The organism is Phormidesmis sp. 146-12 (assembly GCF_052939495.1).
Map to the genome: position 1 here is coordinate 1 of NZ_JBJPHS010000053.1, position 47,475 is coordinate 47,475.

Annotated in this window: 48 protein-coding genes; 25 read left to right on the forward strand and 23 right to left on the reverse strand. The window is 49.3% G+C overall.

Annotation, left to right across the window (positions count from 1 at the left end; translation table 11 throughout):
• Positions 1–349 precede the first annotated feature (349 nt).
• Positions 350–958: a hypothetical protein gene (locus tag ACKFKF_RS20660; RefSeq protein WP_446869458.1), complete on the reverse strand. Its 609-nt coding sequence runs from the start codon at positions 956–958 to the stop codon at positions 350–352.
• A gap of 247 nt (positions 959–1,205) precedes the next feature.
• On the opposite strand from ACKFKF_RS20660, the gene ACKFKF_RS20665 reads away from it, so the two are divergent.
• The 6 genes from ACKFKF_RS20665 (at position 1,206) to ACKFKF_RS20690 (ending at position 6,465) form a co-directional block, all read left to right on the forward strand.
• The gene (locus ACKFKF_RS20665; RefSeq protein WP_446869459.1) at positions 1,206–2,735 is read left to right on the forward strand and encodes an efflux RND transporter periplasmic adaptor subunit; all 1,530 of its coding nucleotides are present in this window, start codon (positions 1,206–1,208) and stop codon (positions 2,733–2,735) included.
• The gene (locus ACKFKF_RS20670; RefSeq protein WP_446869460.1) at positions 2,735–4,009 is read left to right on the forward strand and encodes an ABC transporter permease; all 1,275 of its coding nucleotides are present in this window, start codon (positions 2,735–2,737) and stop codon (positions 4,007–4,009) included. The genes ACKFKF_RS20665 and ACKFKF_RS20670 overlap by 1 nt, the downstream gene beginning before the upstream one ends.
• Before the next feature lie 43 nt (positions 4,010–4,052).
• Positions 4,053–4,721 carry an ABC transporter ATP-binding protein gene (locus tag ACKFKF_RS20675; protein ID WP_446859215.1) on the forward strand — a complete coding sequence of 223 codons (669 nt, stop codon included), beginning with the start codon at positions 4,053–4,055 and terminating at the stop codon, positions 4,719–4,721.
• Between the two features lie 64 nt (positions 4,722–4,785).
• Positions 4,786–5,676 (forward strand): hypothetical protein, encoded by an 891-nt coding sequence (locus ACKFKF_RS20680; RefSeq protein WP_446869461.1) that lies wholly within the window; start codon positions 4,786–4,788, stop codon positions 5,674–5,676.
• 199 nt (positions 5,677–5,875) lie between these two features.
• Positions 5,876–6,109 carry a hypothetical protein gene (locus ACKFKF_RS20685; protein ID WP_446869462.1) on the forward strand — a complete coding sequence of 78 codons (234 nt, stop codon included), beginning with the start codon at positions 5,876–5,878 and terminating at the stop codon, positions 6,107–6,109.
• Positions 6,110–6,111: 2 nt separating this feature from the next.
• Positions 6,112–6,465 (forward strand): type II toxin-antitoxin system PemK/MazF family toxin, encoded by a 354-nt coding sequence (locus ACKFKF_RS20690; RefSeq protein ID WP_446859220.1) that lies wholly within the window; start codon positions 6,112–6,114, stop codon positions 6,463–6,465.
• A 5-nt stretch (positions 6,466–6,470) separates the two neighbouring features.
• Here ACKFKF_RS20690 and ACKFKF_RS20695 read toward each other — a convergent pair whose 3' ends face one another.
• The 6 genes from ACKFKF_RS20695 to ACKFKF_RS20720 form a co-directional block, all read right to left on the reverse strand.
• Positions 6,471–6,638 carry a hypothetical protein gene (locus ACKFKF_RS20695; RefSeq protein WP_446869463.1) on the reverse strand — a complete coding sequence of 56 codons (168 nt, stop codon included), beginning with the start codon at positions 6,636–6,638 and terminating at the stop codon, positions 6,471–6,473.
• Entirely contained in the window at positions 6,625–6,960 is a 336-nt protein-coding gene (locus ACKFKF_RS20700) for an element excision factor XisI family protein (RefSeq protein WP_446869464.1), read from the reverse strand. Before ACKFKF_RS20700 ends, ACKFKF_RS20695 begins: the two co-directional genes overlap by 14 nt.
• A 58-nt stretch (positions 6,961–7,018) precedes the next feature.
• Complete coding sequence (locus ACKFKF_RS20705) at positions 7,019–7,363, reverse strand: XisH family protein (RefSeq protein ID WP_446869465.1); 345 nt, start codon at positions 7,361–7,363, stop codon at positions 7,019–7,021.
• Between the two features lie 127 nt (positions 7,364–7,490).
• Positions 7,491–8,174 carry a tetratricopeptide repeat protein gene (locus ACKFKF_RS20710; protein ID WP_446869466.1) on the reverse strand — a complete coding sequence of 228 codons (684 nt, stop codon included), beginning with the start codon at positions 8,172–8,174 and terminating at the stop codon, positions 7,491–7,493.
• 234 nt (positions 8,175–8,408) lie between these two features.
• A complete protein-coding gene (locus ACKFKF_RS20715) occupies positions 8,409–8,765 on the reverse strand; it encodes a darcynin family protein (RefSeq protein ID WP_446869467.1) in 357 nt (118 codons plus the stop codon).
• Positions 8,766–8,778: 13 nt separating this feature from the next.
• Positions 8,779–9,168 (reverse strand): (2Fe-2S) ferredoxin domain-containing protein, encoded by a 390-nt coding sequence (locus tag ACKFKF_RS20720; protein WP_446869468.1) that lies wholly within the window; start codon positions 9,166–9,168, stop codon positions 8,779–8,781.
• Between the two features lie 86 nt (positions 9,169–9,254).
• Here ACKFKF_RS20720 and ACKFKF_RS20725 point away from each other — a divergent pair, with 86 nt between their 5' ends.
• Positions 9,255–9,914, forward strand: coding sequence for a TetR/AcrR family transcriptional regulator (locus ACKFKF_RS20725; protein WP_446869469.1), 660 nt, complete (start codon positions 9,255–9,257; stop codon positions 9,912–9,914).
• A 248-nt stretch (positions 9,915–10,162) separates the two neighbouring features.
• Here the strand turns inward: ACKFKF_RS20725 and ACKFKF_RS20730 are convergent, their stop codons facing one another.
• Genes ACKFKF_RS20730 through ACKFKF_RS20740 form a run of 3 tightly spaced genes read right to left on the reverse strand, consistent with a single transcriptional unit; the run spans position 10,163 to position 13,301 of the window.
• The gene (locus ACKFKF_RS20730; RefSeq protein WP_446869470.1) at positions 10,163–10,885 is read right to left on the reverse strand and encodes a DevA family ABC transporter ATP-binding protein; all 723 of its coding nucleotides are present in this window, start codon (positions 10,883–10,885) and stop codon (positions 10,163–10,165) included.
• Positions 10,886–10,893: 8 nt separating this feature from the next.
• Positions 10,894–12,117 carry an ABC transporter permease DevC gene (gene devC / locus ACKFKF_RS20735; protein WP_446869472.1) on the reverse strand — a complete coding sequence of 408 codons (1,224 nt, stop codon included), beginning with the start codon at positions 12,115–12,117 and terminating at the stop codon, positions 10,894–10,896.
• Positions 12,114–13,301, reverse strand: a complete 1,188-nt coding sequence (locus ACKFKF_RS20740; protein WP_446869473.1) for an HlyD family efflux transporter periplasmic adaptor subunit — start codon at positions 13,299–13,301, stop codon at positions 12,114–12,116. The genes devC and ACKFKF_RS20740 overlap by 4 nt, the downstream gene beginning before the upstream one ends.
• A 111-nt stretch (positions 13,302–13,412) precedes the next feature.
• On the opposite strand from ACKFKF_RS20740, the gene ACKFKF_RS20745 reads away from it, so the two are divergent.
• Positions 13,413–14,024, forward strand: a complete 612-nt coding sequence (locus ACKFKF_RS20745; protein WP_446869474.1) for a TetR/AcrR family transcriptional regulator — start codon at positions 13,413–13,415, stop codon at positions 14,022–14,024.
• Positions 14,025–14,217: 193 nt separating this feature from the next.
• Here ACKFKF_RS20745 and ACKFKF_RS20750 read toward each other — a convergent pair whose 3' ends face one another.
• The gene (locus tag ACKFKF_RS20750; RefSeq protein ID WP_446859229.1) at positions 14,218–15,039 is read right to left on the reverse strand and encodes a Cof-type HAD-IIB family hydrolase; all 822 of its coding nucleotides are present in this window, start codon (positions 15,037–15,039) and stop codon (positions 14,218–14,220) included.
• A gap of 415 nt (positions 15,040–15,454) precedes the next feature.
• Between ACKFKF_RS20750 and ACKFKF_RS20755 the strand changes: the two genes are divergently transcribed.
• From ACKFKF_RS20755 to opcA, 5 genes are all read left to right on the forward strand, one after another.
• A complete protein-coding gene (locus ACKFKF_RS20755) occupies positions 15,455–16,396 on the forward strand; it encodes a cation diffusion facilitator family transporter (RefSeq protein WP_446869475.1) in 942 nt (313 codons plus the stop codon).
• Positions 16,397–16,595: 199 nt separating this feature from the next.
• Entirely contained in the window at positions 16,596–17,681 is a 1,086-nt protein-coding gene (gene fbp / locus ACKFKF_RS20760) for a class 1 fructose-bisphosphatase (RefSeq protein WP_446869477.1), read from the forward strand.
• 74 nt (positions 17,682–17,755) lie between these two features.
• Positions 17,756–18,904 (forward strand): transaldolase, encoded by a 1,149-nt coding sequence (gene tal, locus ACKFKF_RS20765; RefSeq protein ID WP_446869478.1) that lies wholly within the window; start codon positions 17,756–17,758, stop codon positions 18,902–18,904.
• 197 nt (positions 18,905–19,101) lie between these two features.
• Positions 19,102–20,631: a glucose-6-phosphate dehydrogenase gene (gene zwf / locus ACKFKF_RS20770; protein ID WP_446869479.1), complete on the forward strand. Its 1,530-nt coding sequence runs from the start codon at positions 19,102–19,104 to the stop codon at positions 20,629–20,631.
• Between the two features lie 131 nt (positions 20,632–20,762).
• A complete protein-coding gene (gene opcA / locus ACKFKF_RS20775; protein ID WP_446869481.1) occupies positions 20,763–22,145 on the forward strand; it encodes a glucose-6-phosphate dehydrogenase assembly protein OpcA in 1,383 nt (460 codons plus the stop codon).
• Positions 22,146–22,521: 376 nt separating this feature from the next.
• Here the strand turns inward: opcA and ACKFKF_RS20780 are convergent, their stop codons facing one another.
• From ACKFKF_RS20780 to ACKFKF_RS20790, 3 genes are all read right to left on the reverse strand, one after another.
• Positions 22,522–24,072, reverse strand: a complete 1,551-nt coding sequence (locus tag ACKFKF_RS20780; protein WP_446869482.1) for an FkbM family methyltransferase — start codon at positions 24,070–24,072, stop codon at positions 22,522–22,524.
• Between the two features lie 44 nt (positions 24,073–24,116).
• Positions 24,117–26,609 (reverse strand): O-antigen ligase family protein, encoded by a 2,493-nt coding sequence (locus ACKFKF_RS20785; protein ID WP_446869483.1) that lies wholly within the window; start codon positions 26,607–26,609, stop codon positions 24,117–24,119.
• A gap of 96 nt (positions 26,610–26,705) precedes the next feature.
• Positions 26,706–27,008, reverse strand: a complete 303-nt coding sequence (locus ACKFKF_RS20790) for a zinc ribbon domain-containing protein (protein WP_446869485.1) — start codon at positions 27,006–27,008, stop codon at positions 26,706–26,708.
• Here ACKFKF_RS20790 and ACKFKF_RS20795 point away from each other — a divergent pair.
• The gene (locus ACKFKF_RS20795; RefSeq protein ID WP_446869511.1) at positions 26,975–27,235 is read left to right on the forward strand and encodes a hypothetical protein; all 261 of its coding nucleotides are present in this window, start codon (positions 26,975–26,977) and stop codon (positions 27,233–27,235) included. The genes ACKFKF_RS20790 and ACKFKF_RS20795 overlap by 34 nt on opposite strands.
• Before the next feature lie 174 nt (positions 27,236–27,409).
• Here the strand turns inward: ACKFKF_RS20795 and glnT are convergent, their stop codons facing one another.
• The 4 genes from glnT to ACKFKF_RS20815 all read right to left on the reverse strand — a co-directional run bounded on the left by glnT (position 27,410) and on the right by ACKFKF_RS20815 (position 31,836).
• On the reverse strand, positions 27,410–28,768 hold the full coding sequence (gene glnT, locus ACKFKF_RS20800; protein ID WP_446869487.1) for a type III glutamate--ammonia ligase: 1,359 nt from the start codon (positions 28,766–28,768) through the stop codon (positions 27,410–27,412).
• A 182-nt stretch (positions 28,769–28,950) separates the two neighbouring features.
• Positions 28,951–29,667: an SDR family oxidoreductase gene (locus tag ACKFKF_RS20805; RefSeq protein WP_446869488.1), complete on the reverse strand. Its 717-nt coding sequence runs from the start codon at positions 29,665–29,667 to the stop codon at positions 28,951–28,953.
• 992 nt (positions 29,668–30,659) lie between these two features.
• Positions 30,660–31,466 (reverse strand): HEAT repeat domain-containing protein, encoded by an 807-nt coding sequence (locus tag ACKFKF_RS20810; protein WP_446869490.1) that lies wholly within the window; start codon positions 31,464–31,466, stop codon positions 30,660–30,662.
• A 151-nt stretch (positions 31,467–31,617) separates the two neighbouring features.
• Positions 31,618–31,836 carry a hypothetical protein gene (locus ACKFKF_RS20815; RefSeq protein WP_446869491.1) on the reverse strand — a complete coding sequence of 73 codons (219 nt, stop codon included), beginning with the start codon at positions 31,834–31,836 and terminating at the stop codon, positions 31,618–31,620.
• 242 nt (positions 31,837–32,078) lie between these two features.
• Here ACKFKF_RS20815 and ACKFKF_RS20820 point away from each other — a divergent pair, with 242 nt between their 5' ends.
• Positions 32,079–32,315, forward strand: a complete 237-nt coding sequence (locus ACKFKF_RS20820; RefSeq protein ID WP_446869492.1) for a hypothetical protein — start codon at positions 32,079–32,081, stop codon at positions 32,313–32,315.
• A complete protein-coding gene (locus tag ACKFKF_RS20825; protein WP_446869493.1) occupies positions 32,284–33,009 on the forward strand; it encodes a Uma2 family endonuclease in 726 nt (241 codons plus the stop codon). Before ACKFKF_RS20820 ends, ACKFKF_RS20825 begins: the two co-directional genes overlap by 32 nt.
• Before the next feature lie 178 nt (positions 33,010–33,187).
• Here ACKFKF_RS20825 and ACKFKF_RS20830 read toward each other — a convergent pair whose 3' ends face one another.
• Together ACKFKF_RS20830 and ACKFKF_RS20835 are read right to left on the reverse strand one after the other, a co-directional pair.
• A complete protein-coding gene (locus ACKFKF_RS20830) occupies positions 33,188–34,057 on the reverse strand; it encodes an SDR family oxidoreductase (protein ID WP_446869494.1) in 870 nt (289 codons plus the stop codon).
• A 28-nt stretch (positions 34,058–34,085) separates the two neighbouring features.
• Entirely contained in the window at positions 34,086–34,739 is a 654-nt protein-coding gene (locus tag ACKFKF_RS20835) for a cysteine hydrolase (protein ID WP_446869495.1), read from the reverse strand.
• A 125-nt stretch (positions 34,740–34,864) separates the two neighbouring features.
• Here ACKFKF_RS20835 and ACKFKF_RS20840 point away from each other — a divergent pair, with 125 nt between their 5' ends.
• The 4 genes from ACKFKF_RS20840 (at position 34,865) to ACKFKF_RS20855 (ending at position 39,570) form a co-directional block, all read left to right on the forward strand.
• Entirely contained in the window at positions 34,865–35,764 is a 900-nt protein-coding gene (locus ACKFKF_RS20840) for a LysR substrate-binding domain-containing protein (RefSeq protein WP_446869496.1), read from the forward strand.
• Between the two features lie 286 nt (positions 35,765–36,050).
• Entirely contained in the window at positions 36,051–36,719 is a 669-nt protein-coding gene (locus ACKFKF_RS20845; protein WP_446869497.1) for a response regulator, read from the forward strand.
• Between the two features lie 24 nt (positions 36,720–36,743).
• On the forward strand, positions 36,744–38,702 hold the full coding sequence (locus ACKFKF_RS20850) for a CHASE2 domain-containing protein (protein WP_446869498.1): 1,959 nt from the start codon (positions 36,744–36,746) through the stop codon (positions 38,700–38,702).
• A gap of 106 nt (positions 38,703–38,808) precedes the next feature.
• Positions 38,809–39,570 carry a DUF928 domain-containing protein gene (locus ACKFKF_RS20855; RefSeq protein WP_446869499.1) on the forward strand — a complete coding sequence of 254 codons (762 nt, stop codon included), beginning with the start codon at positions 38,809–38,811 and terminating at the stop codon, positions 39,568–39,570.
• A 22-nt stretch (positions 39,571–39,592) separates the two neighbouring features.
• Here the strand turns inward: ACKFKF_RS20855 and tsaD are convergent, their stop codons facing one another.
• The gene (gene tsaD, locus ACKFKF_RS20860) at positions 39,593–40,642 is read right to left on the reverse strand and encodes a tRNA (adenosine(37)-N6)-threonylcarbamoyltransferase complex transferase subunit TsaD (RefSeq protein ID WP_446869501.1); all 1,050 of its coding nucleotides are present in this window, start codon (positions 40,640–40,642) and stop codon (positions 39,593–39,595) included.
• A gap of 169 nt (positions 40,643–40,811) precedes the next feature.
• Here tsaD and ACKFKF_RS20865 point away from each other — a divergent pair, with 169 nt between their 5' ends.
• The 3 genes from ACKFKF_RS20865 (at position 40,812) to ACKFKF_RS20875 (ending at position 42,167) form a co-directional block, all read left to right on the forward strand.
• On the forward strand, positions 40,812–41,312 hold the full coding sequence (locus ACKFKF_RS20865; protein WP_446869502.1) for a Photosystem I reaction center subunit III: 501 nt from the start codon (positions 40,812–40,814) through the stop codon (positions 41,310–41,312).
• A 25-nt stretch (positions 41,313–41,337) separates the two neighbouring features.
• A complete protein-coding gene (locus ACKFKF_RS20870; protein WP_446859254.1) occupies positions 41,338–41,463 on the forward strand; it encodes a photosystem I reaction center subunit IX in 126 nt (41 codons plus the stop codon).
• A 95-nt stretch (positions 41,464–41,558) separates the two neighbouring features.
• Complete coding sequence (locus ACKFKF_RS20875; RefSeq protein WP_446869504.1) at positions 41,559–42,167, forward strand: DUF3318 domain-containing protein; 609 nt, start codon at positions 41,559–41,561, stop codon at positions 42,165–42,167.
• Positions 42,168–42,173: 6 nt separating this feature from the next.
• On the opposite strand, the gene ACKFKF_RS20880 is transcribed toward ACKFKF_RS20875, so the two are convergent.
• Together ACKFKF_RS20880 and mrdA are read right to left on the reverse strand one after the other, a co-directional pair.
• Positions 42,174–42,755: a Uma2 family endonuclease gene (locus tag ACKFKF_RS20880; RefSeq protein ID WP_446869506.1), complete on the reverse strand. Its 582-nt coding sequence runs from the start codon at positions 42,753–42,755 to the stop codon at positions 42,174–42,176.
• Between the two features lie 37 nt (positions 42,756–42,792).
• Positions 42,793–44,616 (reverse strand): penicillin-binding protein 2, encoded by a 1,824-nt coding sequence (mrdA, locus tag ACKFKF_RS20885; RefSeq protein WP_446869508.1) that lies wholly within the window; start codon positions 44,614–44,616, stop codon positions 42,793–42,795.
• A gap of 372 nt (positions 44,617–44,988) precedes the next feature.
• On the opposite strand from mrdA, the gene ACKFKF_RS20890 reads away from it, so the two are divergent.
• Both ACKFKF_RS20890 and ACKFKF_RS20895 read left to right on the forward strand, forming a co-directional pair.
• On the forward strand, positions 44,989–46,116 hold the full coding sequence (locus tag ACKFKF_RS20890) for an ABC transporter ATP-binding protein (RefSeq protein ID WP_446859258.1): 1,128 nt from the start codon (positions 44,989–44,991) through the stop codon (positions 46,114–46,116).
• A gap of 42 nt (positions 46,117–46,158) precedes the next feature.
• Positions 46,159–47,280 carry an ABC transporter substrate-binding protein gene (locus ACKFKF_RS20895; RefSeq protein ID WP_446869510.1) on the forward strand — a complete coding sequence of 374 codons (1,122 nt, stop codon included), beginning with the start codon at positions 46,159–46,161 and terminating at the stop codon, positions 47,278–47,280.
• Positions 47,281–47,475 lie beyond the last annotated feature (195 nt).

Sequence of the window (47,475 nt, forward strand, 5' to 3'; positions counted from 1 at the left end):
GGGGGCGAAAAGATGGACACTTCCCACAGATTCATCCCTCCAATCAGCAACGCCTTCTCAAATCTTTTGTAGATAGAGAACTGTAAACAACATCCCTCTCGAATCACTTTAGGCAAATTAGATTGAACTCTAAACGCTGAAAAGTCACTCTAGCAATCTGTTCAGCATTCGCGCTTCTACTCTCTTGAGGGAACAGAAGCAGATTGTGAATGCTAAGACGCTCACTGAGAAAAGGTTACGCTGCTTTTCAGTAATTTTGCTTCGTCTAGAGTGAGACTGACACTAGAGGAATAGGAATATCCTCTCAAACGGTCTTCAAAGCAGCGATCGTATTCAACGTCTCAGCCCATCAAGATTTCTTATTCTTCTTGCCCTTCTTCTTGGCTTTTTTGTCCTTCTTGCTTTTCTTATCCTTCTTATCCTTCTTGTCTTTTTTGTCAGACTTGAGAGGATTGATGGTATCTACTGCCTCCTTAACAGTATCAACCACTCCCGTAAGGTTCACATCTTCAAGTTTCATGATCGGATTTTCCTCAGTCGTTGCAGATTGTTGAGTTGAGTTTTGAACTACTTCTTTGAGCGCATCTACCACAACGGGGATTGCAGACGGGATTGCGGGCACAACGTCTTGTACCAAAGACTGAATGCTATCTTTAGCAATCGTTGCTGTATTCTCAAGGCTGTCGGTTGCTATCATTGATGCATTCTCAACAGCGTGATTGTGAGCGTGTGAATGGCTCTGATCAACGGGGACAGTGGAATTTACATTGGTGTGACTTTTGTCATGCTTTGAAGCGCTTTTGTGTGCAATTCGCTCGATCGCCGCTTCGACTACCGTCCCAATCACCGCACCTGCGATCGCAGTCCCCACCTGCCGCATATTTGGGCCAAGAACGCCCCTCTCTGAAGTCGCTTTTGATAACTTCTGATCCTTGTTTTTTGATTTTTTCTTAGCCATCTACTTTATATTCAAAGAGTGTTTCAATTTTTGAGAAACTTGAGTCTAGCGAATCATTTTCACTTTGATATCTGCACCAAGGAGAATGTGTGATGCATTCAGGTGTCTCCCTCTTGATTGCTGACAGATTGAACCTGCGATCGCTCCTCCCCGTCTAACTAAGATCTACGTAAACGGATCAAGCAGACAGATCCTCAGACGAGTTCAAAATCCAATACCCTATAGGGAGTTAAATCGGGTGAATGGCATGAAGTTCAAGTTTAAGGTGCCAAAGTGGGTGCTGGGGCTTCTAGCGGTGGGGCTACTGTCAGGAGTCAGCTACGTCGCCTATGGGCAAATCACTCAGGCAAACAAGCAGCAAGCCAGACGCAACGTGCAAACCGCCACAGCAGAACGGCTTACGGTGCCTGTGACCATTTCTGCAAATGGAACGGTACAGCCAGAACGATCGGTGAATATGAGTCCCAAAAACTCCGGCGTACTCAAACAACTGCTCGTTAAGGAGGGCGATCGCGTCACTGCGGGTCAGGTGCTTGCTTACATGGATTCCTCCAATCTTCAAGGACAGCAGACTCAGGCTCAGGCTCAATTAGCATCGGCGCAAGCAAATTTGGACAAACTTCTAGCAGGCAATCGTCCTCAAGAAGTCGCGCAAGCTCAGGCTCAATTAGCATCGGCTCAGGCAAACTTGGACAAACTTCTGGCGGGCAATCGTCCTCAAGAAGTCGCTCAGGCGCAAGCAGAATTGACCTCGGCGCAAGCCAGTTTGCAGCAGGCCAGCCTCACCTTTAACCAAAATCAGCAGCTTTATGCAGCAGGTGCCCTTTCCCAACGCGAATTTGACACCTCTCGCACTGCCTACAACACTGCCAGAGCACAGGTCGAACAAGCCAAACAAGGATTAAACTTGCAGCAGGTGGGGTCTCGTCCCGAAGATATTGCCACCGCCCGCGCCCAAGTCGAACAGGCTAAACAGGCGCTCAGTTTACAAAAATCTGGCTCCCGCGAGGAAGATATCGCCACGGCCCGCGCTCAAGTGATGAATGCGAAAGGCGCGTTGCAAACGGTGCAGTCACAGCTAAACGATACCGTTATTCGCGCTCCCTTTAATGGGGTAATCACGCGCAAATTTGCCGATCCGGGTGCGTTTGTGACTCCGACGACTTCGGGCAGTTCGGTTTCGTCGGCGACTTCTTCTTCGATTTTGTCTCTGGCTTCGACCAATCAGATTGTGGCTAAAGTGCCCGAAAGCAGCATTTCTAAAATCAAAGTGGGAATGGATGTCACGATCGCCGCCGATGCCTTCCCCGGTCAGTCGTTTTCAGGAAAAGTCAGGCAGGTCGCGACGCAATCGACGGTCGAACAAAATGTCACCTTTTTTGAAGTCAAAATGTCGCTGGATGATCCCAAAAATCAACTGCAAGCGGGGATGAATGTCAGCGTAAATTTCAAGGTCGGCACTTTGGACAATGCGCTGGTAATTCCCACGGTGGCGATCGTGCGACAAGAACAGGGAACGGGGGTTTTGCTGGCGGGTGGGGACAATTCTACTTCGGGAGAATCGGGCGGCAATCGGCGATCGAAGTTTCAACCCATCACGACAGGTGCCTCATTTGAAGATAAAACCGTCGTCGTTTCGGGGCTAAAAGCAGGTGACAAAGTGCTACTGAGCTTTCCTCAAGGCGAGCGGCCAGCCTCGCGAACGCCTTCCGTGATTCCTGGAATGGGCGGCGGTTCTCCGGGTGGGTCGGGCGGCAGCAGACGAGGAGGCAGCTAATGGGCATGATTGAAAAAATTGCACCGATTCGACCGACCAAGATTTCCTTAATGGAAGTTTTGACAATGGCAGTGGAAGCGCTGTGGAGTAACCGACTACGAACCGGTTTGACCATGCTGGGTGTCGTGATTGGTATCGCTTCGGTGATTACAGTAACGTCCGTTGGGCAGGGCGTGCAGAAAGCAACCGAACAGCAGATTCAAGCTTTGGGAACGAATGTGATGCTGGTGTTGGCAGGCGTTGCGAGAACGGGCGGCATTAGTCAAGGGTCGGGCACTGCAAGTACGTTGACCTGGGAAGACTCACAAGCGATCGCCCGACAAGTTCCCGCGGCAGAGTCGGTGACGGCTTATTTGCAGCGAGGCGGCCAGGTCGTATACGGCGATCAAAACGAATCGACTTCAATTTTGGGCGTGGAGTTAAATTATCCCAACGTCAAAGAAATCTATCCTCAAGAAGGGCAGTTTTTCACACAACAAGATTTGGACAATGCAAGTTCGGTCGTCGTTTTGGGCAGCAAAGTGCGGAGTGATTTGTTTCCACCGGGTGCCCCTGCGATCGGAGAAACGGTGCGGGTGCAAAATGGTCGCTATACCGTGATCGGCGTGATGGAGGCAAAGGGATCGGTGGGCGGACAAGATCAAGACGATCGGGTGTATGTTCCCTTAACCAATATGTCGTCTCAACTGGTGGGCAATACGTCGGTAAATGGTCAAGCGATCAGTGGGTTTTGGCTCAAAGCCAAGGATCAGGCACAGCTAGAAGCGGCGCAGTTTCAAGTGACGAACTTACTGAGAATTCGCCACAACATCTATCCCCCCAAACCGGACGACTTTCGCATCAGCAACCAAGTGGACATCATCAACACTTTTAGCAACATTGTGGGCTTGTTTACCGTGATGGTCAGTGCGATCGCCGGAATTTCTCTCGTCGTCGGCGGCATCGGAATTGCTAACATCATGCTCGTTTCAGTCGTCGAACGAACTCGTGAAATTGGCATTCGCAAAGCGATCGGAGCCACCAACAGCGCTGTTCTCAATCAGTTTCTTACCGAAGCCATTCTCGTTTCTTTACTGGGTGGAGCGGCAGGCGTGGCGATCGGAATTGGTTTAGCATTCGCCGCCTCATCGCTATTTAGCTTTCCGTTTGTGATTTCGGTGGGGTCGATCGTCGCAGGTATTGTTCTCGCACTCACCGTTGGACTGATTGCAGGCGTAATTCCGGCTCGAAATGCGGCTCGACTTGACCCGATCGCCGCCCTGAGAAGTGATTAGGATCGGGAAATAACATTATCTTGTTCTCAAAGTAATTAAACTGATGGCAACAATGATTTGGATGGAGAACATCACCAAAACTTACCGACTGGGTGAAGTCGATGTTCCTGTGTTAAAGGGCATTGATCTTGACATTCAAGAAGGTGAATATGTGGCGATTATGGGTATGTCAGGATCAGGTAAATCGACATTGATGAATATTATTGGTTGTCTCGATCGCGCCACAGACGGCCACTATATTCTTGAAGGCCGAAACTTGACGACGCTAGAAAATGATGAGTTGGCTTACATTCGCAATCAGCGCATTGGCTTTGTGTTTCAACAGTTCAATTTGCTGCCGCGTGCGACGGCTTTAGAGAATGTCATGTTGCCAATGGTGTATGCAGGCATTCCCAAATCTGAGCGGCGGCGTAAAGCACAAGAAGCGCTGTCTCGTGTCGGTTTGGCAGAACGGCTCTCCAATCGTCCCAGTCAACTATCTGGAGGACAACAGCAACGAGTCGCGATCGCCCGTGCCTTGGTCAACCGTCCCGCTCTCGTACTAGCTGATGAACCGACTGGCGCGCTCGACACCCAAACGTCTGAAGAAGTCATGTCCCTGCTCACCGATTTGAACAATCAAGGGATTACGATCGTCATTGTCACCCACGAACCCGATGTCGCCGCCCAGACTAGTCGCACCATTCACGTTAAAGATGGGCTGGTGGTATAGGGGTAAGTGCAAGGCGATCGGTTACTCAGAAAGTTGTTAGCTGTCTCAATCTACTGGAGTAAATATGGCTGAAATGGATAGTATCTTTAAAGCCAATGGCACGGATGAAGTTTATTGCGCTATTAAAGACGAGATAAATTCTCATTGCCAAGAAGCCAAGATCTTTGTTGAACAGCTTTGGGGAAAGACACATGAATATCTTGATTCAGATATTTTGAAAGAGCTACCAGTTCAGTTTCATCAGCGTTTCTGGGAAATTTATCTGGCAGCATCGTTGCTTGAAGCAGGTTTGAACCTTCAACGTAGTAGTAGTCGAGACGGCCCAGACATTTGTATCAATGCTGATGATGGCTCAAAAATATGGATAGAAGCTGTCACAGCCTCTCCAGGACAAGGAAATGATGCCGTTCAAGAAGCAGAACTTGGCACTGTAAGATCTGTCCCCGACGACCAAATCAAGCTTCGGTTATTGAATGCATTTGCTGAAAAAAGTAGGAAGCACAAACGCTATAGAGAGAAGAATTGGGTTAGCTCAGAAGAACCGTACATCATTGCTATCAATGCGGCTCAAGTGCCTTCAGCAAGTCGTGAACTTGAAATCCCCAGAATCGTCAGATCTCTTTTGCCTTTTGGATTTCAAGTTTTGCATTTGAGTAGAGAGACTCTAGAAGTAACCGAAACCAGCTACGAGTATCAAGGGGAAGTCATTAAAATATCTGGTGTGGAAATAGAGACTACTTCCTTTCTGAATCCTGAACATTCTGGAATAAGCGCCGTTATTTATTCATGTGTAGATGCTTTCAATTATCCAACAGAGGTTAGCAGGGCACTCTTACTGTTTCATAACCCTCTAGCTACGGCTCCATTGCCGTTAGGCTTCATAAAGAAAGGCTACGAATATTGGGTCAATGAACATCTCAAAAACAAAAACTGGAATCAAGAATCGTCAGTGTGAGTCCCGACAGCTAACAACTGCGCTGGATTAGAACGTACAAATTGGTCGGTTGAGTTGCCAAGGTTTATCTGCGTCCGGTGATCTCGAACGTTCTGTTGCCTGCATTATTGAGTAGGAGTGCAGGCAAAAGTTTATGATTGAGTTGAAATCGCGACTGAGTTCACACAATAGAGAAAACTTTTATCTGTTATTTTCCCCTATGTCTATTACTACTGAAGCCCTCAAACAAGATTTAGATCAACTGACTCCTGAGCAACTTCAACAAGTGGCTGATTTCATTGCTTTTCTGAAGTTTCGCGATCAGCGTCACCGTCAGGCCATCCTCGACCCAAAACAACTGGCTGCCCTATTTACAGAGTTTTCTGACGAAGACCGCGCTCTTGCCGAAGCAGGCATGAATGACTATGCAGCAATGCTCAGTCAGGAAGACTAAATATGAGCAACCTGCTTAAACGAGGTGAAATCTGGCTGGCCGATCTCAATCCGACTCAAGGTTCTGAGCAAGCAGGCATTCGCCCCGTCATCATCTTTCAAAATGACCTTGTTTCTCAATTCTCAAGCACGACTATTGCCATTCCCCTCACGACCAACCAACGTCGCGCCGCCCTGCCCATATGCTTACTGATCAAACAAGGTGATGGCGGACTCAGCCAAGATTCTGTTGCCCTGTGTTTTCAAATGCGGGTGCTGGACAAAACTCGTATGATTCGCAGGCTTGGGCAACTGAGTTTAGAAGTCATTGTTTCCTTGGAAGAAGTGGTTTTGCTAACTTTAGGATATGACTCGTAAGATAACTACAACGCTGCTAAGACTTCTCTTGATGCTGCAATTTGACTGGCGCTAAACCCCGCTTCGTCTAGATATTTGAGAAAGTCACGATCGCCATATCGTCCGTCTTGAGCGATCGCACTTGTGACAACTACGGAGGGATGATTCTCCAAAAAGTGGCTACACCACGGCATATCCAGTATGTGATCGAATCTCAGGGGAGTGAAAAGCCAGCACAATCTGGTCTTGGGGAATGCCTGCGGCAACAAGATCTTCAGTGATGCCGCGATCGATACCATCGTGATGCATCCAGAGTTTGCCATTGCGAATTTCAGCATGGAAAATCAAGCTATGAATCCGTTTTTTACCTTCCCAGCCTTCATTGACCACCATAAAATGGTTCTGGTCTTCGCTGACGATGACGGTACTGGTGACGTGATCGGGCTTGCTCATAATCAGTGCGTGTTCTGACAATAATTTGTGCAGGATGTTGCGATAGCTGTTTAGCTTATCCATTGGGTAATAACCTCCTGAATTTCATCAAAAATCAAAACTTTAATATGACGTTTTCTCATCAGAATTTGCACAATTGGTTCAGAAAAAAAGTAAGATACACTTCCTCTCGAACCGCGAGGTAGAGAATACGCTCTGGATAGTCTTCAGCAATGATGTCTTCGTAAAGAACGTATTGCCCAAGGGCATTTTCTAAATCCCTGACGGGCGATGCACTAATAAAGCTTTTCACTTCTACAGCAATCTTTTGACTACCACGATCGGCAATCAGCAATTTCTCTGCACCCAGGTCAATATAGAGATCCCGCTCACCAATTGCTAGAGTCAAAGGGTCGTCGGTAATCGTCCAGCCATCTTTGATCAAGGCAGTTTTCACCGTGTTGTGATAAAGGTCTTTGGCAGGCATAGAGCAGAACTGAGTTGCTCTTCTTATTGTAAATCGATTTTAAGAATAGCCGAGCGCGCAGCCATTTCTAGAAAAACCTTGCAGTGTATACAACTCTGCATTCCATCAAGTGAGAATATGGAATGCGCTACAAAGCTGCTAAGACTTCTCTGGATACGGCAATTTGACTTGCGCTAAACCCCGCTTCGTCTAGATATTTGAGAAAGTCGCGATCACCATATCGTCCGTCTTGAGCGATCGCTTGCTGATAGGCTTGTTGTGCAAGTTTGCGTTCTCCATTGCTCCAGTGAGCGATCGCTAGAGCCACCCAGGGATGAGGATTGTTGGGTTCCAATTCAGCGGCTCGTTTTGCAGACGCGATCGCCCAATCATAAGCCTTTAGTCGCCAAAACGCCAAGCTCAGATTGTAGGGAGCAATTTCATTTTGAGGTGCCAGGAACGATGCCCAGGTGTGAGTTATGACCGCATCAGGCAATCGATCGCTCACCAGATAGACAATTCCCAACGCATTGAAGGTCTGAACATCAAAGGGATTGAAGGCGATCGTTTGTTCCAACATCGCGGCGGCTTCTGAATCTCGCTTTGCTAAATGCAGCGTCCATCCCAGACTAACGCGACCTGAAACATTGGCTGGCTCCAGTTCAACCGCTTTTTGGAGAGATGCGATCGCCGTCGCAAGTTGCCCTTGTTCTCGAAGCTGAAGCCCGCGATCGCGATACTGCACCGCCGTCATAGACAACAGAGGTCTAGGGTTGAAAACACCACTCAACAGCACCGAGATCAGAAGCCCACAAATCTGAGAAGCGCGCATCATTTTGCCTGAATCACATCTGAATTTTAAGCACTTCTCACGTCTCTTGGCATCTGGTTGACCTCGTTAAATCTTCCAATCTGCCAATAGCCAGCGCTTTCCCAATTCAAGGTTGATCGCTTCTGACAATCAACAAATCGCCTCAATCATAACTTTGAAACGATTGGCTGCCGCCCCTTGCTCCTTCCAACCTTTGGCGTTTAGACATATCGTTGCAATTAACTATACCTTCAGCTACCTCCCAGGTATAGGCTCTACGTTGTAATAGAGAGCATATGCATTTTCAATAGCGGGAACAATTTCGACAACTTCAAAATACGTTCCCCAGAATAACGTTTCGCGAAGCTCCTCAACGAGAAATTGGTAATCCTTAACTTCGGATGCTTCCCACATCAAAACGTCGGTAAAGTGTCCAGAAAATGCTTCGGAATCAAAGAATCGCAGTTTCACAAACGGGTATTTTTTGAGAAGCGGTGAAATGACCGTTTCAAGAAACTTAAATCGCTCCTTTGCAGAAAGTTGTAGCCAGGCTGTCGTCGTCTTGACCAGCATGAAATAGGTATAATTCAGCGCTTTTGATGGGGTTGTCATACAGTCTCCTGATTCATGAATTAGTAGAAATTTGGCATCGTTGTAGTGCCTGACCCTGGATGAAATGGCTGTCAACGATCTCAGGAACATCTGTGCAAGTCAAATGACCATACAGAAACCGCTTGGGAATGAACAGCCGTCGTAATTTCAGCCGAAGTTTTGTGGGTAGCCAGGAAAACTCGTTCCGGCTGGGCTGGTAAACTAACGCGATCGCTCCAGATTCACACTGATCTAAACATCCCGATCTCCGAACTTCGACGCGATCGCCTAATTGCCGCTTTTGAATTTCATCTTGGAAGGCTTGGTAGATTTCTAGTGCATCTGCGTTGCAGCAACAACCTTTTGGATCATTTGCCGAGCGCTGCTTTGTACAAACGAAAATGCGGTGCTGGGGTGACTTCATAACGTCTCGCTCAAATATGAGGGATTGCTCGTATGATATGAGTTATTACTCGTGTTCGCCAACTCGCATTTGATTGAGGTGCTTTGATGCCGCGAAAACATTCTACAATTCCTCGCAAACTGCCGCAGCAAGACCGTTCTCGAATGACAGTTGAAGCGATATTAGAGGCAACCGCTCACATTTTGACCGAGGAAGGCTACGACAAAGCCAACACAAACCGCATTGCAGAACGTGCAGGAATCAGTATCGGCTCCTTGTATCAATACTTTCCAAATCGGGAATCGTTGATGGCTGCCCTAGTGGAACAACACTCCGATGAAATCGCCAGATTAGTCGAATCAAAACCAAACCATTTGTCTGACGCACCCTTGGAGATTGCTATCCCTAAACTTGTGAAAGCAGTTATTGCGGCTCATGCGATCAATCCACGTCTCCATCAGGTTTTAAATGAGGAAATTCCCCGTTCAGAACGATTGCAGCAAATGCAAAAGGCGGATGAACACATCACAGAATTGTTGAAAACCTATCTTGCCCGGTGGAGCGATCTTGAAGAGATACCTACAATGGGCCATTTTTATCCCCAAAATATTGAGATGACAGTTTTCATCATGAGTCGCACAGTTGAAGCTTTGTGCCATTCAGCCGTCATTGAGCATCCAGGCTTTATAAACGATGGACGGTTTGAACAAGAAGTTTCTAATCTTTTACTACTCTACTTAACGCGATCGCCGCCTCTAAGTTCTTAACAAAACGTCAGTTCGATGAACTTCTTCGCTTCTCGCTCTTCGAGATACTCGCAAGGGGTTGCAGATCCGAGAAGGCTCCTACATCCTATAAAAGTGAGTGATGGTTGTCTAATTCCTAATTCTAAGCAGTGCTTAGAGCAATCATTGTCACTGACTTAACGATTGTGGACAGAATCCCTGGCAATTAATGTTAGCTTCGCAAGAGCCTTCGGAGGGCATCTATGATTCGTGCAGGAAGTCTATTGAAGTTATGCTGGCTGTGCTGACATTTCGGGCGTTGCGATTAGTTTGCCGTCTTCCATGTAGACAATACGATCGGCAATGTCCAAAATCCGATTGTCGTGCGTCACCATTAGAATTGTGCAACCTTGTTCCTTGGCCAGCTTTTGCATGATGTTGACGACATCGCGACCCGATTGTTTGTCCAAGGCGGCAGTTGGTTCGTCAGCTAATACAATCTGTGGATGACTGACCAGGGCACGCGCGATCGCGACTCGTTGTTTTTGCCCACCCGAAAGATTGTCAGGATAATATTGAGTTCGCGCTTCTAAACCAACTAGCTCTAACATTCTGACTGCTCGATCGCGCCTCTCATGACGCGGGAAAGCCCCATGCATTTCTAGCCCCATCATCACATTCTCTTGGGCTGTAAGGCTCCCATGTAGATTGTGCGCTTGAAAGATATAGCCACACGATCGCCGCGCCTTGACTGCAATGTTTTTGGCGGCACCCACTAGCTCGGTATTGAGAATTCGCAGGCTACCAGACTGGGGCGATCGTAAGCCACCCATCAATGAGAGCAGCGTCGTTTTACCGGAGCCTGATGGCCCTGTGAGGATTACAATTTCACCCGCAGCAATCGCTAAATTAACCTCAAATAGGGCTTGCTTACGAAGGTCACCTTTGCCGAAGAAGTGATCTAGATTTTCAACGGCGATCGCAGGCTGCACTCCATTCAGAATTAGGTTCATAGCTCCTCCTAGAAAATATCGGCTGGGTCAGCGGACTGAATTTTGCGGGTTGCAATCATCCCAGACACACTACACATCACCATCGTCAGAAAGAAAACAAAGGCAAGCCGTGAAAATGTCATCGAAATCGGTAGCGCCGCCGCGCTTTGAATTAACGCATACTGTCCCAACGCCAAGCCTAATCCTGGAATAAATCCCAACATTGCAAGTAAGATCGCTTCCTCAAATACAATGAGAAGTAGATAGCGATCGCGGTAGCCCATCGCCTTAAAGGTGGCATATTCTCCCATGTGTTCATTGACATCGGTCGAAAGGATCTGAAACACAATCACAGTTCCCACGACAAATGCCATAACGGTTCCAAACGTAAAGACAATGCCGATCGGGGTGTTCTTTTCCCAGTAGGCTTGCTCAAACGTGACAAATTCTTGTTTGGTAGATGCGATCGTATCAGCAGGCAAAATCGCTTTGATCTGAGATAGCACCTGGTTGGGATCGTGACCCGGCTGCACTTTGATCAACCCTAAAGTGATCTGTCCTGCGCCCTGTTGAGGAAAGAAGCGCAAGAAGTTTTCTTGACTGGTGATCAGCGTGCCATCTGTCGCAAAGGAGGCTCCCAAAGAGAACAAACCAGCAATTTGAATGGTGCGACGATCGATTTCTGTTTTGACTGTCTGCCCTTTTTTGACTTGAGCAACGACTTCGGCGTAGTCTCCACGAGTGTTGCGATCGAACAAAAACGTATCGGGTTGCTTGAGCTTATCTAGATTTCGATTGACTTCATCAAAGGTAAAGGCGGGACGTTCTAGATTTTGACCGACTAACGTAAGCTGAGTTTTGCGACGAGTTTGCGGATTTTTCCACACCCCATTCGCGACGTAAAGTGCCTCTGCGGACTCCACCCCCGGCAAATCCTTAATCTGAAATAAACGACGACGCGGCAATGTATTGGCTAAGTTCAAATTGCGATATTGGGCACTGCGAATCACAATGTCAGCATCGATTCCACGGTTGAGCAATGTGTTGCTGTCAAACAAGGCCGCCTGAATTCCTAACTGAGCAAACATCAACAGATCAGCGAATCCAATCCCGGCGATCGCGACCATCAGCCGTCCTTTATTCTTCTTTAGTTGCAGCCAGCCCAGGGGTGTGCGGTCTTGCCAAAATCTAAGTTTAGACAGGCGAGGTTGAGGGGTCTCCGGTTGATGCGGTTTTGGTTGGGTCAACGTCATTGTTGAATCTCTCCTGTCACCTGCAAGTTCGTTAATCCGACGACTTTCTGGGCAGAGTCTCTATCTAGTTGCACCCGGACTTCGACCACACGCGCATCAATGTTGGCAGAAGTATCTGAGTTCACCACATTCTGACGCTTCACTTTCGCACCAATTTCGATGACGCTGCCCAAAAGTGGCGCTGTGAGACTATCGGCAAACAGTTTGGTTAGTTGCCCCAGTCTGATCTTGCGAATGTCTGTCTCATAAACTTCAAGAAGGGCGGTCATTTGACGGGTGCGCCCCAGTTCCACGATGCCATCACTCGAAACTAGCTCACCGGGACGAGTGTGAATATCCAGAACAACACCATTTTGAGGAGCGCGAACGGTTGCCAAATCGAGTTGGGCCTTGGCTTGTTGGACGGCAGCGATCGCCCGATCGACCTGTGACTGTGCTGCTTCGACATCAACGGGGCGCACTTCGGCAATGCGATCGAGGGTGGCTTTGGCGGCGGTGAGTTCGGGTGATCGTGTGGTTTGAATTCGATTTAACACGGCCTGGGCTTCTTGTAGGTTGCGCTGTGCGGTCTTTAGCGTCAAAGCTTTGCTATCTCGCAGAGAAGCGGATGTAGCACCCTGCTGATAGAGAACCTCATAGCGCTGGGTTTCTGTTTGGGCGTTTTGCAATTCTGCTTGAAGTCGATCGACCGTCGCACTCTGGGCTTCAAGATCTCCCTGTCGCTGGGCTTCTAACCGAACAATCTCGGCTTGTTGAGCAGTCACTTCACCTTGTTTAGCGCCAGCTTTGACTACGGCTAGATTTGACTGGACAACGTTTACCTGTTGCTGGGCTTCTTGAAGGGCGGCTTGGAGGCGATCGCGATTATCCAACACGGCGATCGCTTGTCCCGCTTTAACGCTATCTCCCTGTTTGACTAGAAGTTGTTCAACGCGACTAGAGCCACCAGAAGCGTTGGGTGCAGAAAGTTTGATCACTCTGCCTTGAGGTTCGAGGTAGCCCAAAGCGGTGACGGTTGGCTGTTGGGGAGCAGCCTTTTCGACGGGTTGAGCGGTCTGAGCAGAGGAACGGGCGCTTTTACGCCAACGCGTAAAAGCGCCCGTTCCGCCTAATAAAATCACAGCGGCGATTCCCAAAAGCTTCCAGGACGGGAGCCGCTTTCGGTCGATCGTGGGACTCTGCATGGTGCTTGCCTCGTGGTGTAGAGTTTAACTAAACGGTTTAGTTAAGTAAGATTTGCTATTAAACTAAACCATTTAGTAAAATTGTGTCAAGTCCAATTTTTGATCTGATCGATGGAACCGTCCCAGTCTGCTAATTCTGCCCGTCAGCGATCGCCCGAAAAAACGGCTGCCATCTTAGAAGGGGCAATGCGTGTCTTTCTCAAACAAGGCTATGTGGGCACCACAATGGATCGGGTGGCGATCGCCGCAGGGGTGTCTAAGCCAACGCTCTACAGCCACTTTCAAGACAAAGAAGGATTGTTTAATGCTTTGACCGCGCAATGGGTGCAAAAGACGCAATGGGCAAGCTGTCCTCATGATTTACTCAAGTCTCAAGAGTCGCCTCAAGTCGTACTGCGTCAGTTGGCCAACAGTATTTTAGATAGCTGCATCAACAATTCTGAAAAAATTACGTTTATCCGATTGGTGTTGGGCGAGTCGGGTCGATTTCCAGAACTCGGAAGAGCCTTTGTACAACACATGGATAAGCCGATCCTGAATGCCCTGACTCAGTATCTAACAGATTGTCCAGACTTGAATCTAGCTGATCCTGCCGCCGTTGCTCATATGTTTATGGGGACATTGATTTTTCTGCTGATTACTCAGGAGATGTTGCATAGTGGGGATATTGTGCCAATGGATCGCGATCGACTCGTCGATAATTTGATTAACCTGATCACTTGAATGAGTTGAGCAAACTAAGAATCGTCGATCGTGCGCGATGTGCAACTCTGAATTCATATACATCCTGTTCTGAAGTAGGGCCGATTCGTTGTAACTAGAGAAAATCTAAAAGCTCCAAGCCTTCGTTTTATTTCAGATCAGGCTCGAACGAACTGATAAAGGAAGGTTATAAGTTTTCTCTCAAATGGTAGTCTCAGAGCAAAAATTCTTCGATCGCCGCCGCCGCTCCATCTGCTTCTACACTGGGAGCAACCCACTGAGCGATCGCCTGCACAGCCTCTGGCGCATTCCCCATCGCAACGCCGACCCCAGCATATTCGAGCATTTCGACATCGTTAAAATTGTCTCCGATCGTCATCACGTTTTCTGGCTTGAGTCCGAGTAGCTCTTCGGCGAGGTAGCAAACCGCCGATCCTTTGTTAGCAGAGGGATGGGTCGCTTCAAAAAAGGTGGCGACTGATTTTGTCAGATAGAGTTCGGCAGGCGTGTACTGCTTTTGCAATGATCCGAGAAGTTGTGTGATCAGATCCGTGTCATCGCTGAGGGCCAAAACTTTAGTTGGCTCAGTCTCCAAAGTCGTTCGCAGATCTCCGACAGCAATGGGTTGAATGCCCGATCGTTCTGAATAGGCCTTCGTTTCGGGCGTGATTTCTCGAACGTATAGCTGGTCATTAATATAGAAATGCACCGACAGCAGCGCCTTCAATTCTGTCCGTTCAAAGTAGTCCAGCAGGGCTGATACCTGTTCTCTGGGCACTGACCAATGGCGATGTACTTTCTCAGTGGCAGGATCTTGAATCCAGGCTCCTTGATAGGCGATCAGCGGCAACCGAGAACCCACCATTTGATGAAAGCGCAGCGCCGATCGATACATTCGCCCTGTGGCGATCGCCACCTCAACGCCCTTTTGTTGAGCCGCTCGAATGGCGCTGAGAACCGATGGATTAATTTGATTGGAGTGACCTGCGATCGTACCGTCGATATCCAAAACCAATAAGCGAAGATCGGACTGCATCATTTTCATTAAATTTGGTCAGGGATATTGGATATTAGACATCAGACATTGGACATCAAACATTGGACATTAGACGTTATACAAAATTGATCTTTGAGTCCTACAGGTCTTGGAGAGCAACCTAAATCTCCCACTTGTGGAGGACTTCAAGCCAAAGAAGTCTCGGATTCTCAAAGTCCCCCAGAATGGGGGATTTAGGGGGCGAAGGATCTGTAGCACTAACCAATTGATTGGGTATTAATCATCGGTTTCACGTCTCTAGCCCAAAGTCTCTAGTCTAAGGTCTCTCTTTCTTCTTGATTGGGTATTAATCATCGGTTTCGCGTCTCTAGCCCAAAGTCTCTAGTCTAAGGTCTCTCTTTCTTCAAAAAACATAACTATCTCTGAAACTAAATTCCGTGATAGGTTGGGGGTTATGGCTGAAGTAAAAAACCCCCGTGGGGTGAGTCGTCAAGTTTTGTTTGTGACGCTCTGGCTGACACTGCTCGTTTTGGCGGTCAAAGTCTGGGCAGGTTGGGCTACGCGATCGCTCAGTCTGTTAGCCGAGTCGCTTCATACCGTGATTGACAGCTTTAGCACGGTTCTCAGCCTGATCGCAGTTTCTTCGCCTTATCGCATCTCAGGACGAGAAGTGTGGGGACATGGCCGCCTCGAAACCACCCTGACGCTTTTGTTAGTCAGTTTTTTGGGCTTTGCCTGCTTTAGCATTTTGGGATTATCGCTTCAACAATTAGATGCGGCTCCCAATTTGACCGCAGTGCTGCCTGTCCAGATGACCGTCCCGTTGATTGGGCTGCTGGCGATCGCTTTTGCAGCGAGTTTAGGATTAGCCGTCTTTGAGAAATATTTGGCTAAGTCCCTCGAAAGTACAGCCCTGCGAGTCAATGCCAACCAGATTTTGCAAGATGCATGGCTGACCCTAATCCTGCTCGGCGGACTGCTTGGCATTCTCAAAGGATACCGTTGGCTTGATCCCCTGTTGGCGATCGCCCTGATTATTACTGCCGTCCTGAGTTGTTGGCGTGTCCTTAATTGGCAACTGCCTTTGATGATCCGACAGACGGCGATCGCGCCCGAAGCCATTTCTCAACTGGTGCGCGAAATTCAAGGCGTGACCCACTGTTACCAGATTCATTCGCGGGGGATCGTGGGTCGGCAGGTGTTGATCGAGATGCGTCTCGTACTGCATCCTGAGTTTGCTGGACTGAGCCAGTGGATTATCGAACAGATCGAAGCCACCATTCGAGATCACTACGGCCCCGTACAAGTTGTCGTACAGCTAGAAAGCGATCGCGACGAGCCATCTGACTTTGCCGGAACCCAATCGCCCAGCCGCGAACTCGATTGGAACCAATAGGGCGATCGACTCGATCCCCTTTGCTAAACCTTCAGCAGAATGTCTTAGAGAATACCCAAACTTGGATCATTTCTATAGTTGATCTAAAGTTAGACCCCGTTCTTGAAATGCCTTCCTAAGATAGAAGCAAGGGCACTCAGGCGATTCGTGCTCTACAAACAGCCTCAGTGGATTTTCAAACTCAGGGAGGAGAAGAATCATGACCGACGCTGACCCATCCATCAATTTGCAGAGCGAACACCCTCCAGGTCGTGATTACGCGCTTGACCGCGACTGCACCACCCTTTCTCGTCACGTCCTAGAACAACTGCAAAGCTTTTCACCGGACGCTCAAGATCTCAGCGCCTTAATGAATCGCATTGCGCTCGCCGGAAAGTTGATCGCTCGTCGTCTCAGCCGGGCCGGATTGATGGAGGGCGTTTTGGGCTTTACAGGCGATGTCAATGTGCAGGGCGAATCCGTCAAAAAGATGGATGTGTTTGCCAATGAGGTGTTTATCTCCGTCTTTAAGCAAAGTGGTTTAGTGTGCCGCCTCGCTTCTGAGGAAATGGACGATCCTTACTACATTCCGGAAAACTGCCCAGTGGGCCGATATACCTTGTTGTACGACCCGATCGACGGCTCCTCTAATGTAGACATCAATATCAATGTGGGGTCGATTTTCTCGATTCGTCAGCAAGAAGGCGAAGACGCAGATGGCACCGCTCAAGATCTGCTACAAAGCGGACGAAAACAAATCGCCGCAGGGTATATCCTCTATGGGCCGAGTACGATGCTGGTGTATTCGATCGGCAAAGGCGTTCATGCATTCACCCTTGATCCCAGTTTGGGCGAGTTTATTTTGTCAAACGAAAATATTCAGACTCCTGAGCATGGGCCGGTCTACAGCGTCAACGAGGGCAACTTTTGGCAATGGGACGAGTCCATTCGCAACTACATTCGCTATGTGCATCGCCACGAGGGATACACGGCCCGCTATGGAGGCGCGATGGTCGGCGACTTTCACCGCATTTTGTTTCAGGGCGGCGTTTTTCTGTATCCCGGAACCGTGAAAAAACCAGAAGGCAAGCTGCGGCTGCTCTACGAATCTGCACCGATGGCGTTTTTGATCGAGCAAGCGGGCGGTCGGGCGACTACCGGGACTCAAGACATTCTGGATGCGATCCCTGAAAAGCTGCACGCTAGAACCCCGTTGATCATTGGCAGCAAAGAAGACGTGGCGCTGGTCGAATCTTTCATTCAAGAGGGAGCCAGAGATCAAGAAGTGCTAATGGTCAAGCGATAAACCGTTTTGAACTCTATTTGAGAGTCAACTCTCGAACCTCAAAACTCAAACCTGTACCGATTAGGAGCAATCTAATGACAACGAACCACCTTCTAGAAATCAAAGACTATGGGCAAAGTATCTGGATGGATAATTTGACCCGTGACTTGGTTCAGTCAGGTGAACTCAAGCAGATGGTCGAAACTCAAGGGCTGCGCGGGGTCACTTCAAACCCAGCCATTTTTGAAAAAGCCATCAACGGCAACAAAATCTACGACGCTGACATTGAGGCGGGGATCAGAGCCGGAAAATCGCTATTAGAAATCTACGAATCTCTGATTTTTGACGACATTCGCAACGCCTGCGATATTTTCTTACCTGTGTATGAAGAATCGGGTGGATTGGATGGCTACATCAGCATCGAAGTGCCGCCCAACATCGCCGACGACACAGAATCCACCATTTCAGAAGCGCGTCGCTATCACCGAGAAATTGGTCGCCCTAATGTGATGATCAAAATCCCAGGAACGTCCGCAGGGTTGCCCGCTGTCGAACAGATGATCAGCGAAGGCGTGAATGTCAACGTGACGCTGCTATTCTCGGTGCAAAGCTACATTAATACCGCTTGGGCTTACATTCGAGGACTGGAGAAGCGGGCCGCCAGCGGTGAAGATATCAGCAAAATTGCCTCCGTTGCCAGCTTCTTTCTCAGCCGCATCGACATCAAAATTGACGAGCGAGTTGATGAACTCTTGAAAAAAGGGGTCGATGACATCGCCGAAGAAGCCAAACTGAACGCCCTCAAAGGTAAGATTGCGATCGCCAATGCCAAAATCGCTTATCAAGAGTACAAAAAGATCATTGCTGATCCCCGTTGGTTAGCGCTCAAAGAAAAAGGAGCCAACGTTCAGAGACTCCTCTGGGCCAGCACAGGCACCAAAAACCCCAACTACAGCGATGTCATGTATGTCGATGAATTAGTTGGCCCTGATACAGTCAACACGTTGCCACCTGCTACGATCGAGGCCTGCGTCGATCACTGTGATGTAGCTTCCCGCATCGAAACGGGTGTCGAAGAGGCTTACGAATTGATCAACAGCCTCAAAGACTCCGACATCGACATCAATTTGACCGAAGTCATGGAAGAACTCCTCTCAGAAGGCATCGACAAATTTGTCCAACCCTTTGAGTCACTGATGAGTTCGCTGCAAGAAAAGGTCGATCGACTCGCGACAGTCTCGTAGAAGAAGGGATGAGGGAAGAGGGAGGAGGGATGAATAAGACGCTATTGTTTCGTTCAGACTAAATCTCTCTTCCCGTCCTACCTTTCTCTTGAGCTTTGACGCTGATTAAAGAGTTTGAGACCGACCCCGAAATTTTTGCCCCTGACCCACGCACTCGTTTCATTCCTCATCCTTCATCCCTCATTTAGCCCCCGCCTATGGTTACTTTGCTCGAAAATCCGCTTCGTGTTGGTCTACAGCAGCAGCGCATTCCAGAACCCAATATTATTGTCTTTTTTGGCGCATCTGGAGATTTGACCAAACGCAAACTGGTGCCAGCGCTCTATAAGATGAAGCGTGAACGACAACTGCCACCGGAGATCACGATCGTCGGGGTGGCTCGTCGGGAGTGGAGCGATGATTTCTTCCGCGAACAGATGCGAGAAGGCATCGAAGAATTTTCGGATGGCGTTGGGTCAGATGCGATTTGGAACGACTTTGCTCAAGGGTTGTTTTATTGTCCGGGTGACATTGACAATCCCGAAGGCTACCAAAAACTCAAAGCACGGCTCGCAGAAATTGACCAGATTCGCGGCACCAGAGGCAATCGAGTCTTTTATCTAGCGGTGGCTCCCAAGTTCTTTCCAGAAGCGATCAGACAACTGGGGGCGGCTGGAATGTTGGATGATCCCCGTAAAACGCGCCTGGTCATTGAGAAACCCTTTGGTCGCGATCTCAGTTCTGCTCAAGCGTTGAACCGGGTCGTCACCGAAGTTTGTAAAGAAGAACAGGTCTATCGGATCGATCATTATTTGGGCAAAGAAACCGTTCAAAATCTGCTGATCTTTCGGTTTGCCAACGCGATCTTTGAGCCATTATGGAACCGTCAGTTTATCGATCACGTTCAGATTACGGTGGCTGAAACGGTTGGTGTCGAAGATCGAGCGGGCTATTACGAATCTTCGGGCGCGCTGCGAGACATGGTGCAAAACCACCTGATGCAGCTATTTTGTCTGACCGCAATGGAGCCACCCAACTCCCTGGATGCCGACAGCATTCGTACCGAAAAGGTAAAAGTCATCCAGGCAACACACCTCGCCGATGTCAACAACCTAGAATATTCAGCAGTCAGAGGTCAGTACAAAGCAGGCTGGATGAAAGGCAAGCAGGTTCCGGGCTATCGAGACGAACCTGGCGTGAGTCCTCAATCGACGACTCCTACTTATGTGGCGATGAAGCTGGCGATCGACAACTGGCGCTGGCAGGGCGTTCCGTTTTATCTGAGAACGGGGAAGCGTCTACCTAAAAAAGTGTCAGAAATCTCCATCCAGTTTCGCGATGTGCCTTATCTGATCTTTCAATCTGCGGCCAAGCAAGCCAACGCTAACGTTCTCACGCTGAGAATGCAGCCCAATGAAGGCATTGCGATACGGTTTGAAGTGAAGATGCCCGGTGCAGATTTGAGAAGTCGATCGGTCGAAATGGACTTTAGCTACGGTTCCTCATTTGGCGTGACAGGCGGCGAAGCCTACGATCGACTCTTGCTAGACTGCATGATGGGCGATCAAACCCTATTCACCCGTGCCGACGAAGTAGAAGCCGCCTGGCGAGTCGTCACCCCCGCCCTCTCTGCCTGGGAATCGCCCACCGACCCTGCCACCATTCCTCAATACGAAGCGGGCACCTGGGAACCCTCAGCGGCCGAACAGATGATCGATCGAGATGGTCGGCGCTGGCGAAGACTTTAGAAGGGATGAGGGAGGAGAGATGAGGGATGAATGTTTGGGTGAGCCTTCTCGCCTACCAAGGTTTCATCTTTCGCCCCTCAACCCTGATCCTTTCCCTTTTCATCCTTCATCCCTCATCCCTCATCCCTCTTATGTCTCCTAAATCTGCACCCGTCGTCCCCCTTCAGCCGCTCCAGGCTCCCAAAGATGTCTCGATCAGTGAGATTGAGGCAGAGCTTTCGAGTATTTGGCAAAGTTATAGTGTTGCGAGTGATGGCTCGGCGCTGGCCGCTACGAGAGCTTCGACCTTTACGCTGATTGTCTATGAGCCGGAGGAAACTCAGCAAATGTTGGCGACGTTGGGCTTCTATACGGGCCCGATCGACGGCATTGACGGCCCACGGACTCAAGCAGCGATTCGGGCGGCTCAAGCAGAGTTTGGCCTACCCGTAGACGGCAAATCTACGCCAACGCTACTCGAAAAGCTGCGGATGGCACTGGCAAAACAGAAAGGTCAGCTTCCGCTAAAGACTGAAGGCGATAGCGCTCCCCAATACACTCCTGATGCTGAAGGGGCAGGCATTGCCGACGCGATCGCCAGTCAAAATCCCTGTCGGATTATTTCCCTCTTTCCGATCGTGGGTGAGGATGAAGGCGTGACGGCTCAAGTGTCTGCTTACTGTCCAATTAACAAGCAGAGTCGCAGTGCTTTAGTGTGTGGCGAATACATCACGCTCAAGGGTACGGAGTCGGCGCTCGATCGTATCAGCACAATGGTTTCGTCGCTGTTGATTAGCGAGTTGCCCCGCTTTTTGTGGTGGAAGGCGACTCCCAATCTCGATTTGCCTTTGTTCTCGCACCTCTATCGGGTGTGCAATGCGGTCATTGTTGATTCTAGTCGCTTTAAGGCTGACCCAGAGGGCGATCTGCTCAAGCTGGCTAGCCTGATCGAAGATGGCGTTCAGATTGCTGATTTGAACTGGCGACGATTGTCTGCCTGGCAAGAGTTATCGGCTGAAGCCTTTGACCAGCCAGAGCGACGAGCCGCTGTATGGGAAGTCGATCGCGTCGTCATTGATTACGAAAAAGGCAATCCGACTCAGGCGATGATGTTTTTGGGCTGGCTGGCCAGTCGTCTCAGATGGGAACCCGTCTCTCGTCACAAAGAAGGCGACATTTACGATCTGGAGCGCGTTCACCTGGTTGGGGCGAATGGTCGAGCGATCGAAGTGGAGTTGGCAGGCATTCCGACCGCAGATTCGGGTGATGTGGCTGGAGATCTGGTCAGCATCAAACTGACTTCGACGAATCTTCACGCTGATTGCTGCACGGTTCTCTGTTCTGAGACGACGGGCTGTATGCGAATGGAAGCGGGCGGTGGGGCCCAATCTTGCCGCATCAATCAAGTGACATCACTCGACGATCAAAAGGCTGAAACTCTTCTCAGTGAGCAACTACAGCGCTTGGGACGCGATGCTTTATATGAAGAGAGTCTGGCGATCGCTGCAAAAGTGTTGAAGTTGTCTGCCAGTTAGCTTAGCGCGATCGAGTTATTTTAGATTCCCAATTTCGCAAAAGAGTTGGGAATTTTTGATTTGGCAAGACTTAAGAAAGACTAAAAACGGACATGATGAAACTGTACAGTGAGGCGTTTTAGAGGGTGTAGAACGGGATGCTAAGGAACGCGAGCTTATTAACCTGAAATTTCTAAATATGCTTGATCAGTTGATTTTGGCTTCGTTTTAATGGGTTGCAGCCCTCTAAATCCCTCAAATTTGGGGGACTTGGAAGCTCAAACTGCGTTTTGAATTCCAGAATTTTTTTGATCTCAAAGTTCCCCAGAATGGGGGATCTAGGGGGCGTCTCCGGATCTGAGAGCGAAGCGGAGAAGTTCATCAAACTTGCGTTTGGTTAGCACTTGGTTGCAGGTAGCGCGATTATATTGAGTCCGTGTAAGGCTTCGAGAGTGGCGATCGGCACCAAATTTTGCAAAAAAGGCTGATAGCGAAACAACTGATAACCCTTTGAGATCAGCAATTCGGCTACCGGAAGATTACTCCCTTTGCTGCCTGCAATGTTTTCATACAAAATCACAGGTGCAAACTCTGACAACAGGCGATCGCTGCCCAACAACACCTGGACTTCATGACCTTCAGCATCAATTTTGAGAAAGTCAACGCGATCGAGCTGTTCTGATTGAATTAGACTGTCTAGGGTAAAACAATCGACCGATTCAGCATTTTTGCCTTCAGCACTGATGGTCAATTCGTTCATTTCGCTGGCTGACTTGATGAGAAGATTTGCTTTTCCGGTGCGATCGCTGGCGGCTCCTGCACAGATTTTTACCTGAGAAAATTGATTGATTTGACAGGTTTCTTGGAGGCAGCGAACACAACCTGAGAATGGCTCAACAGCTAAGACTTTACCCGTTTTACCGACTCGCCGCGCAGCGCTAAAGGTATACAGTCCGACATTTGCGCCTACATCAATTACCGTCATTCCTGCTTGAATCGAGTTGCGCCAAAACTCCATCTCTTTCTCAAACCAATCTCCTTCTGCAATCAAAACACGAGTGACAATGCTGCGAAACGTTGCCTCAATTGCTATTAGTTCACCTTCAAAAAGCGTGTAAGTGATTGGGTCGTCAATGGCACCTTTACTCCAGTTCCAACTGATAGAATCAGGCTCTTTTTGAGCTACATTTTGAGCCGCACATAACCAGAATTTTGCCGTTTCTAGCTGCTTTAAATCGCGATAAACCAAATACAAAGATTGCAAAATTAACGCATTGGTTGGATCAATTTGTCTGGCTCGATGAAGATACAATAACCCTTCAACCTGCTGATTTGATAAACTCGAAATTCCTAATTGTAAATAGGTGAATGCTGATTGAGGAAAAAGTTGAGCCGTCAATGTGAGAAACCGTAATCCTAAAGTGTTGTAAAAAACAAGTTGCGACCGCCCCATCACTTCACATAACACCATAAGCGCCTGACCATAAGCATTCTCAAGATGCAAAATTTGTTCAAGTTTTGAAGCTCGATCGCGGGTCGATGCCAGAGGAGCGATCGGTAAGTAAATTAAGCCTGAAGGTTCGTCTATCAGATCAGCCGCTTGAAGTAGGTTAATAAATGCTGGAAAAGCCAATTCCATCGCAGCGTCGGCGTTGCCAATTAGACTTTGAATGAGTGCCAAATGTGCAACACAGAGTGGATGATCACTGACTCGATCGTTCAATAAATTTAGGGCAGTTTCTAGATAAAACGTTCGCCTAGATAAGTCCGAGCATTGGTCAGCTTCAATTAAAGCAGTCACCGCGACGTTGCTACAGTCTAAAGCAGATTGAGGATCATCCCAGTTGGTTGTTTCTAAAAGTTGAGTCAATCGAAATTGAACGTCTAGGGTGAGAGAGACTTGATTTGTTTGCAGAAAATGCGCGTAAATTTTAGCAGATTGGGTCATTACTTTAAGAAAAATTAGAAACAATGAATGAGTATTTGTGCAGTTTATAACTGCTTGAGTAAAGCATCTCGATCGCCCTGCAAAGCCGAGTCCAACTCAGGAAAGTAAATTTGAGACGGCAGCAGTTCTTTGAGTAAATTGTTGAGCGCGATGTTTTCAGAAGTCGTGAGAAAGTCTTTGGGAACTGGCCCATCGACATGACGACTCAGAATATTGAACCCCGGACGCGATCGCCGCACCTCTCTAGACGGTGCATTCTGCTTGATCCATTGGTCAAGACTGGTGGAGGTTGCCATGCTGTCTGCCAGTTGTTGAATGATTTCTGGAGGCGGAGCGGTGCGATTTTCGGTAATCCAGGCTTTTTGCAGCAATTCCAATCGTTGAGGCGGGTTGAGCCAGGCGGCGATCGTCAGTCCTCCTGCCGTATTTTGAATCTTTTGCAGATCTACCGATTTTCCTTGTGCCAGGTCGAGAATGGTGCGGCTCACATCATTGCCATAGGGTTGCAAGTCTGATCGGGCGGCGGTCAAATTTCCTGTCCACCAATACAATAGGCCTCGACTGTTGTGCAAATGAGTGTTAAAAATTCCTGGTTGAGAATGCTTTTGTAGCAGCGTGTTGTACTGCGTTTCTAACTGTTTGAGCGCTTGAGTGTAAACGGGTTGCAGTTGGGGCGTTTTCCAGACTGGACTGCTGACTAGAATTGGGTCGCGGAGGAGTTCTAGCACGATCGCTTTAACTGCTAAATCGGGTTTGACTCCCAACAAGCCAAAGCCCAAACTATAGAATGTGCCTCGTTTTGCGGGTATCAACTGCGCCGATCGCCCAAATGCCTGCACTGCACTTTTTGCGTCTCGATTTAACAATAGCCAGCCGAGATTGGTCTGCCCAAATTCTTGATAAGGGGCGGCTTGGTTGCCTTTGATCAGTTGAGGAATGGCTCGATCGACCAGGGCGCGATCTTCTGTTCTCAAGCCCAAGTCTCCGAGCGTCCAGCCCAATTGATAAGCGTAGTACGGCTCCCAGGGAGCTAAGGTTTGTGCTTGAGTTAACTGTTGCTCAAAGGTGTTGAGGCTGTCTTGTCGTGCTTGCGGCGTTTTTGCGTCTTCTAGCTGGCCCAGAGCAGCAAACCCTTGACTAGAGAGCATCCAGGCGCGATGAATGGGAATTAGGGAAACCGCGATCGCGGCCACGATTGAGAGACCTGCGATCGGGAGAAGCCGGGTGAGGGGTGAGGCGGGAGGCGGGAGGCGGGAGGCGGGGCGGAATTGGGAGGCGAGAACTGCTAGAAAAATTACCAGGGTTCCGCTAATGCAAACATTGTCAAGCTGGTAGTCGGTGAGGCTTTGGACGCTGTAGGCTAACAATCCTGCTAAAAGACTGCCGATTAGAATAGGATTCAGCGCGTCGTCTTTTTGGGTTGACTTTTGCCAACGGAGGGCGAGAGACGGGAGGAGAACGATCGCTCCCAACAGCGGCAAGATTCCCCAGATACCGAGGTTTGCCCAAAGCTGAATCGGAGTGCTGTGGAGTTGGAAAATCATCTCAGCTTCTCGACCCGCCCAAAAGGGACGATATTTCTGAAACAGCAGCAGTTCTCCGCCCAGTCCAACTCCCGTCAGGGGATGTGTGATGCCCATTTGCCAGCCTGTGGTTGCTGAAATCAGACGATACGCGAGTTCTCCAGAGACGTTGGTGCCAGAGAGGAGCGATCGCAGTCGGGGATTCGTGAAGGCAGCGATCGCCACAACTGCCAACAGTCCCACACCAGAGAAGACCAGCCAGCGACGCGGAAGTTGACTTTGCCAAATCAGTACTGCGAATCCAGCCACCAGCGCCACCGCCAACCCCAACAAGCCGCCTCTCGAACTCGTCGTATACAGATCAATCAAACCCAACCCAACACCAGCACCCCACAACCAACGCCGCCAGCCCGTTTGAGCGAAACACAACCCAACAAGCAGCGGAATCGCCAGCATCAGATAGCCCGCCACGTAGTTTTGGTGTCCGATCGGGGCCCAATTACGAAGCTGAATGTCAGAAAAATCAAAGGGCAAACTCACCCCAAACTGTTGTCCAATTTCCTGCAATCGCTCCAATTCTGGCATCAGGGTTTGACTGATCCACAACCCCAAACTCAGAGTAATAAAGGCTAGATTCAAATAACCTTGACCGATTAGAAGATTCAACCGTCGCTGAGGTGTTTTTAACCAATCGTTGAGGGCGTAAAGTGCCGCGATGAAACAAAGCGCCGCCCACGCATACCACCGCGCCTGATTGGGAAACTCTGCCAATGTGGAGGAGAGAATGAGGCCAACGATCGTCACTCCTACCAGATAATCCAGCCTATTCCCCAGCCCATGTAGCCCTTTGTGACTCCAGACCAACCCCAACAGCCACAACACCGCACACAGCAGCCCAATCTGCCAAACAAACACCCACGGCCACGACACCATCAAACTATGGCTATCTGGCAACAGCGTAAAAGCACCATAGAAAAGAGCAACGAGTAGAGCTAGGAGAGGAAGGTCGGACATGGGAGGGATGAGGGATGAAAGGGAAAAGCGAAGTTGGAGGCGGTGGGGCTAAGGGAATTGCGGATCAGCACGATAACACTCTTTACTTTGTACCGCTCATAATTTACTAACGTTTGCTAACAAACTGAAATCTTCCTGCTTCAACTCGGAGAAGTCGGCTTCACCCGATCCACAGGCTGACACGGGATGGCTTCCCGCGTTTTTCAAATTGATTGCCGCATTCAAATCTCGGTCAAGACTGAATCTGCAATGCTCACAGGTGAACATGCGCTCAGAGAGGGTGAGTGCTTCTTTTTTGGCTCCACAATTCGAGCAAGCTTTACTCGATGGAAACCAGCGGTCTACGATGATGAGTTTTCTTTCATTTGAGGGGCGATCGGTTTTGGCATCTAGTAGCAAATCCCGTCTGCAAAAATCATCATTGGGCTTTTGATCGAGGTTGGTTTGGCATTAGCGATCGTTACAGAATTGTAGTTCCGCCCGATCGCGTTCATGAAGACGCTTTGGAGAATACGCGATCGCTAAGAGCATTTGATGGAGAAGCTATTCTTTTGCCTAATCAGGAAGGCTACAGACCTAGACTGGATGCTCTGGTGTGGCATCGCTCTTTTTGGAAGATTGCTTGAGTTATCTGGTTTATACCAAATCAACCAACAAATGATACTCATAAAAAATCAGTTAATTAACCGATTTCTATCTCTCAGATTTGAAAAAAACCTATCAGGGAAGCCGTTTCAAAGTCCCCCAAAATGGGGGATTTAGGGGGCGAGGATCTGTATCAGTAACTAGTGAATTTGGTATTAGAAGAACTTTAGATAGCGTTGGGTTTCCCAGTCGGATACGTGATTGTGATACTCAAACCATTCTTGTGTTTTGAAATCGATGTAGGTTTTATGCATTAGTGATCCCATAACGGATTGACTGAGGGGATCGATCGCAAAGGCTTCGATCGCTTCTCCTAGCGTTCGCGGGAGTGTTTTAATTCCCATGTTGGCGAGTTCTGCTGGTGTGTAGGTGTACATGTTTTCGGTGTGGGGTTCACCGGGGTCTAAGTCTTCTTGAATGCCTTCTAATCCGGCTGCGAGAATCATGGCCGCTCCCAGGTATGGATTGCTTGAGATGTCGGCGGCGCGGCATTCTACTCGTCCTCCACCTAGTGGGATGCGTAGCATGCTGGTTCGGTTGTTGTTGCCGTAGCAGATGTAGATGGGTGCCCAGGTAAAGCCTGACATGCTGCCTCGTGCGATTAGGCGTTTGTAGCTGTTGACGGTGGGCGCGATGACGGCACAAATGGCGGGCGCATGACGGAGTACGCCTGCGATGAATTGATAGCCTAATTTTGATAATCCACAGTGGCGGGAATCTTGACGATCGCTAAATAAGTTTTCTCCGGTTTTGAGGTCTGCCAGCGACATATTGTAATGGGCCCCGCTGCCTGTGCGATTGGCGAATGGTTTGGGCATAAAGGTGGCAAAGTAGCCATGCTTGCGGGCGATTTCTTTGACCATCACGCGAAAGAAGGTGAGGCGATCGGACATGGTGAGTGCGTCTGCGTAGGCAAAATCGGTTTCAAATTGACCGTTGCCGTCTTCGTGGTCAAAGGAGTACACATCCCAACCGAGATGATTCATGGCTTGTACAATTTCATCGACCCAGGTGTAGTTGTCGAGTAGTCCTTGCAGGTCGTAACAAGGTTTGTCGAGGATGTCTCGATCGCTGACGGGAATGGCTTTTCCGGGTTCGTCTTTGAGGATAAAGAATTCTGTTTCGATGCCGAGATTAAACTGAAACCCTTTGTCTGCGGCTTGTTGTAAAACGGATTTGAGGATGCTGCGACAACAGGCTTCAAAGGGTTTGCCCTGTAGGTATAAATCGCTGGCGAACCAGGCCATTTCTGAGTTCCAGGGGAGAATGGTGGCGCTTGCGGGGTCGGGCATTGCGGCGACTTCTTCATCGTTTACAGCTTGCGGAACGCCGTCTAATGCGGCTCCTGTAAATAATTCTGAACCCTGCATCATCTGGTCGAAGTGGGTTAGTGGCACCATTTTGGCTTTGCACATGCCATGAATATCGACAAAGCTGGCGATCGCATACTTTACGCCTTGTTTTTCGAGGGTGGTTTTTAGTTGCTGTCGTTCTAAATTAGAGTCGTGGCTCATAGGTTTGGAAGGGTATATGATCAGTGAGGTGATTGGTGAGATGAACGCTGGTTACAATAGGTCTGGCAATGCTGAAGGGATTGTTTTCTCAAACGTCGATCGACTACAAATTGAATAAATCGTAGTCTGTGTTGAGCTGTGAGGAACGCACCAATTTTTATGCAAAATGCGCTTATTTGAACCTACGCATCTCTTGGGGTTTGGCGAAGCGTCCGGGGGGGGATGTGAACTAGGCGACGCTGACGGCGATCGGGGTCTGAAAGCAGTTCGTTGAGTAGGGGTGTTTCGACGGGGCCGGGACAGAGGGCATTGACGCGAATGTTTTGGCGGGCGAACTCGATCGCTATCTCGCGGGTCAGAGAAAGAACGCCGCCTTTGCTGGCTGTGTAGGCGATTTGGGGGGTGGCTGCTCCCATGAGGGCGACAAAAGATGCGGTGTTGATGATTGAACCGCCGCCTGCTCTCTGTAAGGCTGGAATTCCATATTTGCAGCCGAGAAATACGCCTTTGAGATTGACGTTCAGGGTTAGATCCCACACGTCTTCTTCGGTTTCTAAAACAGAGCCGTCTTGAGGGTGAAAAATGCCAGCATTGTTGAAGAGAATGTTTAATCGTCCGTAGTGGGCTTCGGCGGTGGCGATCATTGCCTGGACATCGGCGGCTTTGGAGACATCCGATCGCACTGATTTTGCTTCGCCGCCTGTGGCTTTGATCAGGGTAGCGGTTTCGGCTGCGGAGGTTTCGTTGAGATCGCAAACGACGACGGCTCCTTGTTGGGCAAATAACAGCGCTGATTCGCGACCAATGCCAGGCTGCGACTTCTGTCCAGGGTTCTCCGGTGGCTGGATCGATGAGACGGGTAGTTTTGTGGGAGGTTGCGGGAGTGCGATCGCCGCCAATCAAAAGGAGTTCCATAAGCGATGAGCGTTGAGGAAAGGGGTGTTTTGAATTGGATCGTTAAAGGCTTTGGCAAAACGGGCTATCGGGTCACAGTGTCTTCTATTTCTAAAGCGTTTGCAGATGGATAGAACACAACTCCGATCGTCATTCTCAGCTTGTCCGATCGTCGATTTCGATTTCTAAATTCTTGTGATGAGTCCGTCTCGTTGACACGATGGGAAATAGCATCGCTCACATTTGTCTAATTCAAGACTTGAGTTTGGACTCATAGTGAGTCTCAGACAAGAATGTGAGATAACCAATTCCAGTTGTGCTGAAGGTAGATCGAGGTCAAATCGTCTGTCTCTTATATCTAATCTAAGACTTAGTATTGGACTTATAATAAGTCTCATATGAGATACTAGGGACAAACAAATCTTAGTTACAAAAGGTCAGGTCGAGCTTGTACTCAATTAGTTTGAATGGAATAAACAGAACTGGGTTATTTCCGATCGCTTCACCAACGTTTGGTCTGCCTGAACGAAAATATTTATCTCACTTATCTAGTATGAGACTTAAAATTGGACTTAAGGTGAGTCTCAAATGAGACTTTAGAGACAAAAGATTTTAGAGGGGAAATTGAGAAAAGTGCGGGGTGATTTGCAGCGATCGCCGACCTTCTAATCTCAAAAAAATTAAAGCGATGGATTGGTTAGCCCCTGTTAGAGTGTGTTGAGTGAGGCTGAATGTTGAGGGGAGCGATCGCACTTGACCCATCCTTTTCAAGGAAAAGTTTCCAGTATCAAGCAATCTCACATTGAAAAACAGCCCTAATTTTTAGTCCAATTTTAGTCCAAGCTAAATTCTCAGCAAGATTTGAATTCGTGGAAGCACCTGTAGAAGCCAGTCTTGAGAAGATTAAGTGTGATTGAACTCTTGCGTAACCCGCAGAAGTTCCACCCTCAAAGCCTCCTCTTATTAACCTCTTCAAATACGCTACTTTTGGACAGCTTTAGAGTAGTGAATCCATCAAGGTCATGACGTGAATAGCTCCTTCTGACAAGTTGGGAAGCCCACTTTCACGCACCTGATGTTCGAGTAAACCTTTGAGAGCGATGAGTTTTAGACTATTTTCGGCCAGAGTTTGCGCGATCGCGTCTGCTGCCGGAAGATAGCCAATTGCTCCCAAGTCTGCCAGTGCCGATCGACGAAGCTGTAAATCTGCCCCTTTGAGCGCCGTGACCAACCGATCGCCATACTGATTTTCGTGAGTCAATTGGTAAAGGGCCCGAGCCGCCGAATAGCGAACGCGGTCAACAGAATGTTCTAGAAAGGGATGAATGAGAGGGATTGCTTCGATCGCGCCCAGTGTCCCCAATGCTTCCAAGATTGCGTCATAAGGTTGCGGATAGTCAGGTCTAACCGGGGAAGGCTCCGTCCCCAAAATTTCATTCTTGAGCAACTGAATTAAAGTTGGAATACTGCGCCCATCACCCAACATTTCTAACGATTGTGCAGCGGCTTCTCGAACATAAAAATCAGTAGAAGCCAAACTTTGAATCAAGGCAGAAACGGCGCGTTGGTCACCCAATTTTCCTAAAGCTCTCGCTGCATTGCGTCTCAGGGGATAGCCTCCTGCCTCGGTGCGATCGGCTTCATCTTCTAGCGCCTCGATCAAAGCGTCTACTGCTCCTGGCTCCTCCACCCGAAACTTACCCAACCACCAGGCCGCATAAACGCGCAAACCCAGGTCAGGCGATCGCAAGTTAATAACAGCTTGAGCGGGGGTTAGTTGTTCGCCAGGAGGAATGTCAGACATACAAACAATGAAGGTGGACTGTGAAAGGATTTTAGCGTGAATTTGAGCTTGAACCTTGAACTCTAGACTTTGGACAAGAAAGCTCGCGGTTTCAAAATGAAGGGGAACTGTGAGGGCTAGGTTTCCTTTCGAGTAAGCATAACAACTGGGGCTATGGAAGGTTTGGAAACAGTGGAGACGCACTGCCCCGATCGCGCTTCTTAGCTTTGGTTGCCGTGAGTTCGCTCCGAATCCGTTCTAGCAAAACTGATGCAGGTTCATCATTTGGGTCTTGCGGCACAAGTTCACCCTGAAAGGCTTTCTCTGGCAATGCAGGAGTGAGGCGATCGACCTGGGCATGTGGTCTAATTGCACTACTAATTGATTGCACTCTAACACTCACTGATCTTCGACAAAGCTTCGGCATCCGACTCAATCCCAGTGATCTCTTCTTTTCCCATAGTCGTCGTGAAATTGGTCGTTATTTCTCCGTTGCTCAACCTTGCAGGCTTCTATTAGCCCCCTTTTCTCATCAAAACTGAAGTCAGCACTACACTGGAAATTGAGGACGACTCCAATATTTCACCGATTCAAGGCAAAGTCGCTATCCCACATAACTTCTGACGACAACTTATGCGACCCATCACTCTTCAACTTCCCCCCAAACTCTTAGCCCAAGCAATCGCAGGCAATCCCGAAAACCTGCAATCCTTTCTCATTCAAGCGATCGAACACGAAATCGAACGCCATCAACCTCCTACACCCAAATCAAATTTCTGGGAAAGTGTCGAACGCCTCCGCGCCGAGATGCAGGCAGAAGGCATCAAGCTCAATCCTGATGAAATTTGGAGTAGTTTGCGCGATCGCTGATCTCATCACAGATAGCATTCCCACCTTGAGAAAACGAGTTGACACCATGACACTTGCTATTCCAATCAAAGAGATCGAACTTGCCCCTGGCAGCACAGTCAGCATTCACAACCTCTCTTGGCAAGACTTTGAAACGCTCCTTGCTGAACTAGGTGAGAAGCGCAACACCCGCATCGCCTACTATCAAGGCACTCTAGAAATCATGTCCCCGCTAGCTCTTCACGAACGCCCTCACCGCATCATTGCCGACATCATCAAAGTACTTCTAGATATTCAGGGACGCGACTGGGAAGATTTCGGCTCCACCACCCTTAAGCGTCCTGAAGTCGCAGGCGTTGAACCCGATACCTGTCTCTACATTCAAAACGTCGATCAAGTCAGAGGCTGCACCAATCTAGACTTAGATAGTTACCCACCGCCCGACCTTGCGATCGAATCCGATGTCACCTCAATTACAACCGTCAGAGCTTATCAAGCCATGCGCGTTCCTGAAATTTGGATCTACCGCAATCAAACGCTAAAAATCAACCTGCTCGACGGAGACAGCTACATTGAATCTTCCAACAGCCTCACCTTTCCCGATTTGCCCATCACAATGCTCATCCCGCAACTCGTACAACGCGCAATCGATCAGGGAACCAGCCAAATGCTTCGAGACCTCAGAACTCAAGTTCGTCAACCTAACCAACAATGAGCAACTTTCGCGTTAAAGATGACTCCGCACCCTACTTCTCTGACTCGATCGGAGATTCAAACTGTGCTGCCAAGTTTTGAGTTTAACGAGAAGAATACCTGGCGATTAATGTTAGCTTCGCAAGAGCAGTCGGAGGGCATCTATGATTCGTGCAGGAAATCTAGCGATCGAGTGCAAATCACCTGGAATCGAAGTTGAACTGGGTTTGAGCATAGTATTGAGCAAATTCTTTGTAAGTCGTCGCGGGATGATATGTTAGGTCGGAAACAGTACTAGTTACCGCAGACCCTACACCTCGCCTCCAAGCCGCAAATAGCTCTAACTCAGCGTCCAGATACCATTCTGGTTCTCCATTTGCGAGTCGAGCAGCTTTCAGGTCTGCGGGTAGAAGATCAACATATTGGACAGTCCGCCCCAGTGCTTCTGCAAAAATATCCGCAATCTCGTCGAAGGCGATCGCTTGCTCACCCGTCAATACATAGCTCTGGTTTTCATGTCCTGCTTCTGTTAGACAGACTGCTGCGACCGCTGCCACATCCCGCGCATCTACATGAGAGATTTTGGTGTTGCCAACGCAATTATAGAGACAGCCAGTTTGGGCAATTGTTTGAGAAAACCAACGCATATTTTGCATCAACATATTTGGACGAAGGTGTGTCCAGGCAATGCCTGACTGCTCTAAATGTTCTTCAATCTGACGATGCCATTGCTGAAAGGTACTAAGGATTTCGCCTGCTTCCATCACAGAAAGTTTGACAATCCGCCGGATGCCTGCCCGTTTTGCCGCATCAATGAATGCACACTCAAGCTCGACTTGATTTAACAGATTAGGCAACACCAAAAATGCGGTTTCGATGTCTTGCAAAGCTGCATTCAAGGTTTCGGGCTGGGATAGGTCACCGATCGCGAGTTCTATTCCTGATTTAACAAGATTTGAGGCTTTTTGCGGGTCGCGCACCAATCCTCGAATGGTAGTGTTGTGTTTGAGCAAAGCCTGAACGACTTCACCGCCAATATTTCCGGTTGCGCCAGTGACTAAGATTGTCATCAGAGTTCTCCTATAAGTCAGGAAATTTTTAGAATGAGTGCTGCTTAAGAATGCTGCCTATAGTTGCAACATCTGTGATCCAGGCATCTCCCGCAAATTCAAGGCTGGCTAAAGACCGTTGAGCTGCGACTTCATCACCCGCTCCGCACGCATCTCTCACAATGATTGGAATAAAACCGAGATCAGATCCGTGGCGGACAGTAGGTTCAATCCCAACTTCCATAGCAATGCCCACGATCATCACTGCATTGATGCCACAATCTCGCAGCGCCAGACTCAAAAATGTGCTCTCAAAGGCTGACATCGTGATTTTGTCAAAGATGACTTCAGACGGCTGGGGTGAGAGTTCTGGAATCAGTTGGAATCCTGGCGCATCTCTAAGAAACCAGGGCTTGACTTCTTGAACATGAGTGACACGCTGCCATGCCATCGCCGATCGCAGTTGAGACACTCCTGCTGCCTCAATGGGTAACGACAAATGACGGCTAAAAAAGATGCGAATTCCAGCCGCGCGAGCTGCATTTAACACAGTAAGCACTTGAGTAGTAATGCTTTGTGCGCGTTCTTGAGGAAGTTGATTGAGAATGCCGATCTGCATGTCATAGACCAGCAAAGCGACTCGCTGAGGATGACACGCTTCTTGCAGCGTTTGCGGAATGTTTAGCCCAAAAATCTGTTCCATACTGACTCTTTTTATCAGTTTTCAGCATCAGTTCTGTTCTTCGTTAGCAGTATAAGATCGCTCCATCAGGATGACTAGACTGCTAATATGAAACACATTGTTTCTTGGGTGGAACAATCTTGCCGATGCCAGACCTGAATGCCGTATCTATTTTTGTCAAAGTTATGGAATGTCGTAGCTTTTCCCAAGCGGCGCGAGAATTAGGACTACCCAAAGCAACCGTGAGCCGCAAAGTCGCTGTGCTAGAAGCAAGTTTGGGGATAGAACTCATCCATCGCACGACTCGCAAGCTGTATTTGACAGAAGCTGGAAACCTTTACTTTCAACGCTGTCGCAATGCTTTAAGTGAAATTGTAGAGGCAGATCAAGCCATTGCCTCATTACAGGTTAAGCCGCAGGGAACCTTGAGAATTACGGCTCCTTTGATCTTTGGAATGACCGTTTTGGGCGAGTGGGTAGCTGAATTTTTGCAGCAGTATGATCAGGTTGAGATTGAGGTCTTGCTGAGTAATCAGAACCTTGATCTCAAGACTGAGGGCCTTGATGTTGCTTTTCGGTGGCAGGCTGATCTGAGTGAATCTTTTCAGGAAGTCCAAAAGGCGGTAAAGCAGGTTGCTTATTGGGTTTGTGCCAGCCCAAGTTATTTACAGCAGTTTGGAGAGCCGAAAGTTCCACAAGATTTAATCCAACATTGCTGTCTGGTGTTGTCTTCTCGATCGCAGCTTAATCATGCAAACTGGCAATTCATCAACTCAAGCAAAACGATTGAAACCGTGAAAGTGTCAGGAAAATTGGTGGTCAATGATTTAATTTTGGCAAGACAGGCAGCGATCGCCGGAGCAGGAATTGCATACTTGCCAGAAACCATTCTGATAGAAGCACTAGAAGCAGGCAAGCTCACCCGAATTCTGCCGACATGGGGAGCAAAGGAAAAAACGCTCTATGTTACTTGTCCCAACTCCCTTTATCTATCCTCAAAAGTTCGTGCTTTTCTAGATTTTGTTGCAGGAAAGTCCCTTGAGTGAATTGTCTGAGTGAATTGTCTCGGCTCAGTCGCGATCGTGCCTAACATTTCTTCCTCAACCTCTTTTCTTCCTCAAACTCTTTGTTGCAACAGTGGGATTCTTGAAGATCTTGCAGACATCGAGCAGACTCGATTGCGCTTTATCGCAAACTTAACGGCGCGTCTCCACAACCTGATTTGACTGACAAACGCAGTGCGCGATCGAAAGGATTCGCCTATTGTAGGAAGATAGCTTGTTCCTACGAAGTTGCACGTTGAACTGCACTAGTCCCCGCTTGTCGCTGACCATGACCCAAATCCCTCAGACAGAGAAACAAACTTTTTTAGTGGTGGATGACCATGCCCTTGTGTTAGGTGGCACCCTTGGCATCTTACGGCAGGAATATCCAGAGGCGGAAATCTTCACCGCTTCGACCGCGCAGGAAGCTCTACGGCAGGTCGAACAAACTCACCCTGATCTGGTGATTGTAGATCTAGTCATGCCAGACACGATCGGAGACATTGCCCAGGCAAACTCCGGACTTCAACTGCTCAAAACTTTAATGGAACAATATCCCCATCTGAACCTTGTGGTACAAAGCGCCCACGTTCGGACACTGGTCTGGCTCAAACCATCGATCGACAGTCACTTGGGCGGATTCACGGTCGTTGATAAAAGCCAACCCGCGAAGGATATGCTAACAATGGTCGATTGGGCACTACGAGAGCGAACCTATACGCCCAAAGAAATCCGCAACGGCGTACAACTTAAACCGGGTTGGATGCAAGTACTACAGTTGGCATTTCAGGAAGGCTTGCAAGATACCGCGATCGCCAAACGCATGAATGTCTCAGAACGAACAGTGCAATACTATTGGACAAAGATTCGAGATGTGTTGGAGGTGTATCCACATGACAATAAGAACCTGAGAATTCAAACCGAGTTGCGGGCACGAGAAGAAGGACTTCTGGATTAAGAATTCTAAATTGGGTTCAAATACATGTCCAAGCTCTTTGGTGAAATCAAAACTGAGGCAAGCTATTGGTGGCGAGGAGTGCTACCAGGGCTTGTGGTAATCGTTGGGGTAATCCTGGCTCGGCTAACAGGGTCGCTTCAGTTTTTGGAACTAGTCACGTTGGACAAATTTCTCCGGCTGCGTCCACCCGAACCGCAAGACGATCGCATTGTGATTGTGGGCATCACTGAGGAAGACATTCAGCGCACTCGCACCTACCCGATTCCTGATCGCGTCCTTGCCGATTTAATCCAGCGATTACAAACTTACCAACCCAGGGCGATCGGACTAGATATTGTGCGAGATGTGCCCGTCGAACCCGGTCATGCCGCATTATCATCGGTGTTTCGCACCCACAAAAACGTGATTGGAGTCGAGATCGCTCTGCCCGATCGCAGTGGTTTCACTGTCGCACCGCCGCCTACTCTACCCTCCGAACAAGTAGGCTTTGCCGATGCTGTATTAGATGCCGATGGCTTTCAGCGCCGTAGTTTGTTGGGCACTCATAACTTACAGCAAGACTATCGCTTTTCCTTCACCATTCGCCTTGCAGAGCAATATCTTGCTGCCCAGGGAATTGAGCTAGAGAATGGAATGCGTGACCCCGATGCCATGCGATTGGGTCAAGTTGAACTAACGAGAGTGCAGCCCAATTTTGGCGGATATGTCAACACCGATGCAGGCGGCAATCAGATTATGCTCAATGTTCGCAGTGGAGCAACGCCGTTTCGGGTATTGTCTCTTGCCCAGATTCAGTCGGGAGTCAATCGAGAGTGGCTGCGGGGCAAGATTGTGCTTGTGGGTGTGATGTCTTTGAGTGCCAAAGATCTAGCAAGTTCGGGTGCGTTGAGCGCAGAGCGCAACTCCGAAGGAACCGCAGGTATCAATCCAGGGCGAGTTTACGGGGTTGAAATGCAAGCCCATGCAATCAGTCAAATCCTCAGTGCAGTGCTGGATCAGCGATCGCTACTTCAGGTTTGGGCAACGGGATGGGAACTAGGGTGGATTGTGGCATGGGGATTGTTAGGCATGAGTCTAGGACGGCTATTGCGATTCGCTCCGCGAAGCTCCGAAGGATCGCCCTGGAAAATCCTTTTTGGGCTAATCATTCTCTGTAGTAGTTTGATTGGAATCAGCTACGGGCTAATTATTTTAGGGTGGTGGGTGCCGATCGTTCCAGTGTTCCTGATCCTGGTACTCAATGGAACTGGCTTAACCGCAGCCCTGGTTTACCATCGTGAACAAGAACTGCAACTGCGACTGGAGGAGCGTCAGTTTGTGATTGAACAGACCTTTAATGCCATTCATAGCGGCCCCTTGCAAACGTTGGTTCAGATTCTCAGAACGGCTCAATCTCAAGAAACACCACCGCCCTTTCTGCCAGACTTGCAGCGCTTGAGCCAGGAACTACGAGCGATTTATGGCTCAGTGCAGCGAGAGACAATTGATACCAAGCCTCACTTGCAGTTAGGAAGCGCGATCGAACTTGCCCTACAAGCTCCGCTACATGAGTTGCTCTACAAAGTCTACTGCAACACCTTAGAACAAGAACTCCCTCACCTCAAACCACTCAAATCCAAAATTGTCCAATTCGATCCGCTGAACACTCGCAACCTGCGACTAGAATACAAACGAGGACTGTGCCGCTTTCTCGAAGAGGCCCTCTACAACGTGGGAAAACATGCGACAGGAGCCACTCGCCTCACCGTTATTTGTACTCAAGAAGAAAACCAGCAGATCATTCGAGTCATCGATAATGGAATGAATCATTCCGGTGATCTGGATGTATCAGAACCCCCCAAACACCAAACTTCGGGACTAGGAACCCAACTAGCAAACAATCTGGCAAAACAACTTGGCGGGAAGTTTCGGCGCTATCCAAACCAACCGAAAGGAACAGTGTGTGAGTTAGTATGGTCAGCTAACCAGAGGTGGTTTTGGTAATGACCCAAACATTGCACTTTCCCGCAATCAAAGCTTACAGGTAGTCTCCTGGTCAGCTTATCCATTTCCACCTATTGTAGAAAGCAATCATAGGGGGACTCACGCTATGACTAACTTATTGAAAACTCGAACTCATGCCCTGATAGCTAGTTTTGTGTTTGGTCTGTTGCTCTGGGTTGCGCCAGTAGCCATCGCAAAATATCGTCCCCCTAAAACGCCTTCCACACCCAGAGGGACTGGCACGAATACCACTCGTGGAGGTAGTTGTGATTCTAGTGGAAATCCGCGCAGTGACCGCCGCCCAGAGGTTGGATTGACTCCACTCGCACCGCTCAGTCATATTGGGCAAACGACTTCTCAGCATCCTACCTTTGTCTGGTTTGTGCCCGATCGCCAGTCCTACCCGCTGCAATTTCGACTGTTTACAGCGACGGGTCAAAGGCTCCATACCACTGAGATGCAGAGTCAGCCTGGAATTATGCAGGTTTCGTTGCCTCAAACTCAGCCAGGGTTGGCGACTGGACAATCTTATGTCTGGCAAGTCGTCTTAGTGTGCAACCCAAAAGCACCCTCGATGAGTGTGGTGGCAACGGCAGAGATTGCAGTCATCAAACCCAGTGCTGCCCTGCAAACTCAACTCACGACGACTCAAACGCCTCAACAGCGGATCAACCTGTATGCTGAGTCAGGTCTGTGGTATGACGCGCTGGCAGAAGCCCGCAGAAATCCTCAAAATCAGGTGGCCATCTCAGATCTGCTAAATTCGCTTGCAAGTTCGGAAGCGCAAACCTGGAAGGAGTGGAGCGATCAACTAAAGCAGATTGAAGCAACCCTTACACTATCTGCAAAGCAGCGCAAACAGCAATGACCCTTACCAGATCTGCGCCTGATTAGAGCTTCTTCTGGTACAGCTTCATCACCTCTGAAACGGGCAGTCTTGACAGCGCTCCCAGGGTTAAGGGCGACGTGTGGCCTCGCTCCAAATGTTCTGCCGCCGCACAGCCGATCATCGCGGCATTGTCAGTACAATATTTCATCGGGGGAAACATTACCTTGAGATTGTGCTGACTCGCTGCCGCTTGTAGATGTTGACGCAGACCACTGTTGGCCGCCACGCCACCGCCGATCGCAATCGTCGTCAAGCCATAATCCAACGCACAGGCGATCGCTCGTTTGGTCAACGCCCGCGCCACGGTTGCTTGAAAACTTGCGGCCAGATCTTCTACAGGTAAGGGCTGCTCGGTTTGCTGAAGTTTTTGAGTCAATCGCAGCACGGCCGTCTTGAGTCCGCTAAAGCTGGAATCATAGGGATGGTAGCCGCCTTCTGGTCGGGAAACTTGCCCCTCTGGAAGCTGAAAGGCTTTGGGATTGCCCTGGGAAGCGAGGCGATCGAGAATCGGGCCACCCGGATACCCCAACCCCATCAGCCGAGCCACTTTATCAAACGCTTCTCCCGCTGCGTCGTCACGGGTTTGTCCCAAAATCTCGTACAGACCGCACTCTTTGACGTAGATCAAACTGGTGTGCCCCCCAGAAACCAGCAAACAGAGAAAAGGGGGTTCCAAGGTTGGGTCGCTCAGATAGGAAGCGTAGAGGTGTCCTTCGAGATGATGAATACCGAGAAACGGTTTGTGATGAATCAGGGCTAACGTCTTGGCGGCCGTCAAACCCACGAGTAAGGCACCGACCAGACCAGGGGCGCAAGTGGCTGCAATGCCGTCAATCTCTGACCACTGTAGGGTTGCTTCCTCTAGAGATTGAGCGATCGCTTGATTGACAATTTCTACATGCTGGCGAGAAGCCACTTCGGGCACGACTCCCCCATACTGGCGATGAATGGCGACCTGAGACGAGACAATACTACTGAGAACTTGACGATTCTTTACGATCGCAACCGCCGTTTCGTCACAACTTGTTTCAATTGCTAAAACCGTTGCCATTTGCTGGTAATTTTTGGAAGGAATGGGCTATCTCAGCGTAGCTTATTGCTTGAACTGGGCGATTCTAATTCCCATAATTAGAGAACTGAGTTTTGGCAAAACTTCGCTTTAGAAACGCTCGATCGCTTCGATACTAAAAACTTTGCACACAACAAAGGGAAACAATTTCATGCAACGATTGTTTGCTCTAATTCTCGTTCTCGCCCTTTGGCTTGGGTTTACCCCGTCTGCCTCTGCGCTCGAATCGGATGTTTCAGGACTTCTCGTTCCCTGTGGACAATCAGAAGTTTTGGCTCAACGAGTCAAAGACTCCGTAAACGCTAACGCCAAGGCTCGTCTTCAAAAATACGCCGATGCAGGCTTGCTCTGCGGTAAAGATGATGGATTGCCTCATTTGATCGCAGATGGTCGCGTTAACCACGCTGGAGAATTCATCATTCCAGGTTTGCTGTTTTTGTATCTGGCTGGCTGGCTCGGCTGGGCAGGTCGCAACTATTTGCAAACCGTTCACAAAAATGGCAACAACGAATACAAAGAAATCCAAATTGATGTGCCTGTGGCCATCGGATCTTTTGCGTCTGCGTTGCTTTGGCCGTTGATCTTTGTGAAGGAAATCCTCAGTGGCGAACTTCAAGAAGACGATTCCAAAATTCCTGTTTCACCCCGCTAGGATGGTCAGTTCTTAGGAGGCTACTATGTCCAATTTCTTGAAATATCTTTCCAACGCACCTGTTTTGGCCGTTCTCTTTACGAGTGCTGTCTTGACGGTGTTTATTTTGATCAATTCGGTTGCTCCCGATTTGCTGTTCTTGGGACAGTAGTTTTTGGGACAGTCCTACACGACAGGCAGTTTGGCCCGCCCAAGGTAAGCTAGATTGCCTGTCAACTCAGCTTCTTGCTCTAAAATCAAAACATGATGAACCCTGAGCCAGAACTTCGTCGTCTTTTAGACCTCATGCCCGCGTCTGGGCGGATGGTCACTAAGCTGGTTAGCAAGCCAGAACAGCGATCGGTGATTGATGCGCCCTTTCCGATGCCCTGGGTGCGCGATCGTCCGATTTATATCAATTTTGATTTTTGGAGTCGGCTGTCCCGTCCTCAGCGCGATCTATTATTACTGCGAATGGTGGGCTGGCTGAGTGCGGTCAAATGGCTCAAGCCGAATGTCAATCTGGGTCTGGTTGCGGCAGGTGCGATCGGAGTCGGAGTCGAGGTGATGCAGCACGATTTTGTTGGGGTTGCGGCCGCTAGTGCTTTGAGCGCGATCGCCCTGTCTCAAATTTGGCGCAGCAATCGCAGTTCTCGTATCGAGTTAGACGCAGATGAAACGGCGCTAAAAGTCGCTCAACGTCGAGGATACAGCGAAACGGAGGCGGCTCGAAGCTTGCTATCTGCGATTGAACTGGTCGCCCAACTCGAAGGCCGGGGACTGAGCTTTACAGAACTGATGAGAATGCAGGCTTTGAAAGCGATCGCAGGCTTCTCCCCGGTGGGTGTCCCTGACGCAATTAGACGAGAACCTTGATAAAGGTCAGGTACTCAAGACTTGTTGAGTTGTCAATTTCAAGTCTGAGAAAACGGCAGAGACGATCGGCTCATCACCCTGAAACACTTGATCATCGTAAGCGCCATCTTGCAATGTGCAGACTGTTACTTGTAATTTGAGCGGGTCAACAATCCAGTATTCAGAAATGTCTAACACAGCGTACTCCGTGCGCTTGGTTCGATAGTCGTCGATCGCAGTAGAGGGGCTGACGACCTCTATCACCAACTTTGGCGGTTGCTCGTGGGCGCGAATAATGGCCTCTCGCTCCTCCATCGCATTCCACTGCTCGATAGGTAGGACGGTAATGTCAGGAATCCGACAAGTATCCCAACGATTGCCTCTTGGAGACTGAATGCCTACGGTAAAGCGCTGCGAAGTCCAACCAAGATTCATCCGCGCTATCTCTGCACTCAAGCAGTCATCCAGGAACTTGATAACTTTGCCATGCTTGCCCGTTCCTAAGCTCATGGGCCTTAATTCCCCTTTCACTAGCTCAAAGCGAGTCCCTAACCCGTCGTCGTAGGTCAGGTATTCCTCAAACGTCATTCTCAGCTTTGTCTGTGTCATCTGCCTCGTTGGGGCGTAGCCTCTCAATATTAGTCCTTTAATCTCTGGGAGCGGCCACCACTTCGGCCGCCTGCTTTTTGGCTCTGTCGGGGTGAAAATAGGCTTCTAGCACCTGACGCACCATCGGAGCCGCAAACGAACCGCCCCCCCCACCCGAATTTTCACCAAAGGCAACCACGACAATTTTGGGCTTATCAACCGGAGAAAATGCCCCAAACCAGGTGTGAGATTCGCGTCCAAAATCCTCCGCGGTGCCGCTTTTGCCCGCGATCGCCAGATCTGTCCCACTAAAGGCCGCTGTTGCCGTTCCGCCATTGACTACGCCCTTTAGCCCATCCTGGAGAATCTGAATCGTTTCGGGCTTGAGGTTCAGGGGTTCGCGCCAGTGTTGAGCCGATTGATTGTCTTGCAGCAGGTGAGGTTTGACGCGGTAGCCGCCGTTGGCCGCGATCGCAAACATAACGGCAACCTGAAGCGGCGTGGTTTGCAGATAGCCTTGTCCGATCGACATGTTCACGGTGTCGCCCAGATACCAGCCCTCATGAATTTCTTTTTGCTTCCAGGCATCATCGGGGACAAGCCCAGCCGCTTCTTCGTCTCCCAACTCGATCCCGGTTTTTTGCCCAAAGCCAAAGCGCCGCGTCCATTGAATCAGCGTCCGATCGCCTACACCCATCCCAATCTGATAGAAAAAGGTGTCACTACTCCAGGTCAGCGCCCCCACAAAGCCCTGTGGCCCAAATCCAGCGTGGTTCCAGTCGCCAAAGTCAATGCCCCCGACTCTAATCGATGCCGAAGTCGCCAAAACCGTATCGGGCGAAAATTTACCTGACTCAATCCCCGCAGCCGTCGTCACAATCTTGAACGTACTGGCAGGCGGATAGCCTTGAAGGGCACGATTGACAAACGGATGATCGGCGCTCTGCAACCGTTGCCACTGACTGTCACTGATGCGCGTCGAGAAGAGATTGGGATCGAATGCGGGACGGCTGACCATTGCCAAAACTGCCCCATTGTTGGGGTCAAGCGCCACAATTACGCCTTTGCGATTTCCCAACGCCGTTTCGGCCGCTTTTTGCAGATCAAGGTCGATCGTCAGCGCCACATCTTTTCCCGCGTGGGTTTGCTTTTCGCCGAGAATTTTGACCACATTGCCCGCACCATCGACTTCAACCTGCTGACCGCCCCACTCTCCGCGCAAATCTTTTTCTCTCGCCGCCTCAATGCCCATCTGACCAATCACGTCTCCCAGGCGATAATTTTCGTGCTTGTGGCGCTCTAGAGACTCGTCGCTCATCTCTCCCGTATAGCCAATCACATGGGCTGCCAAGTCGCCATTGGGATAGTTGCGAACCGCTTCGGCATCCACCTGAACGCCATCTAACTCAGCCGCGTATTCAGCCAGCGCCGTCACCTTTTGGGGACTAATGCCCCGTGCGATGCGAACTCGATAGGGCGAGTTGTAGCCTTCGCTTGCGAGCCGCTTTTGGATATCTGCGACGGGAATGTGAAGAATCTGTGAAATCCGCTCCAGGGTTCTGTCCCATTCTCCACGCTTTTTAGCAAGGGGCCAGAGAAAAACCGAGTGTGACAGCCGACTGCCTGCGAGAATTTTGCCTTTGCGATCGAGAATCTTTCCCCGTTCAGGCTGTTTGGGCAGGAGTCGAATCCGGTTATTTTCGGCCAGCTTTCGATTTTGAGTGCCCTGTACCAGTTGCAGGTAGGCGATCCGACTTCCCAACCCTCCAACCACCATCACCGCCACCGCCGACATCAGAATCAACGCCTGGTTGCGCCGCCCCACACTGCGAGGATTTTTTTGATGAGCGATCGTAGCTGGAGAAGATTGCAACAAAGCCATAGATTCCGCAACTGAAACAACAATCAAGAATGGACAGCCCAAGAAGTGTATGACGATATGGGGTATTTACTGACAAAATCAGGCATTCTAGGGCTAATCACTGACAAAATAACGCCAAATCAACACAGGCTCTTCAACGTTTCTTTAGATAATGTTACCTGATTGCTTGATCGGGCATTGTTTCAGATTACTTGTTTCGGGTTCAATGGGTAAAATAAGCCAGACCTGAATTTACCGATCGTTCTGCTTAGGCCCTTGACTTTTAGCATTTTAATGGAGAGACGATCGACCCCCTAATCGCTCAAATCCACCGTCTAAAGCTCAAATAAGGCTCAAGCCTCACAGTTCCAGTTTCACCAGGAAATCGTCACTATGTCTCAGACGGCAACGCAGAATCAGCAAGTTTCAGGCATCAACGTTGGGCTTGATGTTGAGCTGCGAAAGGTGTTTAAGGTGTTTAACGGAGAGGCGGCCGTCCGAGGGGTTGATCTCAGTATTTACCGAGGGGAATTCTTTAGTATTCTCGGCCCCTCTGGCTGTGGAAAAACAACCACCTTGAGGCTGATTGCCGGATTTGAAGCCCCGACTGCGGGAGATGTCCTGATTCGCGGAACGTCGATGTTGAATGTTCCGCCTTACCGCAGACCTGCCAACACAGTGTTTCAAAGCTATGCGCTGTTTAGCCACATGACAGTCTGGGAAAACATCGCCTTTGGGCTACGAATCAAGCACCGCAGCAGAAGTGAAATTCAGGATCGGGTGCGAGAGGTTCTAAAACTAGTCAAAATGGAGAGTTTTGCCAATCGCTTTCCCAATCAAATGTCTGGCGGTCAACAGCAGCGAGTTGCTTTGGCCAGAGCGCTGGTAAACCGTCCGATGGTCTTGTTGTTAGATGAACCGCTGGGCGCGTTGGATCTGAAATTGCGAAAAGAAATGCAGGTTGAGTTGTCTAACTTGCATCACGAACTGGGCTTAACCTTTGTGATGGTGACCCACGACCAAGAAGAAGCGTTAAGTCTGAGCGATCGCATCGCTGTCATGCACGAAGGTCAAGTCGAACAAATTGGCACCCCTAGCCAGATCTACGATCGTCCTCAATCCTCCTTTGTGGCTGACTTTATCGGCGACACCAACCTGTTTCGCGGCAAAATCGAAGGCGCACACCCCGCTATGCTGTGGATCAGAACCGAGTCGGGACTAAAAATGAACGTGCAGCCCTCAGACGTGAGCGGTCAACCTTTAACCTCTGGCTCAGTTGTCGTCAGCGTTCGTCCAGAAAAAGTGAATCTCAGCTTAGATCCCTTTGATGACCAGACCAACTGCTTTGAAGGGCGATTACAAAATGTGATGTATCTGGGAACCCATGTGCATTATGTGGTGCAATTGCGATCGGGCGATTATCTCACTGTCCGTCAGCCCAACGCGCTCAATGTTCCTTCTGCCGATACGCCGATCTTTCTCTACTGGGATGCCAGCGACTGTCTTGCTTTGCCAGGTTAACTGAATCTAGCGAGAGTTCAATTTTTAAAGCGGATGGCTGCCATGACTGACTTTTTATCTCACCGCCCATTTTCAAAGAGTCGTCGCCGTTTTTTGCAAAGCTCGATCGCGGCTGCCTCCACAATGGCGCTCTCAAGCTGTGGGTGGACGTTAGCTAAGGTGCAAACCGATCAGGTGAGACGAGGCGCGTCAGATGAACTGCACATTTACACCTGGTCAAGCTATGTTGATCAAGCTTTGATCGATGCCTTCCGGCAGCAAACGGGCATCAAAGTCATTTCTGATATTTTTGAATCTAATGAGACGATGCTGGCGACGTTTCAAGCGGGCAAAGCCGGAACTTACAGCGTAATTTATCCTTCTGACTACAAAGTGGTTCAGATGGTGAAGTTGGGCTATCTCAGCGAACTAGAGCACGATCGACTCGAAGGCATTCGCAATATTTTGCCCCGCTTTCAGCAGTCCGTTCACGATCCTGGCAATCGCTACAGTGTGCCTGTAAGTTGGGGAACGACGGGACTGATCTACAACAGCGACAAAATAACCGAGCCGCCCACCGATTGGAACTACCTCTGGGAAAACAAAGATAAGCTGTCTCGGCGGTTGACTTTGCTAGATGATATGCGCGAAGTCATGGGGGCCACGCTGCGATCGCTCGGTTATTCCTACAACTCCACCGATCCCCAGCAGATCAAACAAGCCTTCGATCGCTTGATGGAACTCAAACCCGCGATCGCCACCTTCACCTCTGACGCATGGCGCGATCAGCTTATCGCCGGAGATTTATCACTCTCAATGGGCTACTCAGCCGATGCCGTCAACGTGATGAGTGAGAGTCCCAAACTGAGATACGTCATTCCCAGCAGTGGCACTTCGCTCTGGAGCGACACAATGGTTATTCCCAAAACCGCTCCCAATCCCGATGGGGCTTATGCCTGGATTAGTTTTTTGCTACAGCCCGAAATTGCTGCCAGAGTTACAGAGCGCTTATTTTTTGCCACACCCAACGCGGCCGCCTTTAACCAACTCCCCGCCAACCTACAAAACAATCAGAGCCTCTTTCCGCCCAAAAACCTTCTCGACAGATCTGAAACCCTCGCCCCCGTAGAGAAGCCCGTTTTGGAACTCTACGACAAATACTGGACGAGGCTGACGAGTAGCTAGAAGGAGGCATGAGGGAGAACTTCGATGATCTGTTTCCCCTTTTGGGGTAATCCGCTGCGCGAGGAGGGATGAGAATTGTGTTAATCCGCTGTGTGAGAGAGAGGAAGAGAGTATTGTAGAGTGGCGTAGAAAGGTCGCTAAATTAACGTGAATTCGATGGAGTTTTCTCGCTTCGTTATTCAGCACTTCTGCCCC

Excerpts from the sequence above, each read along its gene's own strand:
- ACKFKF_RS20660 (WP_446869458.1), bottom strand. The coding sequence starts at position 958 with ATGGCTAAGAAAAAATCAAAAAACAAGGATCAGAAGTTATCAAAAGCG.
- ACKFKF_RS20665 (WP_446869459.1), top strand. The coding sequence starts at position 1,206 with ATGAAGTTCAAGTTTAAGGTGCCAAAGTGGGTGCTGGGGCTTCTAGCG.
- ACKFKF_RS20670 (WP_446869460.1), top strand. The coding sequence starts at position 2,735 with ATGGGCATGATTGAAAAAATTGCACCGATTCGACCGACCAAGATTTCC.
- ACKFKF_RS20675 (WP_446859215.1), top strand. The coding sequence starts at position 4,053 with ATGGCAACAATGATTTGGATGGAGAACATCACCAAAACTTACCGACTG.
- ACKFKF_RS20680 (WP_446869461.1), top strand. The coding sequence starts at position 4,786 with ATGGCTGAAATGGATAGTATCTTTAAAGCCAATGGCACGGATGAAGTT.
- ACKFKF_RS20685 (WP_446869462.1), top strand. The coding sequence starts at position 5,876 with ATGTCTATTACTACTGAAGCCCTCAAACAAGATTTAGATCAACTGACT.
- ACKFKF_RS20690 (WP_446859220.1), top strand. The coding sequence starts at position 6,112 with ATGAGCAACCTGCTTAAACGAGGTGAAATCTGGCTGGCCGATCTCAAT.
- ACKFKF_RS20695 (WP_446869463.1), bottom strand. The coding sequence starts at position 6,638 with ATGCCGTGGTGTAGCCACTTTTTGGAGAATCATCCCTCCGTAGTTGTC.
- ACKFKF_RS20700 (WP_446869464.1), bottom strand. The coding sequence starts at position 6,960 with ATGGATAAGCTAAACAGCTATCGCAACATCCTGCACAAATTATTGTCA.
- ACKFKF_RS20705 (WP_446869465.1), bottom strand. The coding sequence starts at position 7,363 with ATGCCTGCCAAAGACCTTTATCACAACACGGTGAAAACTGCCTTGATC.
- ACKFKF_RS20710 (WP_446869466.1), bottom strand. The coding sequence starts at position 8,174 with ATGCGCGCTTCTCAGATTTGTGGGCTTCTGATCTCGGTGCTGTTGAGT.
- ACKFKF_RS20715 (WP_446869467.1), bottom strand. The coding sequence starts at position 8,765 with ATGACAACCCCATCAAAAGCGCTGAATTATACCTATTTCATGCTGGTC.
- ACKFKF_RS20720 (WP_446869468.1), bottom strand. The coding sequence starts at position 9,168 with ATGAAGTCACCCCAGCACCGCATTTTCGTTTGTACAAAGCAGCGCTCG.
- ACKFKF_RS20725 (WP_446869469.1), top strand. The coding sequence starts at position 9,255 with ATGCCGCGAAAACATTCTACAATTCCTCGCAAACTGCCGCAGCAAGAC.
- ACKFKF_RS20730 (WP_446869470.1), bottom strand. The coding sequence starts at position 10,885 with ATGAACCTAATTCTGAATGGAGTGCAGCCTGCGATCGCCGTTGAAAAT.
- devC (WP_446869472.1), bottom strand. The coding sequence starts at position 12,117 with ATGACGTTGACCCAACCAAAACCGCATCAACCGGAGACCCCTCAACCT.
- ACKFKF_RS20740 (WP_446869473.1), bottom strand. The coding sequence starts at position 13,301 with ATGCAGAGTCCCACGATCGACCGAAAGCGGCTCCCGTCCTGGAAGCTT.
- ACKFKF_RS20745 (WP_446869474.1), top strand. The coding sequence starts at position 13,413 with ATGGAACCGTCCCAGTCTGCTAATTCTGCCCGTCAGCGATCGCCCGAA.
- ACKFKF_RS20750 (WP_446859229.1), bottom strand. The coding sequence starts at position 15,039 with ATGCAGTCCGATCTTCGCTTATTGGTTTTGGATATCGACGGTACGATC.
- ACKFKF_RS20755 (WP_446869475.1), top strand. The coding sequence starts at position 15,455 with ATGGCTGAAGTAAAAAACCCCCGTGGGGTGAGTCGTCAAGTTTTGTTT.
- fbp (WP_446869477.1), top strand. The coding sequence starts at position 16,596 with ATGACCGACGCTGACCCATCCATCAATTTGCAGAGCGAACACCCTCCA.
- tal (WP_446869478.1), top strand. The coding sequence starts at position 17,756 with ATGACAACGAACCACCTTCTAGAAATCAAAGACTATGGGCAAAGTATC.
- zwf (WP_446869479.1), top strand. The coding sequence starts at position 19,102 with ATGGTTACTTTGCTCGAAAATCCGCTTCGTGTTGGTCTACAGCAGCAG.
- opcA (WP_446869481.1), top strand. The coding sequence starts at position 20,763 with ATGTCTCCTAAATCTGCACCCGTCGTCCCCCTTCAGCCGCTCCAGGCT.
- ACKFKF_RS20780 (WP_446869482.1), bottom strand. The coding sequence starts at position 24,072 with ATGACCCAATCTGCTAAAATTTACGCGCATTTTCTGCAAACAAATCAA.
- ACKFKF_RS20785 (WP_446869483.1), bottom strand. The coding sequence starts at position 26,609 with ATGTCCGACCTTCCTCTCCTAGCTCTACTCGTTGCTCTTTTCTATGGT.
- glnT (WP_446869487.1), bottom strand. The coding sequence starts at position 28,768 with ATGAGCCACGACTCTAATTTAGAACGACAGCAACTAAAAACCACCCTC.
- ACKFKF_RS20810 (WP_446869490.1), bottom strand. The coding sequence starts at position 31,466 with ATGTCTGACATTCCTCCTGGCGAACAACTAACCCCCGCTCAAGCTGTT.
- ACKFKF_RS20820 (WP_446869492.1), top strand. The coding sequence starts at position 32,079 with ATGCGACCCATCACTCTTCAACTTCCCCCCAAACTCTTAGCCCAAGCA.
- ACKFKF_RS20825 (WP_446869493.1), top strand. The coding sequence starts at position 32,284 with ATGAAATTTGGAGTAGTTTGCGCGATCGCTGATCTCATCACAGATAGC.
- ACKFKF_RS20830 (WP_446869494.1), bottom strand. The coding sequence starts at position 34,057 with ATGACAATCTTAGTCACTGGCGCAACCGGAAATATTGGCGGTGAAGTC.
- ACKFKF_RS20835 (WP_446869495.1), bottom strand. The coding sequence starts at position 34,739 with ATGGAACAGATTTTTGGGCTAAACATTCCGCAAACGCTGCAAGAAGCG.
- ACKFKF_RS20840 (WP_446869496.1), top strand. The coding sequence starts at position 34,865 with ATGCCAGACCTGAATGCCGTATCTATTTTTGTCAAAGTTATGGAATGT.
- ACKFKF_RS20845 (WP_446869497.1), top strand. The coding sequence starts at position 36,051 with ATGACCCAAATCCCTCAGACAGAGAAACAAACTTTTTTAGTGGTGGAT.
- ACKFKF_RS20850 (WP_446869498.1), top strand. The coding sequence starts at position 36,744 with ATGTCCAAGCTCTTTGGTGAAATCAAAACTGAGGCAAGCTATTGGTGG.
- ACKFKF_RS20855 (WP_446869499.1), top strand. The coding sequence starts at position 38,809 with ATGACTAACTTATTGAAAACTCGAACTCATGCCCTGATAGCTAGTTTT.
- tsaD (WP_446869501.1), bottom strand. The coding sequence starts at position 40,642 with ATGGCAACGGTTTTAGCAATTGAAACAAGTTGTGACGAAACGGCGGTT.
- ACKFKF_RS20865 (WP_446869502.1), top strand. The coding sequence starts at position 40,812 with ATGCAACGATTGTTTGCTCTAATTCTCGTTCTCGCCCTTTGGCTTGGG.
- ACKFKF_RS20870 (WP_446859254.1), top strand. The coding sequence starts at position 41,338 with ATGTCCAATTTCTTGAAATATCTTTCCAACGCACCTGTTTTGGCCGTT.
- ACKFKF_RS20875 (WP_446869504.1), top strand. The coding sequence starts at position 41,559 with ATGAACCCTGAGCCAGAACTTCGTCGTCTTTTAGACCTCATGCCCGCG.
- ACKFKF_RS20880 (WP_446869506.1), bottom strand. The coding sequence starts at position 42,755 with ATGACACAGACAAAGCTGAGAATGACGTTTGAGGAATACCTGACCTAC.
- mrdA (WP_446869508.1), bottom strand. The coding sequence starts at position 44,616 with ATGGCTTTGTTGCAATCTTCTCCAGCTACGATCGCTCATCAAAAAAAT.
- ACKFKF_RS20890 (WP_446859258.1), top strand. The coding sequence starts at position 44,989 with ATGTCTCAGACGGCAACGCAGAATCAGCAAGTTTCAGGCATCAACGTT.
- ACKFKF_RS20895 (WP_446869510.1), top strand. The coding sequence starts at position 46,159 with ATGACTGACTTTTTATCTCACCGCCCATTTTCAAAGAGTCGTCGCCGT.